Raw genomic sequence first — 57,671 nt, 5'->3', positions numbered from 1 at the left:
GCCGGTTCAAAACTTGGTAGTGATACCCCAGAGGATTAGATGGCCAAAGAAGACAATATTGAAATGCAGGGTACCGTACTTGATACGTTGCCTAATACCATGTTTCGCGTAGAGCTGGAAAACGGTCACGTGGTAACTGCGCACATCTCCGGTAAAATGCGCAAAAACTACATCCGCATTTTGACGGGCGACAAAGTGACTGTTGAACTGACCCCGTACGACCTGAGCAAAGGCCGCATTGTCTTCCGTAGTCGCTAATTGTTTTCGCCTGTAATGGCAGATGAATATTAAATAAGGCCGGGTTTTTCCCGGCCTTATTTTTTTGTGGTGTAGTTGATTATTTGAACAATTATTTGGGCTTTGTTTCTGCTTCAAGGCTGTCTGTTCGATAGTGCAAAGAGTAAGGGGGAGACCTTATTTTCTATTTTGCTAAGCTGCATGTGCAGCAGTGAGCTTTCTCCTGTGATTATGGTTGTCCATCACTCTTCTCTAAGCTGCCTGTACGGCAGTGCACTACAGTTTCATACTGTTATGGTGATAGCTTTCTTTCTAAGCTGCCCGTACGGCAGTGCACAAATCGCAGGTGCATTTCTGCATCTGTGACAATTTCTAAGCTACCTGTACGGCAGTGCACCTTAGTTGTTGTTCAATCGTGTTCATTATCAATTTCTAAGCTGCCTGTACGGCAGTGCACGAACATTCGCGGCACACCTTGTTGATAGGTGATTTCTAAGCTGCCTGTACGGCAGTGCACGGTTGATTACACGTTCAACGCCAACGGTTCAATTTCTAAGCTGCCTGTACGGCAGTGCACTGGAAGCCCGCCGCGCCGCGCTGGCTGAAGAATTTCTAAGCTGCCTGTACGGCAGTGCACTTCGATGCTGTCCAGGCTGGCCGGGTCTTTGTTTTCTAAGCTGCCTGTACGGCAGTGCACATGCGCAATCGCAGAAACTGAAAGGTTATACATTTCTAAGCTGCCTGTACGGCAGTGCACCCATTGTCGCTGGTGATCCAATTTCTATTTACTTTCTAAGCTGCCTGTACGGCAGTGCACTCACAAAGTTTTCGGCGCTGGTGGCGCTGTGATTTCTAAGCTGCCTGTACGGCAGTGCACTCGTGGTATTGTCGAAGAAACCAATCGTTCCTTTTCTAAGCTGCCTGTACGGCAGTGCACTACGTGAAGGTGAGTCTGGTAGATGGCCTGTTTTTCTAAGCTGCCTGTACGGCAGTGCACCCTTTTCAATCTCGATTTCGAGGATAAGAGGCTTTTCTAAGCTGCCTGTACGGCAGTGCACCTCAAAGCTTACAGCTTTCATCGGTAGCAATCCTTTCTAAGCTGCCTGTACGGCAGTGAACATGCAGGCGCTGGACTATGACGCGAAGCGGAGGTTTCTAAGCTGCCTGTACGGCAGTGAACTGAAGGGAAACCACGCCATCTTATTGTTAGAAAAGAAAATAATCAACTTCTGCACATTAAACCCTTTTTTCTGCACCGTGAAACCATGCTTGATAAATCAATGCGTTACGTAAGCTGCAAAAAAAAGGGTTACACATCTGGAGTCAGAAGAACCCTCCAGGCTTCGAACCATCGTCAGGAAATAATATGGATTACCTTTTCTGCACCTCGAGATGCGACCAAATCTGCCGCCATTGAATGCGCTATGTCATGCAATAACCCCGTGAGGTGCGGCAACATATCGTGGTCAAAATGCGAAATCAGCAACACGTGATTTAACGCCCGACAGTAATCACACTGTGCTTCGGTGCCTTCAAGCAGCCACTCTTTTTGTCTCGGTTGTTCCGCTTCGTCCTCAAATTCCACCACCTGAAAATCACGCATTGACTCTGTGAGGCCGGATTTCATTTCTTCCAGATACGCCCCAAGGCAGCGACAGATGGGCTGCGTTTGTGGGAGTGATGTGCAATCGAGGAGGATTTCGGTGAGCAATTTGCAGCGCTCTGCAAGGGTTGGGAGATCGGGGTTGAGGGAGAGTTCGCTGTAGAGTTGGGAGATAGACTGGTTTTCCATATTCATAATTTCCATATTAAGAGCTGAAAACTACCACCAGAAACGCCAACTTCGGGTGGCAGACTGAACCGGTTTGGCGTACCGACCATATGGAAAATCGGCGCTTCAAAAGAAGCCCCGGTTCAGCCCACCATATTTGAAGATACGGATTATACCGCAGCTAAAAAAAGAGTGAACGAAACCAGTGACGTTGCGTTAGCAACATCTTTCCATATGTGTGTAATCAGGACGCCAATCCCAGCACCTGATTTTGCAGGTGCGACGCCATTTTATTACTGTGGTTTTATCCAGCAACTGACTTCGAAGGAAACTGGAAAGCGCCTCGCAAAATTCCTCTGCGGTCTGTTGCCCTCACCCCAACCCTCTCCCACAGGGAGAGGGAGAAAACACTAAAAACGACAACACTGTTGTCGTTTTGCTTTTACCTTGGCAGGCATAAAAAAACCGGGCAAAAGCCCGGTTTTTAACATTAACGTTCAACTCACTCAGTGAGCCGCTTCAGGCTTGTGTTTCTGCGCACTCTGGAAATCATACGTCAGCTCATTCTTCGCCTGATCCAGCGCCACCGTCACCTGGCCGCCATCCACCAGCGAGCCAAACAGCAGTTCGTTCGCCAGCGGTTTCTTCAGGTTGTCCTGAATCACACGCGCCATTGGACGGGCACCCATCGCACGGTCATAGCCTTTCTCAGCCAGCCAGTTGCGGGCCTCCTGGCTCACTTCCAGCGACACGCCTTTCTGATCCAGCTGAACCTGCAGTTCGACGATGAACTTGTCCACAACCTGATGGATCACCTCGGTAGACAGGTGATCGAACCAGATAATGTTGTCCAGACGGTTACGGAATTCCGGCGTGAAGATTTTCTTGATCTCCTCCATCGCATCGGTGCTGTTGTCCTGGTGGATCAGGCCGATGGATTTACGCTCGGTTTCACGCACGCCGGCGTTGGTGGTCATCACCAGCACCACGTTGCGGAAGTCCGCCTTGCGCCCGTTGTTGTCGGTTAGCGTCCCGTTGTCCATCACCTGCAGCAGGATGTTGAACACGTCCGGGTGCGCTTTCTCGATTTCATCGAGCAGCAGTACCGCGTGCGGATGCTTGATCACCGCGTCGGTCAGCAGACCGCCCTGGTCAAAGCCCACATAGCCCGGAGGCGCACCAATCAAACGGCTGACGGTGTGACGCTCCATATACTCGGACATATCAAAACGCAGCAGCTCAATGCCCAGGGCTTTGGAGAGCTGTACCGTCACCTCGGTTTTCCCGACACCGGTTGGACCGGCGAACAGGAAGGAACCGACTGGCTTGTGGTCATGTCCCAGCCCAGCGCGTGCCATCTTGATCGCTTCGGTTAAGGCCTCAATGGCTTTATCCTGACCAAAGACCAGCATTTTCAGGCGATTGCCGAGGGTGCGCAGCGTGTCGCGGTCGCTCTGAGAAACGCTCTTCTCAGGGATACGCGCGATACGAGCCACCACGGACTCAATATCCGCCACGTTAACGGTTTTCTTACGCTTGCTGGCCGGCATCAGGCGCGCACGCGCCCCTGCCTCATCAATCACGTCAATCGCCTTATCCGGCAGATGACGGTCGTTGATGTATTTCACCGCCAGCTCCACAGCCGCACGTACCGCTTTCGCGGTGTAACGCACGTCGTGGTGCGCTTCGTACTTCGGCTTCAGGCCATTGATGATCTGCACCGTCTCCTCGACGGACGGTTCGGTCACGTCGATTTTCTGGAAGCGGCGCGCCAGCGCACGGTCTTTCTCAAAGATGTTGCTGAACTCCTGGTAGGTGGTGGAGCCAATCACGCGGATCTTGCCGCTGGAGAGCAGCGGTTTGATCAGGTTCGCGGCATCCACCTGGCCACCGGAGGCCGCACCTGCACCGATGATGGTATGGATTTCATCGATAAACAGGATGCTGTTGGTGTCCTGCTCCAGCTGTTTTAACAGCGCCTTGAAGCGTTTTTCAAAATCACCGCGGTATTTGGTGCCAGCCAGCAGCGAGCCGATATCCAGCGAATAGATGGTGCAATCGGCAATCACTTCCGGCACGTCGCCCTGCACGATACGCCAGGCCAGGCCTTCGGCAATCGCGGTTTTACCCACGCCAGATTCCCCCACCAGCAGCGGGTTGTTCTTGCGACGACGGCACAGCACCTGGATCGCGCGCTCCAGCTCTTTATCGCGGCCAATCAGCGGGTCGATACCGCCAACGCGAGCAAGCTGGTTAAGGTTGGTGGTGAAGTTTTCCATACGATCCTCCCCGCCTGCTTGCTCTTCATTATTGTTATTGACCTGATTGCTGGAATCCGATGCCTGGTTAGGCTCGTCTTTGCGCGTTCCGTGAGAAATAAAGTTAACCACATCGAGGCGGCTGACTTCGTGTTTGCGCAGCAGGTAGGCAGCCTGTGACTCCTGCTCACTGAAGATGGCGACTAAGACGTTTGCGCCATTCACTTCGCTACGTCCGGAAGACTGGACGTGGAAAACCGCGCGCTGCAATACACGCTGGAAGCTGAGCGTCGGCTGCGTGTCGCGCTCTTCTTCACTGGCTGGCAGCACCGGTGTGGTTTGTTCGATGAAGGCTTCGAGTTCCTGACGTAGCGCCACCAGATCCACGGAGCAGGCTTCCAGCGCTTCGCGGGCAGATGGGTTGCTAAGCAGTGCGAGCAGTAAATGCTCGACGGTCATAAACTCATGTCGGTGCTCACGCGCTCTGGCGAAAGCCATGTTTAAACTGAGTTCCAGTTCTTGATTGAGCATAGGCACCTCCCCCAATTTTATGCCTTATCAGGCCTTTTCCAGCGTACACAGCAACGGATGCTCGTTCTCCCTCGCGTAGTCGTTCACCATCGCCACTTTGGTTTCCGCGACTTCAGCAGTAAAGATGCCGCAGATCGCTTTACCACGATAATGAACGGTAAGCATCAGTTGCGTTGCACGTTCTACATCATAAGAAAAGAACTTTTGTAGCACGTCAATAACAAATTCCATCGGCGTGTAATCATCGTTCATTAACATAACTTTATACATAGATGGCGGTTTTAGCGCGTCGCGCACTTTGTCTTCCGCCAGCTGGTCAAAATCCAGCCAATCGTTGGTCTTACCCATTATGCATAACCACTTTGAATCTACCTCAGATGTTAGATAACAATCATCTATTACTGTCATCCGCGATGTCTGTCACAAACTGTTGCAATAGCGTTAACTGCTTCAAACTTTGGTTGATTATTGTCCCATCTCCAGCCCCAAACGCTTGACGACTTCTTTCGTTTCTCTAAATTGTACAAGCGTGAGATGGCGAGGTTTTGAACAGCCCCCACTCCACCACCGGTTCATTCCATCTTAATTTATAAGATTTACGAAGGATGTCGAAGCATGGAAATGGGTACTGTTAAGTGGTTCAACAACGCCAAAGGGTTTGGATTCATCTGCCCCGAAGGCGGCGGCGAGGATATCTTCGCTCACTATTCCACCATTCAGATGGATGGTTACAGAACGCTCAAAGCCGGGCAGTCCGTCCGGTTCGATGTACACCAGGGACCAAAAGGCAATCATGCAAGCCTTATCGTACCCATTGAAGCAGAGACGGTTGCATAGCTCTCTGTTTTATTGTGTACATCCCGCAGTCAAAATGCCAGCCCGATCGGCTGGCATTTTTATTTTCAGCCTATTCGCGGGCCAGCGCATCAACCGGATCCAGCCGCGCCGCGTTGCGGGCCGGCAACCAGCCAAACAAAATGCCGGTAAATGTCGAACACAAAAATGCGGTAAGAATAGCCAGAGGTGAGAAACCAATCTCCCAGCCGGGTAAAAAGAGCTGGAGCGCAAACGCGATCATCATCGAGAGCGCAATGCCCATTGCACCGCCGACCAGACACACCAGCACCGCTTCAATCAAAAACTGCTGTAGCACGTCGCTGGCCCGGGCCCCGACCGCCATACGGATGCCAATCTCCCGCGTGCGTTCGGTCACCGACACCAGCATGATATTCATCACCCCAATGCCACCCACCACCAGCGAGATCACTGCCACCAGCGTCAGGAACAGCTGAAGAGTACGTGTGGTCTTTTCAGCCGTTTTCAAGAGGCCGTCCATATTCCAGGTGAAGAAATCTTTCTTTCCGTGACGTAACGTGAGCAGTTGTTCCAGCTGCTGCTCGGCCCGGGCACTGTCGTAGCCTTCCTTCACGCGCACGGTGATGGAGTTGAGCCAGGATTGCCCCATGATCCGCCCTGAGATGGTGGTATAGGGCAGCCAGACGCGCAGGATCTTACTGCTGCCAAACATCGACTGCTTCTCTTCCGCTACGCCAATGACGGTGGCAGGCATATTCCCTACCAGGATCACCTCACCCACCACGTTGGTTTTATTGGGGAAGAGTTGCCTGCGTGAGTTCGCGTCCAGCACCACCACCTGTGCCCTGCCCGCCAGCTGCTCGGCGTTGAAGGTAGCGCCTTCACTGAAGGTCATGCCGTAGACGTTGAAATAGTCTCCACTCACGCCATTCGCGCTGGCGGCCACGTCAACGTTGCCCACGCGCAGACGCAGGTTTTGCGAAACCGCAGGCGTGGCGGAGTTCACCCACGGCTGCTTCTGAATAGCCTCCAGATCGTTATATTTCAGCGCCTGCTGATACTGTGGCTCGTCGTCGCCAAAGTCTTTGCCGGGATAGACGTCAATAGTATTGGTGCCGATGGCGCGAATATCGGCCAGCACCAGCTGCTTGGCGGCATCGCCCACCACCACAATCGACACCACCGAGGCGATACCAATGATAATGCCGAGCATTGTCAGCAAGGTGCGCATTTTGTTGGCCGCCATCGCCAGCCAGGCCATGGTCAGCGCTTCGCGAAAGCCACTGGAAAATTGCCCCCAACCGGTTGACGCAGGCAAGGCTTCTTTCGGTGCTGCCGCTCTGGTCTGTCGCGGTGGCGGGTTGCTGACCAGCTCGCCGTCGTGGATCTCAACGATCCGCTCCGCCTGCGCCGCGACCTGTGGGTCATGCGTCACGATAATCACCGTGTGCCCCTGATCGCGCAACTGATGGAGGATCGCCATGACCTCTTCACCCGAATGGCTGTCGAGCGCGCCGGTCGGCTCATCCGCGAGGATCACCTGTCCACCGTTCATCAGCGCACGGGCAATACTGACTCGCTGCTGCTGACCGCCGGAAAGCTGAGACGGTTGATATTCCACCCGTTCTGCCAGCCCCAAACGCGTTAATAACGCTTGCGCCCGCTCCAGACGCTTTTTACGATCCACGCCCGCATAGACCGCGGGCACTTCCACGTTCTGTGCCGCACTTAAATGAGAAAGCAGGTGATAACGCTGGAAGATAAAACCAAAGTGTTCGCGCCGCAGTTTTGCCAGCGCGTCACCATCAAGCGTGGAGACATCCGTCCCGGCCACGCGATAGGTACCGCTGGTGGGTTTATCCAGGCAACCGAGAATATTCATCAGCGTCGATTTACCGGAACCGGACGCCCCGACAATCGCCACCATCTCGCCAGCCTCGACGCGTAACGAGATCCCCTTCAGCACCTCCACCGGACCGTCGCCCGATGGGTAGCTGCGACGAATGTCGTTCAGCTCGAGCAGCGCCGTCATTTAGGCGCTCCTGGCAGGCTTTCGCTGGTGACAACCTCCTCACCCTCTTCCAGCCCTTTCGTCACCACCACGTCAGTATCGTTACGCGCGCCGATCACCACTTCTCGATCGCGAGTTTCGCCATTGCGCAGTACCTTCACCTTATAACGGCCCTCGCCAGTGGATTCACCCAGCGCGGAGAGTGGAATGGTCAGCACGTTTTTCACGCCGGTGAGCTGAATATGCACCTGTGCGGTCATGTCCAGACGCAGAACGCCTTGCGGGTTGGGCACCTCAAAACGGGCATAGTAGAAAATGGCGTCGTTGACCTTTTCCGGCGTCGGCAGAATATCTTTTAGCACGCCTTCATAACGCGTCTGCGGATCGCCAAGCACCGTAAACCAGGCATTCTGCCCCGGTTTAAGATGGATCACATCCGCTTCTGAGACCTGGGCTTTCACCAGCATGGTGCTCATGTCTGCCAGGGTCAGAATGTTTGGCGCCTGCTGTGCCGCAATGACCGTCTGGCCCTGAAGCGTCGTGATCTGGGTGACTTCCCCGGCCATCGGGGCAACAATTTGCGTGTAATCGAGGTTGGTTTTCGCCGTATCCAGCGAGGCCTGATTGCGCTTGATTTGTGCATCAATCGTGCCAATCTGCGCCTGCTTGACCGCCAGTTCTGTGGTGGCAGTATCTAAATCTTGTTTCGAAATAGCCTGAGTTTTGGCAAGCGCCTGCTGGCGGGTGAGCGTCACCTGGGCGAGGTTACGCTCTGCCAGTGCCTGTGCACGCTGCGCCCGCAGTTCCATCAGCGTCGCTTCCACCTCACGGATCTGGTTCTCAGCCTGTTCAGGGTCGATTACCCCAAGCAACTGACCTTTTTTCACCTTGTCGCCAATCTCTACCGACAACGTTTTCAACTGGCCGCTGACCTGAGCGCCGACATCAACCTTGCGCAGGGCGTCAAGTTTGCCCGTTGCGAGGACGTTTTGCTGCAGTTCACCCGGACGAACAATCAGTGTCTGATACTGCGGCACCGGCGCATTAAGCACCTGCCAGAGCCAGTATCCGCCGACCAAAACCACGACCGCCAGCAGCAGAAACAGCGTTCTGCGTTTTCCCTTGAGGTTCATAAATATTCCAAATAAATGTTCTGGCAATTATCAGTGTTGATTTTATCTAAACGATACCTCAACGAAACCCCTGTTTCTCGAAATCGTCACAATTTGTTTACGAGATGTTGAACGTTTGCCTGTTGAAATGAGGTTCTTCAACAAGAAGCAGGATCTATCATGTCTTCCATCGTCGATACACCTTTTTCAAACCTGCCGCAGCCTAAATCAGGCTGGCAGCTCTTCAAAAATCTGGCTTTTGGTCAGCTCACACCTGGGCTTGCGTGGAAGAATCCCTCCTATCGACGTAAATTCATGTTACGTTCGCTGGCGTCACCTGTTAGCACAGCGCGCCTGTTAACGAGTCTTGCAAAACAACCGCGGCTGATGCAGATGCTGCAGGTACAGCCTGGGCTGCCATGCCGGCTGCATCGTCCCTGGTTAACGGTGAACATGGATAGTCAGCACGCGCTGGAATCCCTCAACTGGCACTATCAGACGATGAGCCGCCAGCTACCTGCGACGCTGCTGAATGGTTATCTTTCTAAACAGGGCTTCACGCTGCTGACCTTAACCGGCAAAGATGAGCAGCAATTTACCGTTCGTCTGTGCGCAGATGCATTCCTGGATAAAGAGGGAGAAGCCACCCTCGCTTTCTGTGACGGCCAGAATACGGTGCTGGCAGAAATGACCTTTACGTTGTGCCAGTTTGAAGGAAAATCGACGCTGTTTATCGGCGGTTTGCAGGGCGCAAAAGCACACGTTCCGCACGAGCTTATCCAGGGGGCAACGAAAGCCTGTCACGGCCTGTTCCCGAAACGTCTGCTCGTTGAAGCCGCAATGACCCTCGGCACCGCTTTCCCGGTAGAACAGATTGTTGCCGTCAGTAACGCCACCCATATTTATCGCAGCTGGCGTTATCGCAAGAAAAAAGAGGGGAAACTGTTGGCCGATTACGACAGTTTCTGGGTTTCCATCGGCGGTGAAAAACAGGATAACGGTAACTTTAGGCTGCCGCTTGTCATGCCACGTAAGCCGATGGAAGAGATCGCGAGCAAAAAACGTTCCGAATATCGCCGCCGCTACGAACTGCTGGATAGCCTGATTCAGCAAGTGAGCCAGGCAACCCAATCTTAATCCGCTTTCCCGCGTGCCAGCCACAGCACGCGGGAGAACATCTTGCGCAGCAGCGTCGGTACCGACTCCACGCCCCGTTTCCCCGCCTCCGTCGCCACTTCAATGGCTAAATCCGGTTTTGACGAACGATGAATGGCTTTGGCAATCACGCGCCGCATGTTCATCGGGACATCTACAGGTACCATCGCAATTCTGTGGAATACGTCATCAAAACCTTGACGATACATAAAATGCTCCATGTCCATCGCAGGGAGCATGGTTAAATGGTCGCGCTCTTCTTCTCGCTCGTTATTCAGCAGGCTACGCACGGTTGAGGCGTATTTTTTACCCGCTTCGTCACCGTCTACCAGGACATGCCACTCGATCCCCATCCGGCGGGCAAATTTTATCAACGGTTTTAATCCCGACTGGGCAAACTCAATCACCTTAATGCCTTCGGCATCAAAATGGTGGCCGCACTGGCGCGCCAGTTCGTTGATGACCCAGGTTTCCGTTTCCCCCTCCACCAGCAGCCAACAGCGGGCAAAAAGCGACGATGCTCGATTAAAGCGAATATGAAACGCAATACGACGCCCGTCTTCCGCGTTCAGACCGCCAGGCCCGAGCCGGTAAGCAGAAACGCGCGAAGATTCACGCACCAGACGGCAGACGTGTTCAACCGGCGTCAGCGATAATAACTCGCCGGAATTGGTGGTGGTAATGCGCTGGAGCGGCAGCAGATTCAGCAGATGCCATGCCACGGAGAGCATAATGGGATGCAGACGGGTCTCAGGATCTTCTACCAGCAGCAGCGGGCGGGCGTCCCGGTCAAGACGAACGGTCCCTTTGGCCTGCAAAAGGGTTGAAAATAGCCCCAGCAAAATCACCCGATGGGTACGGCCTCCAGGCCGGTCGATCATCCGGTTAATAATATCGAGGTAACGCCAGCTTCGCTGCTCATCATGAGAGCGTCGGCGCATCAGACGATGGCGCGACTCCGACGTGCCCTGTTCGGAAAAATAGTGCTCCAGAAGTTGCACCATTGCGGACAATCCCTGACGGATTTGCCCATCGGTCAGATTTTGCGGACGCGAAACCAGCTCTCTGGCCAGGAAATCCAGCTCCCGGGCCGTGACTTCCGCTTCCGGCATATGCGGTACAGTACCGTTACGGATACGCCGCATAAAGCGCGCATCACGCAGGCGTAGTACCGGCGTCAGGCGGGTCAGGTGGCGCGCCAGATCGTCGATATTCTCCAGGGGGATCGGGTTGGCTTTCTCATCGAGAAAATCACGCAGGGTCAGTACCCCTTCGTTTTCCGACATCTCGCCTTCAAGCCGATAGAAAATACGATGGAAATCGTCATCGCACGGCACCCAGCAAGGTGATAACGGGCGGAAGCGACGCACGCGATGACGTCCTGGCTCAGATTCCCGGAACGTCAAAATGATATGCAGATGCTTCTCGCGGCCCGTGATGTCACCCGGTGGGAACCAGAAATCATCGTGGACGAAGTGATACAAATCATCTTCGGGCGAAAGCAACAACGTTAGCGCATCCAGCAGGCTGGACTTACCCCAGGCGTTCTCGCCGATCAGGACGTTGTTCTGTTCCAGCTGCAGCGACAGGCGGTTAATCCCGCGAAACCCGACAATTTCCACACGTTCGAGAAGCATAAATCCCCCGCGAAATGACCACTTTTTCCTTTAAGTTATCAGCAGTATAGCGGGCGGCGTTCTGTCACGACAGCATAACATTCGTCCTTGCGAGAATTGGTCTATGCTCTGTTTACCGCTTATTTGAACAAGGATTGACATCACATTGCCTTAAATCAAATTAATCGAATTTATTTAAGTGGCGAAGGGGTGTTGTTGGTTTTTAGAATAACGGCTCTTTGAGTCGTCATCCCTTTATGGCGATATATCCCGTACGCGGGAAAGCGTGCGGAAATTTATTATTGAGGTGGTTATGTTTAGAAAATTGGCAGCAGAATGCTTTGGTACATTCTGGCTGGTATTTGGTGGCTGCGGTAGCGCCGTTCTGGCTGCGGCATTCCCGGAATTAGGCATTGGTTTTGTCGGCGTCGCACTGGCGTTTGGTTTAACCGTATTAACCATGGCCTTTGCCGTAGGGCATATTTCGGGTGGCCATTTTAACCCGGCGGTGACATTGGGTTTATGGGCGGGAGGCCGTTTCCCTGCGAAAGAAGTCGTTGGCTACATCGTCGCTCAGGTAGTGGGCGGTATTATTGCGGCAGCTGTGCTTTACGTGATTGCTAGCGGTAAAGCCGGCTTCGACGCTGCAGCCAGCGGGTTTGCCTCTAACGGCTTCGGTGAACACTCCCCAGGCGGCTACTCCATGCTGTCTGCTATCGTGATTGAAATTGTGCTGACCGCAGGCTTCCTGCTGGTGATCCACGGCGCAACCGACAAACACGCACCAGCAGGCTTTGCCCCTATTGCCATTGGTCTCGCGCTGACGCTTATCCACCTGATTTCTATTCCGGTCACTAACACCTCCGTCAACCCGGCACGCAGTACCGCCGTCGCCATTTTCCAGGGCGGTTGGGCGCTTGAGCAGCTGTGGCTATTCTGGGTGATGCCAATCATCGGCGGTATTCTGGGCGGTGTGCTGTATCGCACCCTGCTGGAAAAACGCGATTAATGATTTTCTCCCTCTCCCGTGGGAGAGGGTTGGGGTGAGGGCATCAGGCCGCATAACCCCACATACACTCAAGCCGGGTAAGGCGCAGTCGCCACCCGGCTTTCTTTTTGCCGCTTTACTGAACAGCCTTTATTGGGTAGTGTCACTGGCGCTTAACAGATACTCAAAAGGACCAGCTGTTCATGTTTTCAGGACTCCTCATCATTCTGCTGCCCCTGATTGCGGGCTACCTTATCCCGCTGCATCAGGAATCCGCATTACGTCTTATCAACCGTTTTCTCAGCTGGATTGTATACGTCATTCTTTTCTTTATGGGGATCAGCCTGGCCTTCCTGGATAATCTGGCGACCAATCTGCTTTCTATCCTGCATTATTCAGTGGTCACCGTGGTGGTTATTTTACTGTGTAATATTGCCGCACTCTTCTGGCTTGAACGTACCGTTCCCTGGAAAAACCATCATCATCAGGAAAAGCTGCCTTCCCGAATTGCGATGGCTCTGGAATCATTAAAACTGTGCGGCGTCGTGGTGCTCGGGTTTCTTCTTGGGCTGACCGGCTGGGCATTTTTACAGCACGCAACAGAGGCCAGTGAATATACGCTGATCTTCCTGCTGTTCCTGATCGGTATTCAGCTGCGAAATAATGGCATGACGCTTAGGCAAATTGTTCTGAACCGTCGGGGAATGATGGTCGCGGTCATTGTTGTCGCCAGCTCCATGGTGGCGGGCGTGATTAACGCTTTTATTCTCGACCTGCCGCTGAAAACAGGCCTCGCGATGGCCTCAGGTTTCGGCTGGTATTCCCTCTCCGGGATTCTGCTGACCGAATCGTTCGGCCCGGTGATTGGTAGCGCCGCCTTCTTTAACGACCTGGCACGGGAGTTAATTGCCATTATGCTGATCCCGGGTCTGGTGCGCCGAAGTCGCTCTACGGCGCTGGGTCTGTGCGGCGCGACTTCAATGGACTTTACCCTGCCGGTATTACAACGCTCTGGCGGACTGGAGATGGTGCCCGCCGCCATCGTGCACGGCTTTATTTTAAGCCTGCTGGTTCCGGTTCTGATGGCAGTCTTCTCGGCCTGATACTTCTTTGGCGGTAGGGTTCCTGCCGCCAAAATTGCGCTAAATCAATCTCCCTTTATTTTGTAGCAAAAAGCCCTTTTCACCGTTCTGGCACAGGCATAACCTTAAACATGTATATCAAATATAACTTTAACAGGTGTGATTATGTTTTGTGTGCAATGTGAACAAACCATCCGTACCCCGGCAGGCAATGGCTGCTCTTACGCACAGGGTATGTGCGGCAAAACCGCAGAAACATCTGACCTGCAGGACCTGCTGATTGCGGCCCTGCAAGGCCTTTCCGCATGGGCGTGCAAAGCGCGTGAATATGGCATCATCGACCACTACGTCGACAGCTTCGCACCGCGCGCCTTCTTCTCCACGCTAACCAACGTTAACTTCGACTCTCCGCGCATTGTCGGCTACGCCCGCGAAGCCATTGCCCTTCGTGAAGCGCTGAAAGCGCAGTGTCTGAAGGCGGACGCTAACGCCCGCGTGGAAAATCCGATGTCAGAACTTCAGCTGGTGAGCGACGATCTGGGCGAGTTGCAGCGTCAGGCGGCTGAGTTCACCCCAAACAAAGACAAGGCGACCATTGGCGAGAATATCCTTGGCTTGCGTCTGCTGTGCCTGTACGGTCTGAAAGGCGCCGCGGCCTATATGGAGCACGCGCATGTGCTCGGTCAATACGACAACGACATCTACGCCCAGTACCACAACATCATGGCGTGGCTCGGCACCTGGCCTGCAGATATGAACGCGCTGCTTGAGTGCTCAATGGAAATCGGCCAGATGAACTTCAAAGTGATGAGCATTCTGGACGCCGGTGAAACCAGCACCTACGGCCACCCAACGCCCACCCAGGTCAATGTCAAAGCAACCGAAGGCAAATGCATCCTGATTTCCGGTCATGACCTGAAAGATCTCTACAACCTGCTGAAGCAAACCGAAGGTACGGGCGTTAACGTTTATACCCACGGTGAAATGCTGCCGGCTCACGGGTATCCAGAGCTGCGTAAATTCAAACATCTGATCGGTAACTACGGCAGCGGCTGGCAGAACCAGCAGGTTGAGTTTGCCCGTTTCCCGGGCCCAATCGTGATGACCTCTAACTGCATCATCGACCCAACCGTGGGCGCATATGACGACCGCATCTGGACCCGCAGCATCGTCGGCTGGCCGGGTGTAAGCCACCTTGAGGGCGATGACTTCGGTCCGGTCATCAAGCAAGCGCAGCAGATGGCGGGCTTCCCGTACAGTGAAATTCCGCACCTGATTACCGTCGGTTTTGGCCGTGAAACACTGCTCGGGGCTGCAGATACGCTGATCGATCTCGTCAGCCGTGAAAAACTGCGCCATATCTTCCTCGTCGGCGGCTGTGACGGCGCGCGTGGCGAGCGTAACTACTTCACCGATTTCGCCACCCGCGTACCGGAAGACTGTCTGATCCTGACGCTGGCCTGCGGTAAATACCGCTTCAACAAACTGGACTTCGGTAACATCGAAGGTCTGCCGCGCCTGGTGGATGCCGGACAGTGTAATGATGCCTACTCTGCGATCATCCTGGCGGTCACTCTGGCGGAGAAACTAGGCTGCAGCGTGAACGATCTGCCGCTGTCGCTGGTGCTGTCATGGTTTGAGCAGAAAGCGATTGTCATCCTGCTGACCCTGCTCTCTCTGGGCGTAACCAACATCGTGACCGGCCCAACCGCGCCGGGCTTCCTTACGCCGGACCTGCTGGCCGTGCTGAACGAGAAATTCGGCCTGCGTTCCGTGACCAACGTTGAAGACGATATGAAGCAGCTGCTGAGCGCGTAAGGAGTTATTCATGACCATGCCAACCTCACAATGTCCGTGGCGGATGCAGATTCATCACATCCATCAGGAGACGCCGGATGTATGGACACTGTCACTGCTGTGCCATGACTACTATCCGTACCGTGCAGGGCAGTATGCGCTGGTCAGCGTTCGCAATTCGGCGGACACCCTGCGCGCCTATACCCTATCCTCAACGCCGGGTGTGAGCGAATACATTACGCTCACCGTCCGCCGCATTGACGACGGCGCGGGCTCCCAGTGGCTGACGCGTGACGTCAAGCGCGGGGATTACATCTGGCTGTCTGACGCGCAGGGGGATTTCACCTGTGACGACAAAACAGACGATAAATTCCTGCTGCTGGCAGCGGGTTGTGGCGTGACGCCGATTATGTCGATGCGCCGCTGGCTGGCGAAGAACCGCCCGCAGGCCGACGTGCAGGCGATCTTCAGCGTCCGTTCCCCGGACGATGTGATTTTTGCCGAGGAGTGGCGTGATTATCCGGTGACGCTGGTGGCGGAACATAACGCAACCCATGGTTTTGTGCCCGGTCGTCTGAGCCGCGAGCTGCTGCAAAGCGTGCCTGATATCGTGAATCGTACCGTGATGACCTGCGGCCCGGCGCCGTATATGGATATCGTGGAAGCGGAAGCGAAGACCCTGGGTGTGACCCGCTTTTTCAAAGAGCAGTTCTTCACCCCCGTGGCAGAAGCGGCAACCAGCGGGATTAAATTCAGCAAACTGCAACCTGCACAGACTTTCTTTGGCCGTGTGGGCACGACACTGCTGGAGGCGCTGGAAAGCAATAAGATCCCCGTGGTGGCGGCCTGTCGTGCAGGTGTGTGCGGTTGCTGCAAAACCAAAGTGGTGGATGGCAACTACACGGTTACCAGCACCATGACGCTGACCGACGCGGAAATTGCAGAAGGTTACGTGTTGGCCTGCTCGTGTCATCCGCAGGGTGATCTCGTCCTCGCATAAACGTTAAACGTTCGATCACAGGCCCGGCAAGCGCTAGCGCCACCGGGCTTTTGTTTTCCTCACTGCCACTCAGGACCTTTCCCTACCGCAAACCGCCCAGCCCCTAAAAACGCGACTGCCAGCGAGCCGATAAAGAAATACACCAGGCTTTCAATTCCCCATGCTCCGACAGCGTCAAGGGTGAACGTTTCACCGATGCCCACCATTAACCACGCCACAATCATCGTAAATGCCAGCACCAGCGCGGCCGGGCGCGTAAAGAGCCCAATGATAATCAGGATCGGTGCCACGACTTCGCCAATCAAAACGCCATAGGCGATAAACCCCGGCAACCCTTTTTCCACCAGCATGCCGCTGATGAATCCCACACCACCAAACAACTTATGCAAGCCGTGAAACAGCATTAGCCCACCCACGGCAAGTCGTAACAAGAGTTTGCCAAGATCGTCGCACGATAGCTTTTCATTAACAGCAATTAACAATGATTTAACCATTTGAAATGATTCCTGTTTTCACTGAGGTATCACCAGATTATGCCGAATAATTGCGCGTGAACAGCACCTTTTAATTGGGGGGATGCGGCGGGCAATACGGAGACTTTCTTCTAAGCTTGTAAGCGATATCACAAAAAGGAGACGGACAACCATGAAACAAACTGTGGCTGCATACATAGCGAAAACCCTGGAACAAGCAGGCGTAAAACGCATCTGGGGTGTCACCGGCGATTCACTTAACGGACTGAGCGACAGTCTCAACAAGATGAAAACCATTGAATGGATGCCGACCCGTCATGAGGAGGTCGCCGCCTTTGCCGCCGGTGCCGAAGCCCAGCTCACGGGGGAACTGGCCGTCTGCGCCGGATCGTGTGGGCCGGGAAACCTGCATTTAATCAACGGTCTGTTTGATTGCCACCGTAACCACGTGCCGGTGCTGGCGATTGCCGCTCATATTCCGTCTACAGAGATCGGCAGCGGCTATTTTCAGGAGACGCATCCGCAGGAGCTGTTCCGTGAATGTAGCCACTATTGCGAGCTTGTTTCGACACCCGAGCAGATCCCTCAGGTCCTGGCGATTGCCATGCGCAAAGCTGTGCTGAATCGGGGTGTTTCCGTGGTCGTGTTACCTGGCGACGTCGCGCTCAAGGCCGCACCAGAAACCGCCAGCAGCCACTGGTATCATGCGCCACAGCCAGTGGTGACGCCAGCCGAAGAAGAGCTGAAAAAACTGGCGCAACTGCTGCGCTATTCCAGCAATATTGCCCTGATGTGCGGCAGCGGCTGTGCAGGCGCACATAAAGAATTACTTGAGTTCGCCGGTAAGCTCAAAGCGCCGATCGTCCACGCCCTGCGCGGCAAAGAGCATGTTGAGTACGATAACCCCTATGATGTGGGTATGACCGGCTTAATCGGCTTTTCCAGCGGTTTCCACACGATGATGAATGCCGACACGCTCATTTTGCTCGGCACGCAGTTCCCGTATCGCGCGTTTTACCCAACGGATGCCAAAATCATTCAGATTGATATCAACCCCGCCAGTATCGGCGCGCACAGCAAGGTCGATATGGCGCTGGTGGGCGATATTAAATCCACCCTTGCCGCCCTGCTGCCGCTGCTGGAAGAAAAAACGGACCGCAGGTTCCTCGATAAGGCGTTGAGCGACTATCACGATGCGCGCAAGGGGCTGGACGACCTCGCTAAACCGAGCGACAAAGCCATTCACCCGCAGTATCTGGCGCAGCAGATCAGCCATTTTGCCGACGACGACGCCATCTTTACCTGCGACGTGGGCACGCCAACCGTGTGGGCAGCGCGCTATCTGAAAATGAACGGGAAACGTCGCCTGCTCGGCTCGTTCAACCACGGTTCGATGGCCAACGCCATGCCGCAGGCGCTGGGGGCGAAAGCCACGGCACCGGAACGTCAGGTCGTGGCGATGTGCGGCGACGGCGGGTTCAGCATGCTGATGGGGGATTTCCTGTCGGTGGTGCAGATGAAGCTCCCGCTGAAAATCGTGGTCTTTAACAACAGCGTGCTGGGCTTCGTGGCCATGGAGATGAAGGCCGGCGGCTACCTGACGGACGGCACCGAACTGCACGACACTAACTTCGCGCGTATCGCCGAGGCCTGCGGCATCACCGGTATTCGCGTGGAAAAAGCGTCAGAGGTGGATGAAGCCCTGCAGCGCGCCTTTTCCATTGACGGCCCGGTACTGGTGGACGTGGTGGTCGCCAAAGAAGAGCTGGCGATCCCACCGCAAATCAAACTGGAACAGGCCAAAGGCTTTAGCCTCTACATGCTGCGCGCCATCATCAGCGGCCGCGGCGATGAGGTGATCGAACTGGCAAAAACGAACTGGCTCAGGTAAAACATCTGGCATCGCCTTTTAAATATAAGGACATGCCATGATTGATTTACGCAGTGATACCGTAACCCGTCCGAGCCGCGCCATGCTCGAAGAGATGATGGCCGCTCCGGTCGGGGACGACGTCTATGGTGACGATCCGACGGTTAACGAGCTGCAGCGCTATGCCGCAGAGCTCAGCGGGAAAGAGGCCGCTCTGTTCCTGCCCACCGGTACGCAGGCCAACCTGGTGGCGCTGCTCAGCCACTGCGAGCGCGGCGAAGAGTACATCGTGGGCCAGGGCGCGCATAACTATCTGTATGAAGCAGGCGGTGCGGCGGTGCTCGGCAGCATTCAGCCACAGCCAATTGACGCCGCGCCGGACGGCACCCTGCCGCTCGATAAAGTCGCGGCGAAAATCAAAGCTGACGATATTCACTTTGCTCGCACAAAACTGCTCAGTCTGGAAAATACCCACAACGGCAAAGTGCTGCCTCGCGAATACCTGAAAGCCGCGTGGGAATTCACTCGCGAGCGCAAACTTGGCCTGCACGTGGATGGCGCACGCATCTTTAACGCCGTGGTGGCGTACGGTTGCGAGCTAAAAGAGATCGCGCAATATTGCGATTCGTTCACCATTTGCCTCTCTAAAGGGCTGGGCACGCCTGTAGGCTCCCTGCTGGTGGGCAATGCGGACTACATCAAGCGTGCCAACCGCTGGCGCAAAATGACCGGCGGCGGCATGCGTCAGGCGGGTATTCTGGCGGCGGCCGGGCTGTATGCCCTGAAAAACAACGTGGCGCGCCTGAAGGACGATCACGACAACGCCGCGTGGATGGCGGCGCAGCTGCGCGAGATTGGCGCCGACGTAATGCGCCACGACACCAACATGCTGTTCGTTCGCGTGGGTGACGAACACGCTGCCGTGCTGGGTGAATTTATGAAAGCCCGTGGCGTGCTGATCAACGCCTCACCTGTCGTGCGTCTGGTCATGCATCTCGACGTGAGCCGCGAACAGCTGTCAGAGGTGGTGAAACACTGGCAGGCGTTTTTACAGCGATAAGGAGCCTCACGTGCCGCAACGCATTCTGGTGCTCGGCGCCAGCGGGTATATCGGTCAGCATCTCACCACTGTATTAAGCCAGCAGGGGCATCAGGTGCTGGCCGCGGCACGCAACACCGAACGTCTGCAAAAACTCAGTTTGCCTGGCGTCACCTGCCATAATGTTGACTTCAACTGGCCGAAGGAACTTCCCGCGCTGCTGGAAGGGGTCGACACGCTTTACTACCTGGTGCATAGCATGGGTGAAGGCGGAGATTTTATCGCCCACGAGCGTCAGGTGGCGATGAACGTCCGCGATGCCCTGCTGCAAACGCCGGTGAAGCAGGTCATTTTTTTAAGCTCGCTCCAGGCGCCCGAACATGAGCAATCCGATCATCTGCGTGCCCGCCAGCTGACGGCGGAAACCCTGCGCGGCGCCACTATCCCTGTTACCGAACTGCGCGCCGGAATTATCGTCGGCGCGGGCTCCGCCGCCTTCGAAGTGATGCGCGATATGGTCTACAACCTGCCGGTACTCACGCCGCCGCGCTGGGTCCGTTCGCGCACCACGCCGATTGCGCTGGAAAATTTACTGCATTATCTGGTGGCGCTGCTGGACCACCCGGCGGAGCAACACCGCGTGCTGGAGGCGGCAGGCCCGGAAGTGCTGAGCTATCAGGAGCAGTTTGAACATTTCATGCGCGTCAGCGGCCGTAAACGCTGGCTGATCCCCATCCCCTTTCCAACCCGCTGGATTTCGGTGTGGTTTTTGAATGTGATTACCTCTGTGCCGCCGACGACCGCCAAAGCGCTGATCCAGGGACTCAAACATGATTTACTGGCGGACGATCGCGAGCTGCGGGCACTCATTCCCCAGAACCTGATCCGCTTTGATGATGCCGTGCGCAATACGCTGAAAGAAGAAGAGCAACTGGTAAACTCCAGCGACTGGGGTTACGACGCCCAGGCGTTTGCCCGCTGGCGACCGGAGTATGGTTATTATCCCAAACAGGCCGGCTGCACGGTAAAAACGCAGGCAAGTCTGGCGGCGCTGTGGGACGTGGTGAACCAGATTGGCGGCAAAGAACGTTATTTCTTCGGCAATATTCTCTGGCAAACGCGTGGAGCAATGGATCTGCTGGTGGGACACAGGCTGGCAAAAGGCCGCCCTGCTCGTCCTTACCTTGAAGTGGGCGATGCGGTCGACAGCTGGAAGGTCATCATCGTCGAGCCGGAAAAGCAGCTGGCACTGCTGTTCGGTATGAAAGCTCCGGGGCTGGGTCGACTCTGCTTTACGCTGAAAGACAAAGGCGACCATCGCGAACTGGATGTCCGCGCCTGGTGGCATCCGCACGGGATGCCGGGTCTGTTCTACTGGTTGTTCATGATCCCCGCACATCTGTTTATCTTCCGGGGAATGGCGAAGCGGATTGCGCAACTGGCAGAACAAAAGACGGAAAAGTTCTAAATAAAACTCTCTTTCTTTCACCTTTCCCATTGCAACCCGCCGTAATTCACGAAAGAATGCGCACGAAATTCTTTTTCAACACAGTGGATTGATATGAAGGTACTGGTTACCGGGGCGACCAGCGGCTTAGGCCGAAATGCGGTCGAATTTCTGCGCAACAAAGGCATCAGCGTCAGGGCTACCGGTCGCAACGAAGCGATGGGAAAACTGCTGCAAAAAATGGGCGCAGAGTTTGTCCATGCTGACCTGACGGAGCTGGTCTCCTCTCAGGCGAAAGTGATGCTCGCCGGTATCGACACGCTGTGGCACTGCTCCAGTTTCACCTCTCCGTGGGGAACCCAGGAAGCCTTTGACCTCGCTAACGTGCGGGCAACCCGCCGTCTGGGCGAATGGGCCGTTGCCTGGGGCGTGCGTAACTTTATCCATATCTCCTCCCCATCGCTCTATTTCGATTATCACCACCATCGTGACGTGCAGGAAGATTTCCGCCCCGCACGTTTTGCCTGTGAGTTTGCCCGCAGCAAGGCGGCCAGCGAAGAGGTGATTGACCTGCTGGCGCAGTCAAACCCGCATACCCGTTTTACGGTACTGCGTCCGCAGAGCCTGTTCGGGCCGCACGACAAGGTGTTTATTCCGCGTCTGGCGCAGATGATGCACCACTACGGCAGCGTGCTGCTGCCGCGCGGCGGCGATGCGCTGGTGGATATGACCTACTATGAAAATGCGGTTCACGCCATGTGGCTGGCAAGTCAGCCGGACTGCGATAAGCTGATTTCCGGCCGTGCCTACAACATCACCAACGGCGAGCCGTGTTCGTTACGCAGCATTGTGCAACGGCTGATTGATGAACTGCAGATCAACTGCCGTATCCGTTCCGTGCCCTACCCGATGCTGGACATGATCGCCCGCAGCATGGAGCGTTTTGGCAGTAAATCGGCCAAAGAGCCCGCGCTGACGCACTATGGGGTATCCAAGCTCAACTTTGATTTCACGCTGGATATTACCCGCGCAGAGAACGAGCTGGGGTATAAACCGATCGTGACGCTGGATGAAGGGATTGTGCGCACGGCGGCGTGGTTGCGGGACCACGGGAAGCTTCATCGCTAGCCTTTTTGCCCGGTGGCGGCTTCGCCTTACCGGGCCTACAACAGCAAGGTGCGAACACGAAAACGGCAACCCTTCGGTTGCCGTTTGCTTTTACAGCGCCGTCCAGGCGTCAGACCATGCCAGACCTGCGCCGGGTTCATAGTACGCCGGAGCCGTGTTACACCAGCCGCTGTACGGGAACGGTTTGCACTGGAAGAGTTTACCGTGGTTGTTCACGATATCACCTGCTTTGTACTTACTGTTCGCACTCCACGCGGCGTAAGAGTCGGATGTCCCTTCGTCCTGAGAAGGAACCGCTTTCGCCTTCACGTTCAGCAGATAAGAGGTTGTGCTGCTCAGTTCACCGTCGCTAACCGTGAGGCTAATTTCAACCTGCTGCGCCGTCGCCGCTTCTGGGGCTCTGAAGGTCACAACCGCTTTATCCTGACCCGTCACAGTCTGACCATCCTGAGAGCGCCAGGTATAAGTCAGTTTGTTACCATCAGCATCTGTCGAACCTTCGGCGCTCAGAGAAACCTGTGCACCTGCGTCAACCGCACCGATTGGGCCGGCAATATGCGCGACCGGTGCGTGATTGACAGCCGTCGGTTCTGCAGGCGTTTCATCCGGAACGGGCGCCGGAGCCGGGGTTTCCTCTTCCGATGGCGCTGGTGCTACCGGGGTTTCATCCGGCGTGGTTGTTGAGCCGTCATCGTTAACGATATTCACGTTAAAGAAGTGCTGTACGCATTTGCTGTAGTCGCCCTCTTTGAACGCGCTGTATGGCGTCTGGTAGCCCACCAGCTGGCAAGAGTACGTCTGACCGCTTGGTGTATCCGCGCTCCATCCCCAGTCCTGCTCCCAGTAAATCTTCAGCGCGCCAGCACCTCCTTCATCGAACTGCTTCATGTTGGCGCAGCCCAGCACTTCATTCGCCGGAACCGGAACCTTCAGGTAGTTCGCGAACTCTTTGTAGTACTTGATACGGTTTTGCGACTGGGCAATTTCAGTCGGACCGCCGCATTCTACGCCGCCGTTGATGATCTGGGTGGTCACGCCGAAGCCCGGTACCAGACCGTTGGCTTTATCGCGATCGTTCGGCTGCCATGTGCCGTCAATAACCTGCAGCATGCTGGGTTTTGGTGGCTGTGGATAGGCGAAGAAGAAGATCGCACTCGCCAGGTTCAGCCAGGTATCCGCCACCAGCTCAGGTTTATCGAGCAGCGTACGCACGTCACCGTACATCGCTTCAGAGAACGGGCCATAGTTGTAGTTGTAAGACAACTGTTTCGCGCCGCGACCGAAGTAGCTCAGGAAATCGCCGTCTTTATCTTTACCGCACGGCCAGGTCTGACCCTGCCAGACGTCCGGGTTACATTCGCCGTTATAGCCCCCCTTCTGCCCTTCGCTCCAGCCCATTTCACGTACGTGAACCAGCGCCTGACGCCATTCGGCTTCCGGACGCCAGCTTTCATGGCCGCCAGTCTCCTGAGCGAAGTGAGCAAACATGGTTGCCAGCTCTTTACGGCAGATGGCGTCGCTGTCGCGACCATCCTTATAGGTCTTACACAGCGCCGGGAATTTACCGACCGCTTTCAGGAAGTTGCTATAGGTGTACGCCTGCGCACGCAGCGGGAAGAGATATTCCCAGTCGCTGGCCTTAACAATGCCTTCAACGCGCTTCACGTTTTCCGGGTTCGCTGCACGGCCTGGCTCAATCAGTTCAACCTGCGCATTATCCAGCGTCTGAATGGTCTCTTTCACTGAGGCCATCAGCGGGAAACTGGTCAGCTCTTTTTCTTTCTTCGCCAGATCGCTGGCTTTCATGGTGTATGGCTCACTGGTGGTCGCTTGCAGCGAGGCAGCCTGTGCCATAAAGGGAGCTACGCATGCTCCGGCAACGAGCACACTTAGTAACGTCCTTTTGTTCATTTCCGATTCCTGTTAATTGAAGTTAAAATTAAAATCCCGGTTTATGTATTAATCCATTAATACATAAACCACAGACAGCTGTTTTTTCTTTTCGAAGAACACCCTGAGGAATTCTTCAAAAATAAAAAACATTAATATTGTGCAGCTAATTTTAATTGCTGATATTTTTTCCAGACTTTATGGGCATAGATCATACGCTGCGGATAATTCTCTTTTTTTAAACCTGCGTTATACGCGCCGACAGCCTCCCAGTTATAGCCATAGACCTTAATCATTCCGGACAAAATGGAAGCACCGACCATGATGGAGGTACAGGGCTCGGTCATCAGTCTGCGTTCATCAATACCTCTGGTCTCCAGTTCCGTAAAATGTGAGCTGTTAATTTGCATCAACCCAACATCACGCGTGCCATCATGATTTTGTCCCACCGCATACGGATTCATACCGGATTCGACATTGGCTATGGCATACAATAAATACGGGTCGACATGATAATAACGTGCCGCATTATCCCAACAGTTTGCCAGTGCGCTTTGGCTTATTATTAATAACAACAAAATGATCTTTTTCATTTTTACCTGCTGACAGTTTCTGTTATTTCTCCCTACCAACATCCTGTAAAATGAATTTTTCATCACTCCCCCTTCGTGAGGGGGAGTGATTATCGGGTTAGATTATTTGCAATCTGTTGATGCGCCTTCTTTCACCCATACGTCGCTATTAGCCGGGTTATCGCCACGGGTCCACCATTTGGCACGGTAAACGTTACCCTGGTAAGTGGTGGTTTCACCGCCGTTGTAGACCAGGTCAGAACGCCAGTTCATCTTCACGTTGCTCACCAGTTCCCAGGCATCCACACCGAAGCCAGGTTTGTTACCTTGCGTCCAGTATTTCGCTTTCCACACCAGGTGGTCGGCACTCACGGTGTCGCCATTGTTGTATATTTTGCTGGCATCCCATGCGGCATATTTGCTGGCGTTAGCATCGACTGGCGCGTCGCAGCTACCGGTTGCCGTGCCTTCATCCGAAGGAGGTGTCACTTCATCAGACGGAGGGGTCACTTCATCAGCAGGCGGGGTGACGTCAGCAGGTTTAGGATTCACCGTGACCTGCACGTTAGACTGCACGCTGGTTTTACCATCGCTTACGACGACACTCAGGGTGTAAGTCGAGGCGGAGGTCACATCTGGCGCAGTGATATTCACGTTCGCCGTATCAGTCCCGGTCGCGTGCATATCCGCCGGAACGCTCCAGGCGTAGGTCAGTGCATCACCGTCTGGATCCGCGGCCTGCGCGTGCAGCGCATAGGTTTCACCTGCCTGCAGCGTCACTGCTTCCATTGGGTTCACAACCGGTGCCTGGTTCGCTTTTGGCGCTTTGTTTACAACCTGCACATCAATCGCGTTGCTCAGTCCTTTCGCGTCAGTCACGGTCAGGCGGAATGCCATCGTCTGATCGCTGGTCACCGCAGCCACGTTGAAGGTGGCTTTCGCTTTGGTGCTGTTGGTGAGCGTCACCGATGGGCCAGAAATCTGGGTCCACTTATAGGTGATTGCATCGCCATCCGGATCGCTGGAAGCAGACCCGTCGAGCGTTACGGTCGCCGGGCCAGAGACGTTAAGATCGGTCGAGGAGGCAATCGGCGCATGGTTGGTGACAACAGGTTCAACCGGGGTTGAACTACCGCCCAGCAGGCTTTCATTCATGGCGTTCAGAATGTCGCCGTTATCTGAGTCAATGGACCAGGAGAACAGACCGCCCAGCTGATTCGCCATAACATACTTGCCTTTTGCGGCAGCAGAACGCGCATCTTCATAAGTGATCAGGTCGCCAGTGGATTTATTGAAGACGTACGGTGCTTCAGCGTCTGCGTCGTAACCGTATTCCCAACCCGGCTTGCCTTTGTACTCATTCACAATCTGACGGTAGTCAACCACGCCCGGTTCCCAGGTCCCTTTCACCTTGCCGGTGGCGGTGCCAGTGAACGGATTGTTGCCGGTGTAACCATGAACCCCCGTCCAGCCGCGGCCGTACATGGCGGTTCCCACCACAATCTTGCCAGGCTGTACGCCCTGCTGCAGCAGCGCGTTAACGCCGTTTTCGGTGGTGTAGTTTGTGTCCGGACGCCATGCAGGTGCTTTCAGCGCAGCCTGGTGACCCAACTCTGTATTGCTCCAGCCGCCGTAGAAGTCATAGCTCATCAGGAAGATGTGATCGAGATACTGCTGTGTGGTGGTGTAATCCACGTCTTCGATCTTATCTTTGCCGGAACCGATCGCGGTGGTCAGTTCATAAGTACGGCCAGTTTCGCTGGAGAGTTCGTTCAGCATCGTGCGCAAATCATGCATCAGCGCGGTATACGTCGCTTTATCCTGCTGCGGATTACCCAGTGCCGTGTTCTCACCGCCGCCGCCCGGGAATTCCCAGTCGATATCCACACCGTCAAAGAATTTCCAGGTTTGCAGGAACTCTTTCACCGATGCCACGAAGCGGGAGCGAATAGCAGGGTTGTTCATCTGGAAGAACGGATCGGAGAGAGTCCAGCCACCGATAGATGGCAGTACTTTCAGCCCTGGATGTGCTTTTTTCAGCGCCATCAACTGACCAAAGTTACCTTTGTAGGGGTCATCCCAGCCAGAAACGCCGGCCTGTGGTTTTTGCAGCGCCGCCCACGGATCGTGAATGGCAACGGTATAATCCGGACGACCGTTACAGGCACGTTGCAACGCCTGGAAGCTGTTACCCCCTTCGATGGTTTTCAGGCTGTCGTTGATGCCGTCACCGCCACAGATTGGAATGAAGCCATACAGAATATGGTTCAGGTTAGCCGCCGGGATTTTATCGACCTGGAAGTTACGGTCATAGACGCCCCATTCCGGGAAGTAAGCCCCCACCACTTTGTCAGTATGCTGAGCAAAGGTCTTGTTGTTTTCCTTCATGGTAGTATTGAGAGGAAGCAAGTGGCTACCGTCGGTATCCGCGACAATAATCAGCTTGCTGGCGCTTTTGCTACAACCACTGGTGTTACAAAGCTCTACCTGCTCCTGGTAACGTCCGCCTTTTTTCACCTTGAAGGTGGCAGAACCTGATGCGCTGCCCGCACCGGTCCAGACGGTTTGGCCGTCCAGCAGCACCTTCGCGGACGTCGGTGCATCACCGCTCCAGACGTTCCACTCCACTTTTACATCCACGCCGTCTTTATGTACTTTGACAAGGCTGTTGTAATCCTGTGCTGCCTGATCGACTTCAACAAGGGCAAATTTGTCATTACCGTAGCCGATCGTCGGTGTACCCGGTGCTGCAGCAAATGCGGAGCTGGTTGCCGCCGCAATAAAGAGCGCCAGATATTTAGGCTTCATAAATTTCATTTTTATTTCCTGATAAATTTATTCGTAACGTTAATCATCCATGTCTTCCTTGAGAACATGGAGCTTTTTGCGTAATGCGTATTTAACCAATCTGAAAACCGAGAAAAAAAAACGTTTTTGCTGCGTTGTATTCCTCCATAAAAAGATACAAGCCCCAATTCCGTGTAGCTTATATCCCTTACGATACACTGGGCGCAAAGAGACGTCCTTCTCTTCCACCGTCAAAAAAATTTATAAAAAAACTTGATCTGAATATTTAAAAAATGAAAGCAAACTGCTGACTAATAAACACCACTATTCCAGCAAATGAGAGATACGGCCCGAAAGAAATCGTGAGGTTATTTTTATTTAAATTAAATAACGTGAAATAGCCGACAATACCGCTCAACGCTGCCACTAATTCAAGTACAGGCAACGACTGCCAGCCGCACCAGGCCCCTAAGGCCGCCAGCAGCTTAAAATCGCCGTACCCCAGACCTTCCCGCCCGGTTGTCAGGCGAAACGCCCAATAAAGTAACCAGAGCGACAGGTAACCCGCCACGGCACCGAACAGCGCATCCCGTAAGGGCAACCGGTGGTCAAAAGCATGGAGCAGCAATCCCGCCCAGAGCAGCGGCTGGGTCAGGCAATCCGGCAGCAGTTGATACCGCCAGTCGATCATGGTCAGCGGCAATAAAAAAGCGGCCAGCAGCCAAAGGGAAAACAATGCCTGTACGTCCGGCATACACCAGGCTGTAATACCAAAAAAAAGTGCAGAAAAAAGTTCGATTAAAAATATCCGCAATGGGATGGCGGTGTGGCAGCTTCGACAGCGTCCGCGTAAAACAAGCCAGCTGACCAGCGGGATATTCTCCCAGGCGGCAAGCGTGTGCTGGCATACCGGGCAGTGCGAGGCTGGGAACAGCAAATTGCTACTGCCTTCCTCTTCCATCACCATGCCAGGTACGCGCTCGGCGACGACGCCAAGAAAACTCCCCACAATGCTGCCCAATATCGCACTCATTGCCGGGAACCCCACAGGCCAGGTGTCCCGCATCAGCGCGAAAGTATTCATGCGGTTTTGCTCCAGGTGAGCTGTATTTCTGCTTGGCTTTGTTGAATAAATAAGATTTCGTGCGAACGACCCTGTAGCTGGCTGGATTTTCAGGCAATACGCACGCTTTCTGGCATCCCAGCCTTTGTCATCCTGTTCAACGCACGCACCATGGCCATAGCTTCCGCTACCTGACCATCGTAGTCACGCAGCGTCAGTGAATCTCCCAACAACTGCTTCATTCTGTACATTGCCGTTTCCGCTATCGAGCGACGGTTATATTCCGTTGTCCATTTCCACCGTGCATTGCTTCCGCTCAGCCGCTGATTAGCAACGGCACGGTTGCGGTCTGCGTACTCACCGGGCCAGTAACCTGCTCCTTTTCGGGGAGGAATAAGCGCGCTGATTTTTTTGCGGCGCAGTTCATCGTGACAGAGCCGGGTATCGTAAGCCCCGTCTGCCGCGGCTGCCCTGATTTTTCTGTGAGTCTGCCGGATAAGGCCCGGGAAGGCTTCTGAGTCCGTGACGTTATTCAGCGACAGGTCTGCACAGACAACTTCATGTGTGTTGCTGTCAACAGCAAGATGCAACTTTCGCCAGATACGACGGCGCTCTTTGCCGTGCTTTCTGACTTTCCATTCGCCTTCACCAAAGACCTTCAGCCCGGTGGAATCAATCACCAGGTGTGCGATTTCACCCCGGGTGGACGTTTTGAAACTGACATTAACCGACTTTGCCCGCTTACTGACACTGGTGTAATCCGGGCAGCGCAACGGAACGTTCATCAGGGCAAAAATGGAATCAATAAAACCCTGCGCAGCCCGCAGGGTCAGCCGGAATACGCGTTTAATCACCAGAACGGTGGTGATGGCGAGATCAGAATAGCGCTGGGGCCTTCCTCGTGATGAAGGCGTTGCCGACTCATACCAGGCCTGAATCGCCTCATCATCCAGCCAGAAAGTGAGGGAGCCACGGTTGATGAGAGCTTTGTTGTAGGTGGACCAGTTGGTGATTCTGAACTTTTGCTTTGCCACGGAATGGTCTGTGTTGTCGGGAGGATGCGTGATCTGATCCTTCAACTCAGCAAAAGTTCGATTTATTCAACAAAGCCTTTCTGCTTTCACATCGCTGAGATGATCGACCGGTGTGAGGTTCATTTTTTGCAGTCTGACACCGGATGTCTGGTTAATTTCCCGCAGCCAGCTTTTTAATTCGTAGACGTTAACGCGACTAACCACGAACGATAATGTTTGTCCATCCTGACGCACATCGGTCAGAGAGAGATTAATTTCATGTGCGCTGTTTTCCACCACCGTGCGCGGATTGTTTGTTTTAACAACCTGAACCGGAAGGTGGTTTTTATTTATTTCGCTGCGCATCCAGTTCAGCGTCTCTTTTTGTCTGGTGAGCGTGGCTTTACTATTTTGAATCATATTATCCAGAGGAATAACACCTGCATAATATATAGCGCCCCCCAATACGGTAATAGCACATATTTTCAGGATGTTTTTTTCTCTGGCGCTGTAATGCTGGTAACGAGACTTGAGCTGTGCGATTCGCGCTTTCATTTATATTTCCCGGCGATCATAGCGGTATAAGGAGCAGACGTAGAAACAGGCTGCAGGGTGAAATCAAAATTTTCACCCGCCTGATTCACAAACGTCTGCAATGCAGTTTGGCTTTGCGAACTGACGCTCAGCGTCAGCGAGTTTTGCCGGGCATCGTATTCGAGCAGAGAGATCTCCATTCCTGGTACCGCCTGTCTGGCTTTTTCCAGATCGTCCAGTTGCAGAAATATCCCTTTACTCTGCTTTTTCATGTTTTGACCAAAGTGATATTTGATATTGGTCTGCTGACGCATACTGGGGAAGTGATGCTGATAAACCTGAAGGATCTCCTGCTGAACCTGATTTTCCTGTTGCACCAGCATCCAGGCCATGGCGATCCGCGGGCCCAGTAACAGGCCAAGAGAGAGCAGGCCCGCTGCGGCCATCGCCGCTTTGATGCTCTTCGCGGCTTTACCCGTGCTCGCTTTCGCGCTGAACTGACCATGCAGGAGCGTGACGCGGCAGGTTTGCCACTGCGGCTGGATCAACACCAGTGGATGCTGCCAGGGTTGCACGGTATCGACGTCAACATCGGCAGGCGTTTCCCCGTAACAGCACACCTCCCCCTCTCCCGCTTTCTGCAGTAAAAGGGGCAACAGGCCCGGCGCTATTTCGCAGGCGGCATGCGGCGATGAACGCAGCCAGTAACCATTGTCCATGGCGACAAGCGTGTTTCCGCCTGCCGTTGCGGGCAGCAGCCAGGCATCCGGCAGCGCCTGTATGACCTTCAAACCGGCCTCCTGGCAGCGGGTTAACCACCCGCGCAGACAATCGGCGTCGATGGCTACGGCGTCAACCTCGGCACCCTTTTTGTTAAGCACCGTCCAGTGAAGGTTGTCCACATCACCCATCAGCGTCTCTTCTGCCATCCACGAGAACGCCGTCGCCTGCGAGGCGACTTTCTTCGGCAGCGTAAAATGGCGGAAGATCATGTTGCTCGCGGGCAGCAGCAGACAAACACGGGCTGCCAGAGGATGCTCCACCAGTGCGTCCAGGCTATCCACTACCTCAACCTGTTCGCAGCCGGAGAGACACCACATTATTTTCCCGTCCTCGCGGCTGTCGGGACGAACAAAAAGTACCTGTTTCATAGCGTTCAACTTTTCTTATTCAATCATTCGGTAACGACGTTGCCACGTCACGATCTCGCCAGCCTCACTGTTGACCTGAAGCTGGCTCACCACGCGAAGCGTTAATTCATCAGTATTGCCGGTATAATTGACGCGGAAATACCGGCTATTGGTTGAGAAGAACTCAGCCACCTGCGGGAGATCGTCTTTTAGCTGTGGGAAGGCCCGTTCCAGCGCTTTGCTGAACGCTTCCATATTTTCCCAGCCAGTTTCAGGGCGCGATTCAATCAGGCGCAGGGCGTCATCTTCGGTTATTTTTCCGGGGAACATTGCGGCCAGTAAGGCCGCCTGCGCCGGTTTCAGCGTGTTCACATCCACCTTGCTGGCGGAGTCCGGTAATGCGCATAACAGCTTGTTCACCTTCGGGTATGCCGTTGCCGGAAATGCCGGCAGCATTGCGATCTCCGCAATCGTGCGCATCATCTGGTTCGCCGGTTGTCGGGCGGGCACCACGCCAGCCCAGGCATCGGTCTCGCTACCCTCTTTGGCCGTCGTCGTATCGCCATCGAGATAGTCCACCAGCTGTTGATACACCTCTTCTGCCGTGTTGTGGCTCAGGCCACTCTCTGTCAGAAGCTGTTCAACAATCTGCTCTTTACGCGATTTTTCCGGTGTGACAGGCACATTTTGCCCCTGGGCAATTTTCTCAGCGGCCAGCAGGTTGTTGACGTTAAAACAGTCCTGCGCGTCTTCTACCTGGCTGACGACCGTATAGTCTTCCCCGCGTGTTTCCAGCGGTTGATGCCAGTCGCCCTCAAGCGTGAGGGCTTTACTCTCACCGCTGGCGTCGGCTTGCAGCCGGTCTTTCACCACCTTCTCCTGCGCCTGCATCGCCCAGCGCAGCTGCTGCTGGCTCACCTGGTAATGCGTTTTTTGCAGGTTGCGGCAAAATTGCTGGCTGATTTTAGCGGCCAGCGCCGACATCATGACCAGCAGGATCAACACCACCAGCAGGGCCACCCCTTTCTGTTTGCGTAATACACTCATGATGTTGCTTCCGGTGCCGCTGGCGACACAGGCGACGCAGCTTCCGGCAGATCGCCCGGGGTCGTAAACACCCAGCGCCAGGTATCACCGTTTTCCATGGTCAGCGTCAGTTCTACGCCGTCCGGCAGATGCGCCGGGTCGCTCCAGCTTTTCAGCCAGCCCTGATGGTAAAAACGCCACTGCAGGGATTTCACCTCGCTGACAATCGGCACCTCGTCGGGTTTGGCGTCCGCCGGGCCGTCAATCACCGGCCAGACGTCGCGATACAGGCGCCCCTCTTCCAGCCGCCAGCGCACGCGCTCCAGTTGTACCGTTCCGCTCACGCCGTTCAGGGTGGTCAGTTCAAGCACATCACCAACCTGACGAAACCGATCCGGCTCATTACGCGGGGCGCGCGCCTGAAGCTGGTAGAAATCACGCTCCATCAGGTTCCAGGCCCGCTGAAGCTGATTGAGCTTCGCCGCGCTGGCATCGGTGGCCGAGCTGGTACGCATCGCGCCGTCCAGAATTTGCCAGGCCAGGGTGCTGATCACCGCAAAGATGGTCAGCGCAATCATGATCTCCAGCAGGGTAAATCCGCGCTGGCGTCGGGTTTTCTTCACTTGCTCTCTCCCGGCCCAATGATTTGCAGTGAGATTACCGGCTGGCTGTCGTCGCCTTCCGCATACACGCGGATGGCGTTAGCCCAGCTGTTGTCGGCGGTTTTGACCCGCTGCTTGCGCCAGTTCCAGCTGCGTCCGCCCATGATTTCCGTTCCCTGCTGCTCAGCATCCGGGAAGTCGGTTTTCGCGAGCTGCGCTTCCGCCAGCTGGTTCTCGGCAACCCAGCTCGCCTGCAATGTGTCGGCCAGACCATGGGTGAAACGCACGTTCAGGGAGACCGAGTTCATCAGCGCCAGTGCGGCAGTCGAGAAGATGACCAGCGCGACCATCACCTCCAGCAGCGTCATGCCCTTTTGCTTAGCGTTGCCTTTAGTCATCGTTTTCTACCGATACCGGGGCCGCACCTTGCGACACCACGCGAAAATGGTGCTGTTTGTCGTAGCTTTGCAGCGTCAGCGTGAAGCGGCTGATTTCACCATCCGGCAAAAAGAGCACCTGCGGCTCGGAGGCGACCGTGGCGGCCAGGCGCTGCGGCGAGAGCGAAACGTGCATCTCCTCAGGGAAATCGCCTTTGGTGGTAATACGACCTGCGGATAACGGTACCCAGTGCCGCTCGCCGTTTTTATCGTCGAGCGTCACCAACTGATAGTTATCCGTGGTTAGCACCAGCCCGACGATATTTCCGTCCATCACCGCACGGTCTGAACCATAATCAACGAGGGCTTTTAATTGCTGGCCAAATATATCCGCACCGCTGCGCGAAGGTATTGTTGACACCACCATCATGGCGCAACTGGCAAATATCACCAGCGCCAGAATAATTTCCAGCAACGTAAAGCCGCGTTGATTTTTCATCATTTCTCTTTTTTATCCAGAGACCAGTTCGTAATATCATCGGCGGTATTAGCTTCACCATCAGGCCCTGCCGAGAAGACATCGACCGCACCGTGTTCGCCCGGGCTCACCAGAATATACTCTCCGCCCCATGGGTCCTGAGGCAGTCGACGAATATAGCCGTCAGCACGGTAGCCGTTCGGGATGGGTGCGATTTCAGGTTTAGTCACCAGCGCCTGCAAACCCTGTTCCGTCGTCGGATAACGGTGGTTATCCAGCTTATACATATCCAGGGAGCCTTCGAGCGCGACAATATCGCTGGTCGCTTTTTGGGTATCGGCCTTTTCTTTATTTCCCATTAAGTTTGGCACCACCATACTCGCTAACACGCCGAGAATAACAATAACCACCATTAATTCGAGCAAAGTAAACCCCGCCTGGCGTGCCAGGTGTTTTCTTTTCATAGCCATGTTTTAACCTACCATATTATTAAGTTGCAGAAGCGGTTGTAATATTGACAGCACGATGAATAAAACAATCGTTGCCATGGATACCACCAGTGCCGGTTCAAATACCGACAGCGTTAACGTAATTCGATGCTGTAATGCCGATTCCTGGTTTTCCGCCGCGCGATCCATTAAATTGCCTAATTCGCCGCTCTCTTCGCCGGAGGCAATCATATACAGCATGGTCGGCGGGAATAATTTCGCCTGTTCCAGCGCGGCATACAGTGACGCCCCCTGGCGCACAGTATCTGCTGCCTGCTCCAGCACCTGCCGGGCATAGAGGTTTTCAATGCCGTCCATCGCGATATACATCCCTTCCAGTAACGGCACGCTGCTGGCCTGAAGGATACTTAAGGTACGGATATAACGGGCGCTGTTAATGGCGCACACCAGCTTTTTAACTGGCGATCCGTTGACCAGCCAGTGGTTCCATTTGAAACGGTTTTTGGTATGTCTGAGCCAGGCCTTAAAGCTGACGAATCCACCGCCCAGCACGCCGACAATGTAGATGCCGTAGGCCTGCAGGAAATCACTCACCGCAATCAGCGTCCGGGTGGTGATCGGCAGTTGCTGCTTCATGTGGGTGAACTGTTCAATCACCTGCGGCACCACCGCCACCAGCAGAATGCTGATGACCGCGATGGCCACCACCGTCAGGGTGATGGGGTAGACCATCGCCTGCGTCAGCTTGCTTTTCATCTTCTGACGCTGCTCGTTGTACTCGGCCAGCTTCTCCAGCACATCGCCCAGGTGGCCGGTCTTTTCACCAGCCATCACCAGCGTGCAGTAGAGTTTGTCGAAGGTGCGCGGAAACTGGCTGAAGGCGTCAAAGAGCGTGTGTCCCTCCACTACCTTCTCGCGGATCTCCACCACCATCGCCGCCAGCTTTTTGTCTTCCGTCTGCTTCGAGATTGCTTTCAGCGCGCTCTCCAGCGGCAGCGCGGCGTTGACCAGCGTGGAGAGCTGGCGGGTAAACATCGACAGCACCGGGGTGGAGAGCTTTGTCCCCGTTTTCGTTTTTCCGGCTGACGCTGCTTCACGGGTCTCGGTAATGCTGACGGGCATCAGCTTTTGCTCGCGCAACATCTGGCGAACCTGCTTCTGCCCTTCGGCCTGCAACGCGCCACGCACGGTTTTGCCCGCGACATCCGTTGCCGTCCAGGCGTAGAAGGCCATTACGCATCCCCTCCACGCTCGGCGGTCACCCGCATCACCTCTTCGAGAGACGTTACGCCGCCGATCACTTTCAACAGCCCGTTTTCACGCAGGCTGTAGGCCTGCTTAAAGAGCTGTGTCTCGATGGACATTTCATCTTTATCTTCATGAATGGCGCGGCGCATAGTGCTGTCCACCACCAGGAATTCATGAATACCGGCCCGGCCCTGATAGCCGCTCTGGCGGCAGTGCTCGCACCCTACCGCGCGATAGATCGTTTTGGGTGGCGTCTCCATAAAACTGAACAACGCCTTTTCATTGTCATCCAGCGGACTGGTGGTTCGGCAGTGAGAACACAACCGACGCACCAGACGCTGGGCAATGACACCGAGTAACGATGAACCGATTAAAAAGGACTCCAGCCCCATATCCCGCAGACGGGTAATCGCCCCTGCGGCACTGTTGGTGTGCAGCGTAGACATGACCAGGTGACCGGTCAGCGACGCCTGCACCGCAATTTGCGCGGTCTCACCATCACGAATTTCCCCAATCATCACCACGTCCGGGTCCTGACGCAGAATTGCGCGCAGTCCGCGGGCAAAGGTCATGTCCACGCGCGGGTTAACCTGCGTCTGCCCCACCCCTTCCAGCTCGTATTCAATCGGATCTTCAACGGTCAGAATATTGCGTTCATGGCCGTTCAGCGCCGACAGAATGGCGTACAGGGTGGTACTTTTACCGGAACCCGTTGGCCCGGTGACCAGGATAATGCCGTGCGGACGGTCAATCAGCCCTTTTAACTTCTCCAGCTCTTCATCAATCAGCCCCAGCTTGTTGATGTCGGGCTTGAGATTGCTTTTATCGAGCAGACGCATTACCACGCGCTCGCCATACTGAGATGGAATGGTCGACACACGCACGTCAATCGCCTTACGACCAATGCGCAGGGAGATACGGCCATCCTGCGGCAGGCGCTTCTCGGCGATATCCAGTTTTGACATGACTTTAATACGCGACACCAGCAGCGGCGCGAGTTTACGCGCAGGCTGCAACACCGGGCGCAGTACGCCGTCGACGCGGAAGCGAATACTCAGCGTGCGCTCAAAGGTTTCGATATGAATATCTGACGCACCATCCTTGACCGCCTCGCCGAGAATGGCGTTGATCAGGCGGATCACCGGGGAGTTTTCGTCGTTATCGAGCAGATCTTCGTTATCCGGGATCTCCTCGGTTAACGCCATCAGATCGATATCTGCATCCATATCGTCCACCAGCTGCTGAGACACGCCGCTGCTCTGCTGCCAGATTTTGGCCAGCATCTCATCGAAAGCGTCAGACGTCAGGGTTACCGGAACGAACGCGCGCCCCAGCACCCGGTGTACCTCCAGCAGGGCAAACGCCGGGGTGTCATCACGGATATAGACAGCATTGTTGTAAAATAAAACGCCATTATCTTTCGCGTAGCTGCTGCTACACAGAGTTTTCCCCAGCTCGTCCACGTTATGCCTCCCTTACTCTTTAAACGGGTTGCGGGAGGCAGAGGGCAATGCAGGCAACACCGCATTATCGGTTGGCTCAACGATACCGAGCTTTTTCTCCTCCACGCGCTGCTGCTGACGAGCGCGGATTTGGTCATACTTCTCTTTCGACGCCGCACTGTAGTTATCGTCATCACGCAGGACGGTGGTATGGATGAATACCATCAGGTTGCGTTTGGACGTATCCTGCGAGGTGTAGCGGAACAGCTGACCGACCAGCGGGATATCGCCGAGCAGCGGCACTTTGGAAACCGACTGTTTGGTGACGTTTTCCATCAGTCCGCCAAGCACCACCGTCTGCCCACTGTGCACCATCACTTCGTTGTTGATGGTACGGGTGTTGAAGGTTGGGCCGAGGCTGGCGTCTTCCGTTGCACTGTTGTCGACACTGGACACTTCTTGCTCGATCTTCAGATGGATCATGTCCCCGTCGTTGATTTGCGGCACAATCTTCAGCTTGGTACCGACCGTCTTACGCTCAACAGAGTTAAAGACGTTGTCACCACTGGTGGTCTGCGAACCGGAAAGCACCGGCACATCCTGACCCACGTTGAACGACGCTTCTTTGTTATCCAGCGTGACCACGCTTGGGGTCGAAAGAATGTCATTTTTGCCATCGGTTGAGAGCGCGGTCATCAGGGCCCCGAAATCACCGTTAAAGAATCCTGTCGCCAGGCCAGTGAAACTCGCCCCTTTCATCACGCCATTTTTCACCTGGCTGATGGGCAGCCCGGTGGAGCCGAACTGCACACCACCATGTTTACTGGTCCACTGCACGCCGAGGTCCAGTCCGTTACCGTCCTGCACCTCAGCAATGATCGCTTCTACCAGTACCTGCGGACGGCGGATGTCGAGCTTGTCGATCACCTTCTCCAGAGAGTTCATCACGTTAGGCTGCGCGGTGATCACCAGCGAGTTGGTTGCTTCATCAGCGGTAATATTCAGATCGCTTGTCGCAGTAGCGGTTTTCGCCTTAGGCGTGCCCGCTTTATCTTTCAGCTGCTCGCCAATACCGGTAAGCACCGGAACCACTTTCGTGGCACTGGCATATTTGAGATAGAAGACGCGGGTGTTGCCCTCGTTGTTCTGCTCGCGATCCAGTTGATGAATGAGGGAACGGGTACGCATCCGCGCATCTTCCGAACCGCTGATCACCAGACTATTCGTTTCGTCATCCGCCACCACTTTGGTAGCCAGTTGCGGCGCGTTTTGCCCTTTCTGCTCTTCGTTGTTGAGATTGTTCAACATGTCTGAGAGCTCCTTCGCGGACGCAAAGCGCAGCGGCACAATCTCACGACGCTGAACCCCGTCTTTATCCACGCGCTGAACCAGATCCACCAGACGGTTCACCACTGAGGCTTTACCGGTTAACAGCAGCACGTTGGAGGGCTCGAAATGGACCACGTTGCCGATGCCGGTGGCATCGTTGAGCTGACGCAGCAGCGGAGCCAGTTCACGTACTGGCACATTTTCCATGCGCACGACGCGAGTGATGATCTCATCACCCTTGCCCGGATTTTTGCTGTCTGCCAGCGGTGCGCCGGCGGTGCGGGCTACGCTTGAGCGCACCACTTTGACCATACCGTTGTCCATCGGGATCACCGACAGCCCGTACAAATCCAGCACGCTCAGAAAGAACTGGTAATACTCATCTTCCGTCAGCACGTTGTAGGTTCTGACCGACACCGTGCCCTGAACGGACGGGTCGACGAGAATGGTTTTATTAAGATTGCGGCCAACCGTATCAATAAACTCGCGGATATCGGTATTTTTAAAGCTCGCGCTAAAGTTGGCTGCAAGCAGCGAACTCGAATATAACGACAATGCGGTCAGCGCCACGCACGCCCAGGGAAATTTCTTCATGTCTGTACACTTGTTAATTGTTTAGAACATTAACCCGAATATTTTCAAGGTGAGCGTGACGTCTGACGACGACCTCCGCTTCTTTCATTTTCGACCAACTGGCAATAATACTTTTTGCCTTTGCTTGATCGGTCATATCGACTGAGTTCACTTCTACTGCCACATCCCCTTTTTTCAACCCTGAATGGCTGTAGAAGGTGGAAGCGTCCTTTGGATTAATGTTATAGCCTTCCAGTTGCCCCTTTTCGATTATTGGTTTTAACACCAGATAATCATCCAGATGCACATTGTCCGCACCTGCATCTTTCGTCGAATGGGTTACCGGGCCGTTGTCAACGCCGCCCTTAAAATAATCAGGTTTATTTAAAGCCAGTACCTGCGTAGCACCTTCGTAATTAACCACCACATTATCTTTGTTAATTTCCTGAATATAGGCATCGTTAAATCCGGCCAGTGGCTCACCTTCGCGGTAACTCTTTTGACCACCGGGTGTTTTGATGACGGCGAAGGAAAGCCAGGTATCATCACTGCGTACGATGCCTTCAATTTCCGCAGCCAGAGGGGCTTTGACTGCCGCAGGTAAGTTATCCTGACGTACAGCAGCGGCGAAAAGTGTGAATGTCTTTTCTTCACGAGGATTTTTCGCTGGCTGCACATCAGAATTAACCAACTTATTCGTCACTTTTTTATAATCTTTAAACGTCCGATACCCTTGCTGGCCGCAAAAAATTAACAGCACAAACATAATGCAAGGCGTTATCCACCGAGACAGATATGAGAACCTCATTTTTCATCTGGCCTTTAGCAAAGCGAAAATAAGCAGCATCACGCTGCACTAATATGTGTGGAAAGCGTAATCCCTCGCGATAAATACGACCACTGGCTTTGCCGCTAACTTTCATGAAAAAACATATTGACCGTATAAAATTCAGATGTTAGGTATCGACAGCAGGATATTTTTACCCTGTGTATAAATTGCCCCCTCGGTGGCGTTGCTTTACTTTCTCGTCCTGTTGCTATTCAATCAGAGACGGTAAGTCGTTATGTATCAGAGCCACTTTAATTTTAAAAATCCGCCCTTTCGGAAGATCACTCGTTTATCCGGGGATTTTCTGGTGCCTTATCATCAGGACGTTTTCAACCTGCTGAAAGAGAAAACCCAGCTGGCGGGAATTACGGGGCTCTTTTCTGACGATCTCCCGCTGCTGGGCCAGTTCAGCGATGCCCTGAAATCTGCTAACCCTAATGTTCTTGCCATCAACGCGTTCCCAAAACTGAGTGCCAGTAGCCTGCTGTATAAGCTCAACCCGGGAACGAAAGAGAACAAGAACAGGGTTCAGGCGGTGGATGCGGTGTTGCACCAGTGGCAAGGCGGTAAAACCAGGTCGAAAGTGCTGGTGCTCACCCACACCGAAGCCATGAAAGACACCTGCCGGGAGGTGCTGGCTCTGTTGCTCACGCGCGCCCAGGAGCTGGAGTTTGCTCTTTCCATCGTGCTGATGGGCGCAGCAGCTCAGGAAGCCGTCCTGATGCAGCAATCTGTGTTGCGGGAATATACGCACACCCATCACACGTTGCGCTCGCTCACCTGCCGGGAATATCTCAACTACGTGCAGGCGCAGTGTGACGAACAGGGATGCGAGAACTCACCGTTAACCCCGGCCCGCGTGCGTAAAATGCATGCCCTGACCAAAGGGAATATCAGCAAGCTAAATGAACTGGCGCACCTCGCGATGCTTGCCGCCTGGACCGAGCGTGCAAGCCAGGTCAGCCCACGTCATTTACGCCTGGCCGCGGGAGAAGTCCTGCCCGGGAAAAAATACGGTAAGCGCCTGGCTACCGTGGGGTTATTCGCGTCTGTGCTGTTCGCTGCCTGCGGCTGGTATTTCAGCTCAGCGATGACGGCACGCCTTCCGGTTCAGCTGCCGGTTCCGGTAAGCTGGCGGCATCAGACGCCAAAAGTTCAGGCGCCTGTTGTGCCGGTTATCGATAACGAAATGATCACCCCGTCAGATGCCATGCATCAGCTCTATCTGATGTGGGGTTATGACGCCTCGGCGGACGATGCTCTGTGTCAAAACGCCGCGAAGGTGAATCTGATGTGCAAACAGGGAAATGCCTCACCGGAAGCGCTGACACAGGAGGGCTATCCGTGGATCAGTGAACTGAAAACGGGTAACCACCTTAACTATGCTGTGGTCGCCCGCGTCGGAGAGACCTCAATCGACCTGCTGATGAACAACCGCACCTGGCAGGTGAGCCGCAACTGGTTTAAGCAACACGCGACCGGAAACTACACCCAACTGCACAGCCTGACGCCGGAAGGTAAAGACGCGATCGGCGCCGCCAGCGACAGTAAAGATATGACCTGGCTTGACCAGCAGTTGAGTCAGGCCCTTGCCCAACCGGAAACCCACTCTCAAACCTGGACGGCGGAAATGATGAAACGCACCCGCGAGTTCCAGCAAAAAATGCATCTGCATGTGGATGGTATTCCCGGGGAAGAGACGTTGATGCAGTTAATGCGCGTAACCAATACCACGCCGAGCGTATTGATTCAGACCACTCAAACGCAGGAGGGGCGTTCCTGATGTCTACCATCTGTCTTGCGGCTCAGCGCAGCTACACAACCGGGGAGGCGGTCTGGTTTTCGTATCGTTTCCCCCACCTGAGAACAATATTCACCTACACCGTCGTATGGATGGTGAGTCTGTGTGCCATGCTGATGGCGGGACTGTACACGCATACCTACTGGAACCTGCGTCATCCCGCACCGGAACTGGCAAAAAAGGTCAGCGTCGTAAAACCCGAGACGCAGATTTCAGATATGCACTATGTGTATGTGAGTAAACCGTTCCCGCATCCGGAGCCGAAACCTGCGCCAGTACACCATGATATTCCTGCCATGCAGGATCTTCCCATTAACAGCGATGATGCCGACTGGCAGCAGGCACCTCAGGGTACGGAACCGCACGATACGTCGCGGGATACGTTACCCGGAACTGAAGCTCACGATGTTTCGCCCGCCAGCACAGACACAAATAATTCATCGTTAACCGAGTTGTTTAAGCAGGCATTAAAAGAACAAGAACAGGATTACTCGCACGGAAAAATTCCCGCGCCGCCAGTTGACGAAACGCAGGAGAATTCACAGTCTGGTGTATTACATAAAGCAGACACCCGATCGCCTTTGAGTCAGAAAGGCGATCGGCTGGAATAATTAATATTTCTCAGGCAATGTTGCCATATTAAGGAGACGCCCCTTTTCCACGACAATATACTGACCTTTTTTCAGGTCGGAGAGAATTTTAATGATGGTACTACGCGCCAGATTGGTGTACTCCTGAATATAATCATAGACATTAATATCACGTTGATGATGAATAATCAGTTCATTAATTTCGTACAGGAATTCGCGTACGACTGAATAGGCACTGCGGGCAACCAACACATCGTCTCGTTTGCTCAGCATACAAATGTACCAGGAGAGGACTTTAGTCAGTTCCGGCCATAAGTTGTTTTCAGTCATTAGCTGGGCGAAAACCTCTTTTTTAATTGAGCGCACCACGGTATTGGCACGAACGAGGCCATACATGTGCGTTGCGTTGTAGTACATGGCAGAGAGACCAAAAATGCACTGGCCCGTCACAGTGAACATACACAGCTCGTCGGATTCACGGCGGAACTCAACTTCGCCGCTGACGATAATATGAATATACTGTGAATCAGAGGTCGATATTTTTTGCCATTTCTTTAAGGTTCTTTCTTCAAAACCTGACGTTGCAGAGATAATGGTTTCCATTTCATGCTGCGGACGTAATTTTTTCGCATAGATGCTTAACATTATTATACCCGATTTAAGATGTGAAATTTAAAAAGTAAGACTAAGGTATAAAACCTTAACCTTTTAATATTTTCCTGATGATATTCTCAAGGAGAAAATAAAGGGCGAGTACGTTATATTTATTTGCCGCATTACTTAGCAAGCTATGTGTCTATCTTAAATCCGGATAATTTTAAGTCAATTAACTAAAAATGAATTAAGTTTGTACTTAAGATTAATCTCAAGCAATTCAGCATAAACAGGCGCATTCGGGGGCAATCCGAAGGATTACCCCTGCCCGTATTTCTCTAGAAGTGCTTCTGCAATGGCCATCGTTTCGATATCCGCGACTCCGTTCCACAGATCGGGCCGGAAATGCATCTGGAAGACCATGATGATGCGTTTTTGCTGCGCCGGCGTACTGTCTGCCGGTACTTCATAGCCATAACGCGCAAGGAGATCGAGTAACGCGGGAGTATCCACCTGTTGATAGCGCGGACGCCCGTTCATATAGAACGCAACACGTGAGGGATCGGGCCATGCGCCGATGCCTTGCTGAGCCAGCTGTCGCCACGGAAACAACGGACCGGGGTCATCTTTACGCTGCGGCGCGATATCCGAATGGGCCACGACATTTTCAGGTCTGATGTTGTAGCGGGCAATAATGTCTTTGGCGAGCGGCACCAGCGCCGCGATCTGCGCAGGTTCAAAAGGAGTAAAGTGCTTAACGCCAGACGTCTTTTGCCAGCCACGGTTTTCCAGCTCAATGCCGACAGATGTATCATTGATACGATTAGTACCCCGCCAGAAGCTAATGCCTGCATGCCAGGCCAGCTCGCTCTCGGGCACCAGTTGCCAGATGCGCGGTTTTCCTTCCGGTGCCGGTGGCTTTGCAGGGATCAAATAGTGAGAGCTGACGTTTTTATCCGTTAGCGTGGCGAGCGAGCTGTCAAAATCATCCGCGGTGTAGTGGATCACCAGCACCTTGATGCGCGGGTAAGCCGCCTGCGCCTGATGCCGGGTATCCAGCTCGTAGGCACCTTTATCAATAATCCCTTTTTCAGCGGTGCACCCTGCCAGCAACAGCGCCAGCAGGAGCGCCGTAAGCGAACGCGTCATCGAAGAGTTTTCACCGCCGTACCGCTTACGCTCACCATCAGCATGCTGGCATCTTTCCCGACCGTTTCGTAGTCGATATCAATCCCCACGACCGCATCCGCGCCGAGCGCTTCCGCCTGCTCGCCGAGCTCTTTAAAGGCAATCTCGCGCGCTTTGCGCAGCTCTTTTTCGTATGCGCCAGAGCGTCCACCCACGATATCGCGGATGCCGGCAAAAAAGTCACGGAAGATGTTGGCACCGAGAATCGCTTCACCGGTGACCACACCGCAGTACTCGGTAATGGTCTGCCCTTCCAGGGTTGGCGTCGTTGAAAACTGCATATTTTATCTCCTTCTTTAGCGTTCAATGCCTTAGGCACAGCATTATCGGTTCGTTACGCTATGATTGAAAGGATAGTTAATAAATAAGGAAATCAACATGCGCTATTCTGCTTTAACACTTTTCGTGCCCTGCGCGCTGGTGCTCAGCGCCTGTACTACCACGGTCACGCCAGCCTTTAAGGATATCGGTACCCGCAGCGGCCCCTGTATTGATGGCGGCCCGGACACCGTGGCGCAGCAGTTCTATGATTATCGCATTCAGCACCGCAGCAACGATCTCACCGGCCTGCGCCCGTATCTCAGCGATGGACTGGCAAAATTGCTGAACGACGCCACCCGCGATCCGCAGCACAACGCGCTGTTGAAATCCGATCCGTTCTCCAGCCGCGCCACGCTGCCTGACAGCGCCGAAGTGGCCAGCGCGTCAACTATCCCGAACACGGATGCGAGAAACATTCCGCTGCGTGTGAAGCTAACTCAGGGTACTCAGACCTGGCAGGATGAAGTGCTGATGATCCGTGAGGGTCAATGCTGGGCGGTGGACGACGTACGCTACGTCGGCGGCAGCGTTCATGCCCCGGCAGGCACGCTGCGTCAGTCGATTGAAAACCGTTAAACCATCCGATACAAAATTGTAACCCCCGAAAAATGTGCGGCATTTCATTCGGAATGCCGACATTTATACTCGCCGACCTTGCCGTTCGCTATTTTGTGCTATGTTTAAGAGGAAATACGGGTTATATTTAACTTTTAACGCAGAAATATTGCATAACTATTCTGTCAACGGTACTATCTGCGGCCTCAATTGCTATAGATTGCCTGGATGAGTAAAGACTGCCCCGATGAGTATTAAACTAAACGGCATTAACTGCTTCTACGGCGCACACCAGGCGCTGTTTGACATCACGCTGAACTGCCCGGAAGGCGAAACGCTGGTTTTGCTTGGCCCAAGCGGTGCAGGTAAAAGCTCCCTTCTGCGTGTCCTTAATCTGCTTGAAATGCCACGTTCAGGTACGCTGGCAATCGCCGGTAACCATTTTGATTTCGCGAAAACCCCGTCTGATAAAGCGATTCGCGAACTGCGTCAAAACGTCGGCATGGTCTTCCAGCAATACAATCTCTGGCCGCATCTGACCGTGCTGCAAAACCTGATTGAAGCCCCGTGCCGCGTGCTGGGGTTAAGCAAAGATCAGGCGATTGCGCGTGCCGAAAAACTGCTGGAACGTCTGCGTCTTAAGCCTTACAGCGACCGCTATCCGCTGCACCTTTCTGGTGGACAACAACAGCGTGTGGCGATTGCCCGTGCGTTGATGATGGAGCCTGCGGTACTGCTGTTTGATGAACCGACGGCGGCGCTGGACCCGGAAATCACCGCCCAGATCGTCAGCATCATTCGTGAACTGGCGGAAACCAATATTACTCAGGTCATCGTAACCCACGAAGTGGAAGTGGCGCGCAAAACCGCCAGCCGCGTGGTTTACATGGAAAACGGTTATATCGTCGAGCAAGGTGATGCGAGCTGCTTCTCCAACCCGCAAACCGATGCCTTCAAAAACTATTTATCTCATTGATTGTGTCAGGGGAAATATAATGAAAAAAGTATTACTTGCCGTGCTGCTTGCTGGCGTTACCCTTTCCGCTACCGCAGCCCAGACCATTCGTTTCGCCACGGAAGCGTCTTACCCTCCGTTTGAGTCCATGGATGCCAGCAACAAGATTGTGGGCTTCGATGTGGATCTGGCAAACGCCCTGTGTAAAGAGATCGACGCAACCTGTACCTTCAGCAACCAGGCGTTCGACAGCCTGATTCCAAGCCTGAAGTTCCGCCGTATCGACGCCGTGATGGCCGGTATGGACATCACGCCTGAGCGCGAAAAACAGGTGCTGTTTACCACCCCTTACTACGACAACTCCGCCCTGTTCATTGGTCAGAAAGGGAAATTCACCTCTGTTGATCAGCTGAAAGGCAAGAAAGTCGGTGTACAGAACGGCACCACGCACCAGAAATTCATCATGGATAAACATCCGGAGATCACCACTGTTCCGTATGACAGCTACCAGAACGCGAAGCTGGATCTGCAGAATGGCCGTATTGACGGCGTCTTCGGTGATACCGCTGTCGTGACCGAGTGGCTGAAAGCCAACGACAAGCTGGCACCAGTGGGTGACAAAGTGACCGATAAGGATTACTTCGGCACCGGTCTGGGGATTGCCGTTCGTCAGGGCAACACTGAGCTGCAGCAGAAATTTAACGCTGCGCTGGAAAAAGTGAAGAAAGACGGCACCTACGAAACCATCTACAAAAAATGGTTCCAGAAGTAATTCCTGATGAATGAAATTTTTCCTTTAGCAAGCGCCGCCGGGATGACCGTCGGCCTTGCCGTTTGCGCACTGATTATCGGCCTTGTGCTGGCGATGTTCTTCGCGGTGTGGGAATCAGCAAAATGGTTCCCCGTCGCCTGGGCAGGCTCCGCGTTGGTCACCGTGCTGCGTGGACTACCGGAAATCCTGGTGGTCCTCTTTATCTATTTCGGTTCCTCACAGCTGCTGTTAATGCTGTCGGACGGCTTCACCATTAATCTTGGCGTTGCGCAGATCCCGGTGCAGATGCAAATTGAGAATTTTGACGTTAGCCCGTTCCTGTGCGGCGTCATTGCCCTCTCTCTGCTCTACTCCGCCTACGCGTCGCAAACGCTGCGCGGTGCGCTGAAAGCGGTACCGCAGGGGCAATGGGAATCCGGTCAGGCGTTAGGCTTGTCGAAGTCAGCCATCTTCTTCCGTCTGGTGATGCCGCAAATGTGGCGTCATGCCCTGCCGGGGCTCGGTAACCAGTGGCTGGTGCTGCTGAAAGATACCGCTCTGGTGAGCCTGATAAGCGTAAATGATTTGATGCTGCAAACCAAAAGCATCGCCACCCGTACTCAGGAGCCGTTTACCTGGTACATTGTGGCGGCAGCTATCTACCTGGTGATTACGTTGCTCAGTCAGTACATCCTCAAGCGTATTGACCTGCGTGCGACGCGCTTTGAACGGAGACCAGGCTGATGCTTGAATATTTTCCCGAGTTGATGAAAGGGCTGCACACCAGCCTGACGCTGACCGTGGCGTCCATCATCGTGGCGCTGATCCTGGCCCTTATCTTCACCATCATTCTGACGCTAAAAACGCCGGTGCTGGTGTGGATTGTGCGCGGCTACATCACCCTGTTTACCGGTACGCCGCTGCTGGTGCAGATCTTCCTGATTTACTACGGGCCCGGCCAGTTCCCGTCGCTGCAGAACTACCCGGTTATCTGGCACCTGCTCTCTGAGCCGTGGCTGTGTGCCCTGATTGCTCTTTCGCTGAACAGTGCTGCCTACACCACCCAACTGTTCTACGGGGCTATCCGCGCTATTCCTGAAGGGCAATGGCAGTCGTGCGGGGCGCTGGGCATGAGCAAGAAAGACACGCTGGCGATTTTGCTGCCGTACGCCTTTAAGCGCGCGCTCTCCTCGTACTCCAACGAAGTGGTGCTGGTGTTCAAGAGTACCTCTCTGGCCTACACCATCACCCTGATGGAAGTGATGGGTCACGGACAGTTGTTGTACGGACGCACCTATGACGTGATGGTATTTGGTGCCGCAGGCGTGGTGTATCTGGTGGTTAACGGTCTGTTGACGCTGATGATGCGCCTGATTGAGCGTAAAGCGCTGGCATTTGAGCGCAGAAATTAACCACGCGAATGCATAAAACGGTATTCATGGAGCGGGTAACCTGATGGGTTATCCGCTTTTTTTTACAACAGACATAATATTTAATCATTTTTATTGCATACAAATTCATTAACTGGCATTGTACATCCAGGCCGCAGACACGGCGCATAAATAAGACAGACGGGAGCATTACAATGAAAAAGTTAGTTCTGGCCGCATTACTCGCAACCTTCGCCGCTGGCGCATCCGCTGCGGATAAAATCAATTTCGGCGTGTCCGCCACCTATCCGCCGTTTGAATCGCTGGATGCCAGCAACCAGATCGTCGGTTTCGATATCGATCTGGCAAAAGCGCTGTGCAAACAAATGCAGGCCGACTGCACCTTTACTAACCATGCTTTTGACAGCCTGATCCCGTCGCTGAAGTTCAAAAAATACGACGCGGTGATCTCCGGGATGGACATCACGCCTGAACGCAGCAAGCAGGTCGCGTTCACCGACCCGTACTACGCCAACTCGGCGGTGGTGATTGCGAAGAAAGGGGCTTATAAATCCTTTGACGAGCTGAAAGGCAAACGCATTGGGATGGAAAACGGCACCACGCACCAGAAATACCTGCAGGACAAACATCCTGAAGTGAAAACCGTGGCCTACGACAGCTACCAGAACGCGATTATCGACCTGAAAAATGGCCGTATTGATGGCGTGTTTGGTGACACTGCCGTGGTGAACGAGTGGCTGAAAACGAACCCGCAGCTGGGTACCGCAACCGAGAAAGTGACCGATCCACAGTACTTCGGTACCGGTCTGGGCATTGCAGTACGTCCGGATAACAAAGCGTTGCTGGAAAAACTGAACGGCGCCCTGAAAGCAATTAAAGCGGACGGCACCTATCAGAAAATCAGCGATCAGTGGTTCCCGCAGTAAGTATTTTTGCCGGGTGATGGTTTCGCCTTACCCGGCAATTTCTTACAACGGCACAAAGAACCGGAAACGTGCCCCGCTCACCGAATCCATCAGCCTGATCCCTCCCCCATGCAGCTCCAGCATTCGCTTCACAATCAGCAAGCCTAATCCGCCGCGATTCTCCCGCGATGCCTGCGGGTTTAACGCAGAAGGACGCTGAAACAGATCGTCACGCAATGCACGCTCGATACCTGAGCCACTGTCCGCCACCTCAACCTGCAGAAGCCCATTCTCCTGCCAGACCTTAAGCAAAATCTCGCCTCCTGCCGGGGTATGGCGAACGGCATTATCCAGCAAATTCGTGACCACCCGCTCAATCATCGACACATCGGCATACACCAGCGGCAGCGGGCCAGGGACGTCTATATGCATTCGCAACTGCCTTGTCTGTGTGGTCAGTTCGAATTTTTGCGCCACATCTGAAATCAATTCAGCCATGGCAAAACGTTCGCGCTGTGGTTTAATCCCCCCATGCTCAAGGCGCGCCAGTTCAAACAGCTGTTGAGAGAGATGGCGCACTTTCTGTCCCTGACGCAGTGCGATAGCCAGGTATTGATTCTGCTCCTCGGCACTCAACGTGGCGGACTTAAGCGAGAGGGTTTCGAGATACCCCAGCAGCGAAGTCAGCGGCGTGCGAAGATCGTGAGAGATATTGGCGATAAACTCCCTGCGCTGGCGGTCACCGTCAGCCAGTTGATCCCATTGTGAGGCAATCTTGCGCGATAATTCGATAAACGTGTTACGAAGCAGTTCAACTTCGTTTTCAGGAGCCAGATTGACCGGCCGGGCGGCCAGACTTTTTATGGCGCTGATGCTGTCCTGCTCAAGGTCATTTACCTCGCTGGTTAACTGTTCCACTGGACGGGTAACCCATTTTTTGACCAACCACCAGGCCAGTGCGCCAAAGAGTAATGCCAGTAAAAGCGATCCTACGATAGCGTCGGTCAGGGCCTTGTGCCACGCGGTGTTCGCCAGTGCATTCAGGTCTTCGCCCTGGAGAATAATATACAAGTAGGAGTGCAGATTGCCGTTAAGGAGGATCGGCGCCACGCTGAACACCTTACGTTGATCCAGACTTCGTGGATCATCGCCATACACAGGGAAAGCAGCCCCGGATAAATAGTTGTTTAACGGGGTAAGGTCAATCGTTTGACGCTTCATGTGCCCGACCGGGGCCGCGTCTGCCACAATATGTCCCTGAGGCGACACCACATAGAGTTCAACGCTGGGATTAAGCGTCATCAGACGATCGAACAGCGATTTGAGATTCTCAGCGTTTGCTTTACCCTGGTTATCAAGAAGCGGTTCACTGTTCACTATCTGCTGCGCCAACCCCGCTGACAGACGTTGCACCATGGCATCGCCGTACTGCTTACTGCTATAAAGCTGCACGCCACATGCCACAAACATGCATAAAACAAGCGTGGCGCTAAAAAGAAGTGACAGGCGCTGGCTCAAGGTTAAGTGGCTTATCATGCGTGGGGCTCCGCTTTTTCGACGGCAAATTTGTACCCTTTCCCCCACACCGTCAGGATGATATCTGGCTCTGCAGCATCTTTTTCAATTTTGACGCGCAGACGGTTAATGTGCGTATTTACCGTGTGCTCGTACCCTTCATGCTGGTAGCCCCAGACATGATCCAGCAACGATAAACGGGAGAACACCTCGCCCGGATGACGGGCAAACCAGTAGAGCAAATCAAACTCACGCGGGGTCAAGTCAATGGTTTCCCCCCGCAGGCGAACCTCTCGTGCCAGGGGGTCAATTTCCATGCCGTGACAGCGAATAATACCCGCCTCCAGACGAAGATTTTGCCCCATCGCTTCCTGACGTCGAAAGAGCGCCTTGACGCGAGCAATCAGCTCCAGAACGGAAAACGGTTTAGGCAGGTAGTCGTCAGCCCCCATCTCGAGCCCCAGCACCCGGTGCGTCTCGCTGGTGCGTGCGCTGATGATAATGACAGGCAGATAGCGGGTCATCTGGCGGATACGGCGACAGATCTCCAGCCCGTCCACGCCAGGCAGCATCAGATCGAGGATCACGGCATCCCAGTGCTGTTTTTCCAGTTGGAGCAGCGCACGTTCGCCATCGGCTTCGTGCACAATCTCAAAACCTTCATCTTTTAAGTTCAGGCTCAGGAAGGCGGCGATATCGCTATCGTCCTCCACCAGCAATATTTTCTTTGCGTTACTCATGACCCACATCCACGCCGTTTCATTACAGTTGAGCTTACCTAATAACGCCCGCCGGAGTTATCACATTTTATTTAAACTTCCGTGAGGATGTGGTGACCGAATTTATCTTAGGATTTGACCACGCAATGGAATAACGAGGTCACCATGTCTCTGCCAACAGCTGTTATTCATCCCCTTTGGGTCAGGGTGTGTCACTGGATTAATGCCCTCGCCATGGCTGGCATGGTATTCAGCGGATGGCGAATTTATAACGCCTCGCCGTTGTTCCCATTCACTTTTCCGTCCTCTTTCACGCTGGGAGGCTGGCTGGGCGGCGCGCTGCAGTGGCACTTCGCCATGATGTGGGTTTTAGGTATTAACGGCCTGATCTACTGCACGTTAGGTATTGTCACCGGGCGCTTTGCTCGCACCTTTTTCCCTTTGTCTGTTAAGGGGTTACTCAAGGATATGGCGCTGGCCCTGCGGGGAAAACTGCAGCATGCCGATCTCAGCCACTACAACATGGTGCAAAAACTGGCCTACTTGCTGGCCATATTAACCGGCGTAATGCTTGTGCTTTCCGGGCTGGTTATCTGGAAATCCGTTCAGTTTCCGCTTTTACGTGAACTGCTGGGAGGCTATGACACCGCACGTTACATCCACTTCTTTTGTATGTCCTTCATTGTTGTGTTTGTCGTGATCCACCTGCTTATGGTGCTGCTCGTTCCTAAAACATTACTGGCAATGCTACGCGGTCGCTAAGGGTATCTCATGAAAAAACCAACCTTTCTCTCTTCCCGCGACGCGGAATATCTGGTCAAGGACGCCGAAAAATCCGTAAATGCACAGCGACGTCACTTTCTTAAACAGGGGCTGACGTTAGGCGGGATTATGCTGCTTACAGGCTGTGACCTGAGCGACAACGCCAGTGTTGAAACTGCACTTTCACGAATGTCGCGCTTTAACGATCGTGTCCAGGGTTTCCTGTTCAGCGACCGTCATCTGGCACCTGAATATACCGAAAGCGACATCACCCGCCCTTTCCCGTTTAACGCCTTTTACGATCGCGACCAAATTCCGCAGGTCGACGGCCGGGATTATCAACTCGCCATTCGCGGCCTGGTGCGAGACACCCGCAGCTGGTCCCTGCCTGAGTTGTATCGTATGCAGCAGGTAAACCAGATCACGCGCCATATTTGCGTGGAAGGATGGAGCGCGATTGGCCGTTGGGGTGGAATCCCCTTCCGCCATTTTCTGCAGGCGATCGGTGCCGACACCCGCGCCAAATACATCAGCTTCCGCTGTGCGGATGATTACTACACCAGCATTGATATGGCGACCGCGTTGCACCCGCAAACGCTGCTCGCCCTAACCTGGGATAACCAAATCCTCCCTCCTGAGTACGGTTATCCCATGAAACTCCGTATCCCGACCAAGCTGGGGTACAAAAACCCGAAGCATATTCAGGTCATTGAAATCACCAATCGCTTCCCCGGCGGTTACTGGGAAGACCAGGGTTACAACTGGTTTGGTGGCAGTTAATACAACAACGTAAACGACGAGGAATACCATGAAAAAAATGATCATTGCAGCAACCGTGCTTTCAGCTCTGTTTATGGCAAATGTGCAGGCGGCAGACTCCATGAACAAAGAGACGATGGCAAAAGACACCATGTCCCAGCCACACGATAAAATGTGTAAGGGCGACATGTGCAAAGACGCCATGAAGAAGGATCACATGGGGAAAGACAAAATGGGCAAAATGGACAACATGAAAAAGGATGAGATGGGTAAAAAAGACGCCATGAGCCAGTAAGTCTCATCGCAGCCGGAGGCACCCGCCCTCCGGCTGCTTCACTTATTGTTTAACGAGTAGCGTCAACACTTCATAGTGCGCAGTGTGCGGGAACATATCGAAAAGCTGAACGCGCTCAATGCGATAATCCGGCAAATGCGCAATATCTTTCGCCATCGTCTGCGCGTTGCAGCTTGAATAGACGATGTAATCCGGTGCCATCTGGCTCAGGTAATCGCATAGCGCTTGTCCGATGCCACGGCGCGGCGGGTTTACCAGTACCAGCTCTGGCACATTACCCTGCCCGGTCGCGAACTGCGTAGAGTCCAGCGCCTGGAAGTGCAGATTCGTTAACCCCAGCTCAGCGGCGGACTGTCTGGCGCAGGCAATCGCCTCAGCAGAGATCTCAATCCCGGTAAGCTGCATCTCAGGCGTGGCGCAGTGCAGGCCAAATCCCCCCACGCCGCAGAACAGATCCCACATATGATGGATGTTTAACGCCCGAACCCAGTCGCGCGCGGTGGCGTACAGCGCACTGGCGACAGTCGGGTTGGTCTGGAAGAAGCTTTGCGGGCGGATCCACAGCGGCACACCGTTGAAATTCTCCGCCAGCGCGTGCTGTTCGGTGAAGAAGACCTCTTTTTCCCCTTCCATGATCGCCATATGCACCGGCTGAATATTTGCCGTAATGACCTTAAGCTGCGGAAGCTGTTCCTGCAACCACGGCAACGCCGCGCGAAGCTGTTCCAGCTTGGTTTCAGAACGCAGAACGAAACGCAGCATCATACCGCCGTCAATCTGGCTTTCCGTCAGCAGAAGGTATTTCAGCTCACCGCGCTTGCGGGCGACGTTGTAAGGCGTTAACCCGGCCCGCGCAATAAACGGTTTGAGTGCCGCAAAGACGGGCTCAAATGAGGTGGGGTAAAGCGGGCAATCAGTTAAGTCTTCTGGTGCGCCATCACGATGCAACATTCCCAGCAGCGGTTTTTCAACGCTGCCGCTGACCACCATTTTGGCTTTGTTGCGAAAGCCCTGCTCCGGGCCGCTGACGGGTGCGCACCACTCGCCCACCGCATGTTCAGCCAGCAGCTGTTGCAGGTCGGCCATTTTGGCGGTGAGTTGTTGAGAGACCGGCTGTTCTATCCACTGACAGGAGCGGCAGCGACCGGCGTCATAGAGTGCGCACTGCATATGAAGACCTTAAAAATCACGAGGGCTGCGATTATATACACAAAATCATTCAAGTTGTATCAAGGCGGCAAGTCTGAGAATCCCCAGGAGCTTACTCAAGTAAGTGACTGGGGTGAACAGACGCGGCCAACGCAGAGACGGCTTGAAGGATGACGTGTATACACATTATTGCAGGCGGAAGAATCTCCGACTGGAGGCCGGAACGAAGAGTAAAAAGAGCACCAGTATGTCCGGCAGTTTTTGCATAAACAGCGCGCGCAGGATTTCGCGTTTGGATTCACCGGCAATGCTGAACAGCTCCGGGTAGCCATATCCCAGCGAGGCGGCCCACAGATAGCTGGCGGCGGTAATTTGCGTCAGCAGATAGACCCAGCGCGCCCAGTTGCGCCCTTTCACCAGCGAAAAGGCGCAGTAGATCTCGATAAACACCAGCACCAGGCTGCTCAGAAAGACCAGCGTCAGATTCCACGTCTGCACGCTGCGGTGAATAAATTCACCAATGCCGCGCGCGCCCAGGGTGTTCAGAATCATCAGCACATCCAGGCAGCGGATCATAATAATGGCGAGCGCCGCCACCTGAACCAGCGCAGGAACATTTGGACGAGCGTGCGTAGGACGTGATTTCTTTAATAATCCCAATGTTTTACTTCCCTGAAAAACAGTGCCGCGTCGTACGCGGCACATCACTGGAAATTTTAAATCCTTCAGCCGCGTCTTGCACGCTGGATATCACGCACACGCTGTTTTTCCGCGCGCGCCATCAAATACCAGGCGATAAATCCGACAATTCCGACCACGCCAAGAATAATCGAGGCCAGGGCGTTGATTTCCGGGTTCACCCCCATGCGCACGCTGGAGAAGACCAGCATCGGCAGCGTCGTCGCCCCCGGGCCAGAAACAAAGCTGGCGATAACCAGATCGTCGAGCGACAGGGTAAACGCCAGCAGCCAGCCCGAGATCACCGCTGGCATAATCATCGGCAGGGTGATGATGAAAAAGACCTTCAGCGGCGTCGCACCAAGATCCATCGCCGCCTCTTCAATGGAGCGATCCAGCTCGCGCAGACGCGAGGAGATCACCACCGCCACGTATGCGGTACAGAAAGTGACGTGTGCCAGCCAGATGGTGAGCATCCCGCGATCCGCCGGCCAGCCGATGGCATGCGCCAGCGCCACGAACAGCAGCAGCAACGCCAGACCGGTGATCACGTCCGGCATAACCAGCGGGGCGGTGATCATAAAAGCAAAGCCGTTCGAACCGCGAAAACGCCCGAAGCGCACCATCACCAGTGCAGCGATGGTCCCCAGCACCGACGCCATGGTTGCGGCCAGCGCAGCAATCGTCAGGCTCAGCCCCACCGCGCTCATCATCGCATCATCGTGGAATAACTCGCTGTACCAGCGCGTCGACCAGCCAGCCCAGACCGTCACCAGTTTGGAGCTGTTGAAGGAGTAGATCACCAGCATCAGCATCGGCGCATACAGGAAGGTAAAGCCAATCACCAGGATCGCAATTCGCCACGGGGAGCGCACTACCGGTAAGTTGTTCATCCGTGGTCTCCCATCTGTTTCTGCTGATGCTTGTGGAACCACATGATCGGCACGATCAGCAGGAGTAACATCACTATTGCCACCGCAGACGCCACCGGCCAGTCGCGGTTATTAAAGAACTCTTGCCACAGCACGCGACCAATCATGATGCTGTCCGGCCCGCCGAGCAGTTCCGGGATCACAAACTCCCCCACCGCCGGAATAAAGACCAGCATCGACCCGGCAATAATCCCGCCTTTGGTCAGCGGGACGATCACACTGAAGAAGGTCTTCAACGGGCGCGCGCCGAGATCGAGCGACGCTTCCACCAGCGAGTAATCAATACGCGTCAGCGCCGTATAAATCGGCAGCACCATAAACGGCAGATAGGCGTAAACAATGCCGATGTAGACAGCGAGGTTGGTGTGCAGGATCGTCAGCGGCTGATCGATAACTCCGAGCCACATCAGGAAGTTATTCAGTACACCGTTATTTTTCAGGATCCCCATCCAGGCGTAAACGCGGATCAGGAACGAGGTCCACGACGGCAGGATCACCAGCAACAGCAAAATGTTACGCGTCGACGGCTTACTGTGCGCCACGGCCCAGGCCAGCGGGTAGCCCATCACCAGACAGCAGATCGTCGAAATCGCCGCCACCTGTAACGACTGTAAATACGCTTCGAAATAGAGCGGATCGTCCGTCAGCTGCAGGAAGTTGCCGAGATTAAGCGTCAGCGTGAGCTGTCCGTCGGCCCAGTCCAGCAGGTTGGTATAAGGCGGGATCGCCCGCGCCATTTCTGCGAGGCTTATCTTGAAAACAATCAGGAACGGCAGCAGGAACAGCAGGATCAGCCACACGTATGGCATGGCGATCACCAGCTTGCGACCGTGGTTCATCTGCATACGCGCCAGCCAGTTCGCAAAACCACCCGTTTTTTCTGTGCGGGCTGGAGGTTCTAGTGTACTCATGGGCCGCTCCTTATACCGTCAGCACAACGCAACTGTCAGCATCCCAGCACAGGCGCACTTCGTCACCCCAGGTCGGCTGCCCCTTGCGATAGCGATGTTCGTTCTGCAACTGAGCGCTGAGCATCTGTCCGCTTTTCAGACGCACATGGTAGATGGAAAGATCGCCCAGGTAGGCAATATGTACCACTTCACCGACGGCAAAGTTATAGCCATCGGCAGGGGGATCCTCACAGAGCATGATTTTCTCCGGGCGCAGCGCGACGTAGACGGGCACGTTATCCACCACCGAGTTATCCGGATCGACCTTAAGCGGATGTTGCAGCCCCGGTGATTCAATGACCAGGCCATCTTCCTGGCGGTCTTTCAGCAGCCCTTCGAAGACGTTGACCGAGCCAATGAACTCCGCGCTGTAGCGGGTAGTCGGGTGCTCATAAATCTCTTCCGGTTCGCCAATCTGCACGAACTTCCCACGGTTCATGATGGCGATACGCCCGGCCATGGTCATTGCCTCTTCCTGGTCGTGAGTCACCATCACGCAGGTCACCCCCACACGTTCGAGGATATCCACCACTTCGAGCTGCATACGGTCGCGCAGTTTTTTATCCAGCGCCCCCATCGGCTCGTCGAGCAGCAACAGTTTTGGACGTTTTGCCAGACTGCGGGCCAGGGCGACACGCTGACGCTGACCGCCAGAGAGCTGGTGCGGTTTACGCTTCGCGAACTCCTGCATGTGAACCAGGCTCAGCATCTCGGCCACACGCGCGGTAATTTCGGCTTTCGGCAGTTTGTCCTGCTTCAGACCAAAGGCGATGTTCTGCTCCACCGTCATGTGCGGAAACAGCGCGTAGGACTGGAACATCATGTTAATCGGGCGCTGATACGGCGGTACGCTGGAGAGATCCACGCCATCCAGCACAATCTGCCCGGCAGTGGGCTGTTCAAAACCGGCCAGCATACGCAGCAGGGTCGACTTACCGCAGCCTGATGCTCCCAGGAGGGCAAAAATTTCACCTTTGTAGATCGTCAAATTGACGTCGTCCACGGCATGCTGGCCATCGAAAGATTTGGTGAGGTTACGAATTTCAAGAAGCGGGGTCAGCGCTTTACGGACTTTCGCCTGCGGGCGGGGGATCGCGTCATTCACGGGGTGCTCTCCGGCAGAAATCAAATCATGGTGCAGGCGCACCATAACGGTGCGCCTGTTGCCGGGGGCGCTGTGCTTGCCCG

55 protein-coding genes and 1 CRISPR repeat array are annotated in these 57,671 nt (G+C 54.3%); of the genes, 22 read left to right on the top strand and 33 right to left on the bottom strand.

Features of this window, described 5'->3' with window-relative positions; genetic code table 11:
* Positions 1-39 precede the first annotated feature (39 nt).
* Positions 40-258, top strand: a complete 219-nt coding sequence (gene infA / locus LCD46_07080) for a translation initiation factor IF-1 (protein ID UOY72071.1) — start codon at positions 40-42, stop codon at positions 256-258.
* A 168-nt stretch (positions 259-426) separates the two neighbouring features.
* Positions 427-1,417: direct repeats of the CRISPR family, unit length 28 nt; unit sequence TTTCTAAGCTGCCTGTACGGCAGTGCAC.
* Positions 1,418-1,591: 174 nt separating this feature from the next.
* On the opposite strand, the gene LCD46_07075 is transcribed toward infA, so the two are convergent.
* The 3 genes from LCD46_07075 to clpS all read right to left on the bottom strand — a co-directional run bounded on the left by LCD46_07075 (position 1,592) and on the right by clpS (position 5,145).
* Positions 1,592-2,035 carry a hypothetical protein gene (locus LCD46_07075; protein UOY72070.1) on the bottom strand — a complete coding sequence of 148 codons (444 nt, stop codon included), beginning with the start codon at positions 2,033-2,035 and terminating at the stop codon, positions 1,592-1,594.
* 479 nt (positions 2,036-2,514) lie between these two features.
* The gene (clpA, locus tag LCD46_07070; protein ID UOY72069.1) at positions 2,515-4,797 is read right to left on the bottom strand and encodes an ATP-dependent Clp protease ATP-binding subunit ClpA; all 2,283 of its coding nucleotides are present in this window, start codon (positions 4,795-4,797) and stop codon (positions 2,515-2,517) included.
* 27 nt (positions 4,798-4,824) lie between these two features.
* Entirely contained in the window at positions 4,825-5,145 is a 321-nt protein-coding gene (clpS, locus tag LCD46_07065) for an ATP-dependent Clp protease adapter ClpS (GenBank protein ID UOY72068.1), read from the bottom strand.
* Positions 5,146-5,412: 267 nt separating this feature from the next.
* Between clpS and cspD the strand changes: the two genes are divergently transcribed.
* Entirely contained in the window at positions 5,413-5,634 is a 222-nt protein-coding gene (gene cspD, locus LCD46_07060; GenBank protein ID UOY72067.1) for a cold shock-like protein CspD, read from the top strand.
* Positions 5,635-5,704: 70 nt separating this feature from the next.
* On the opposite strand, the gene macB is transcribed toward cspD, so the two are convergent.
* Together macB and macA are read right to left on the bottom strand one after the other, a co-directional pair.
* Positions 5,705-7,645: a macrolide ABC transporter ATP-binding protein/permease MacB gene (gene macB / locus LCD46_07055; GenBank protein ID UOY72066.1), complete on the bottom strand. Its 1,941-nt coding sequence runs from the start codon at positions 7,643-7,645 to the stop codon at positions 5,705-5,707.
* Complete coding sequence (gene macA, locus LCD46_07050; protein UOY72065.1) at positions 7,642-8,757, bottom strand: macrolide transporter subunit MacA; 1,116 nt, start codon at positions 8,755-8,757, stop codon at positions 7,642-7,644. Before macA ends, macB begins: the two co-directional genes overlap by 4 nt.
* A 159-nt stretch (positions 8,758-8,916) precedes the next feature.
* On the opposite strand from macA, the gene LCD46_07045 reads away from it, so the two are divergent.
* Positions 8,917-9,873 (top strand): VirK/YbjX family protein, encoded by a 957-nt coding sequence (locus LCD46_07045; GenBank protein UOY72064.1) that lies wholly within the window; start codon positions 8,917-8,919, stop codon positions 9,871-9,873.
* Here LCD46_07045 and LCD46_07040 read toward each other — a convergent pair.
* Positions 9,870-11,528 carry an ATP-dependent endonuclease gene (locus LCD46_07040; protein UOY72063.1) on the bottom strand — a complete coding sequence of 553 codons (1,659 nt, stop codon included), beginning with the start codon at positions 11,526-11,528 and terminating at the stop codon, positions 9,870-9,872. The two genes, LCD46_07045 and LCD46_07040, sit on opposite strands and share 4 nt — an antisense overlap.
* 292 nt (positions 11,529-11,820) lie before the next feature.
* Between LCD46_07040 and aqpZ the strand changes: the two genes are divergently transcribed.
* From aqpZ to hcr, 4 genes are all read left to right on the top strand, one after another.
* A complete protein-coding gene (gene aqpZ / locus LCD46_07035) occupies positions 11,821-12,516 on the top strand; it encodes an aquaporin Z (GenBank protein ID UOY72062.1) in 696 nt (231 codons plus the stop codon).
* A gap of 182 nt (positions 12,517-12,698) precedes the next feature.
* Positions 12,699-13,598, top strand: a complete 900-nt coding sequence (locus LCD46_07030) for a lysine exporter LysO family protein (protein ID UOY72061.1) — start codon at positions 12,699-12,701, stop codon at positions 13,596-13,598.
* Between the two features lie 144 nt (positions 13,599-13,742).
* Positions 13,743-15,395, top strand: coding sequence for a hydroxylamine reductase (gene hcp / locus LCD46_07025; GenBank protein UOY72060.1), 1,653 nt, complete (start codon positions 13,743-13,745; stop codon positions 15,393-15,395).
* 10 nt (positions 15,396-15,405) lie between these two features.
* The gene (gene hcr / locus LCD46_07020; GenBank protein ID UOY72059.1) at positions 15,406-16,374 is read left to right on the top strand and encodes an NADH oxidoreductase; all 969 of its coding nucleotides are present in this window, start codon (positions 15,406-15,408) and stop codon (positions 16,372-16,374) included.
* A 59-nt stretch (positions 16,375-16,433) separates the two neighbouring features.
* On the opposite strand, the gene LCD46_07015 is transcribed toward hcr, so the two are convergent.
* The gene (locus LCD46_07015) at positions 16,434-16,868 is read right to left on the bottom strand and encodes a DoxX family protein (GenBank protein ID UOY72058.1); all 435 of its coding nucleotides are present in this window, start codon (positions 16,866-16,868) and stop codon (positions 16,434-16,436) included.
* A gap of 151 nt (positions 16,869-17,019) precedes the next feature.
* On the opposite strand from LCD46_07015, the gene poxB reads away from it, so the two are divergent.
* The 4 genes from poxB (at position 17,020) to LCD46_06995 (ending at position 22,331) form a co-directional block, all read left to right on the top strand.
* Positions 17,020-18,738 (top strand): ubiquinone-dependent pyruvate dehydrogenase, encoded by a 1,719-nt coding sequence (gene poxB, locus LCD46_07010; protein ID UOY72057.1) that lies wholly within the window; start codon positions 17,020-17,022, stop codon positions 18,736-18,738.
* Positions 18,739-18,775: 37 nt separating this feature from the next.
* Entirely contained in the window at positions 18,776-19,777 is a 1,002-nt protein-coding gene (ltaE, locus tag LCD46_07005) for a low-specificity L-threonine aldolase (GenBank protein UOY72056.1), read from the top strand.
* 10 nt (positions 19,778-19,787) lie between these two features.
* Positions 19,788-21,224, top strand: a complete 1,437-nt coding sequence (locus tag LCD46_07000) for an SDR family oxidoreductase (GenBank protein UOY72055.1) — start codon at positions 19,788-19,790, stop codon at positions 21,222-21,224.
* Between the two features lie 93 nt (positions 21,225-21,317).
* Complete coding sequence (locus LCD46_06995) at positions 21,318-22,331, top strand: NAD(P)-dependent oxidoreductase (GenBank protein UOY72054.1); 1,014 nt, start codon at positions 21,318-21,320, stop codon at positions 22,329-22,331.
* Positions 22,332-22,421: 90 nt separating this feature from the next.
* On the opposite strand, the gene LCD46_06990 is transcribed toward LCD46_06995, so the two are convergent.
* From LCD46_06990 to gspC, 16 genes are all read right to left on the bottom strand, one after another.
* Positions 22,422-24,242, bottom strand: coding sequence for a chitinase (locus LCD46_06990; GenBank protein ID UOY72053.1), 1,821 nt, complete (start codon positions 24,240-24,242; stop codon positions 22,422-22,424).
* A gap of 131 nt (positions 24,243-24,373) precedes the next feature.
* Positions 24,374-24,814, bottom strand: a complete 441-nt coding sequence (gene iagB / locus LCD46_06985; protein ID UOY72052.1) for a type III secretion system invasion protein IagB — start codon at positions 24,812-24,814, stop codon at positions 24,374-24,376.
* Between the two features lie 102 nt (positions 24,815-24,916).
* Positions 24,917-27,610 (bottom strand): carbohydrate-binding protein, encoded by a 2,694-nt coding sequence (locus LCD46_06980; protein UOY72051.1) that lies wholly within the window; start codon positions 27,608-27,610, stop codon positions 24,917-24,919.
* A gap of 256 nt (positions 27,611-27,866) precedes the next feature.
* Positions 27,867-28,664 carry an A24 family peptidase gene (locus LCD46_06975; GenBank protein ID UOY72050.1) on the bottom strand — a complete coding sequence of 266 codons (798 nt, stop codon included), beginning with the start codon at positions 28,662-28,664 and terminating at the stop codon, positions 27,867-27,869.
* 89 nt (positions 28,665-28,753) lie between these two features.
* Complete coding sequence (locus tag LCD46_06970) at positions 28,754-29,722, bottom strand: IS5 family transposase (protein ID UOY72049.1); 969 nt, start codon at positions 29,720-29,722, stop codon at positions 28,754-28,756.
* Between the two features lie 21 nt (positions 29,723-29,743).
* The gene (locus LCD46_06965; GenBank protein UOY72048.1) at positions 29,744-30,211 is read right to left on the bottom strand and encodes a type II secretion system protein M; all 468 of its coding nucleotides are present in this window, start codon (positions 30,209-30,211) and stop codon (positions 29,744-29,746) included.
* A complete protein-coding gene (locus tag LCD46_06960; GenBank protein UOY72047.1) occupies positions 30,208-31,341 on the bottom strand; it encodes a type II secretion system protein GspL in 1,134 nt (377 codons plus the stop codon). Before LCD46_06960 ends, LCD46_06965 begins: the two co-directional genes overlap by 4 nt.
* Positions 31,342-31,356: 15 nt before the next feature.
* Positions 31,357-32,367: a type II secretion system minor pseudopilin GspK gene (gspK, locus tag LCD46_06955; GenBank protein ID UOY72046.1), complete on the bottom strand. Its 1,011-nt coding sequence runs from the start codon at positions 32,365-32,367 to the stop codon at positions 31,357-31,359.
* Positions 32,364-32,969, bottom strand: coding sequence for a type II secretion system minor pseudopilin GspJ (gene gspJ / locus LCD46_06950; GenBank protein UOY72045.1), 606 nt, complete (start codon positions 32,967-32,969; stop codon positions 32,364-32,366). The genes gspK and gspJ overlap by 4 nt, the downstream gene beginning before the upstream one ends.
* Positions 32,966-33,346: a type II secretion system minor pseudopilin GspI gene (gspI, locus tag LCD46_06945; protein UOY72044.1), complete on the bottom strand. Its 381-nt coding sequence runs from the start codon at positions 33,344-33,346 to the stop codon at positions 32,966-32,968. The genes gspJ and gspI overlap by 4 nt, the downstream gene beginning before the upstream one ends.
* Complete coding sequence (gspH, locus tag LCD46_06940) at positions 33,339-33,824, bottom strand: type II secretion system minor pseudopilin GspH (protein ID UOY72906.1); 486 nt, start codon at positions 33,822-33,824, stop codon at positions 33,339-33,341. The genes gspI and gspH overlap by 8 nt, the downstream gene beginning before the upstream one ends.
* A complete protein-coding gene (gene gspG, locus LCD46_06935; protein UOY72905.1) occupies positions 33,824-34,267 on the bottom strand; it encodes a type II secretion system major pseudopilin GspG in 444 nt (147 codons plus the stop codon). The genes gspH and gspG overlap by 1 nt, the downstream gene beginning before the upstream one ends.
* Before the next feature lie 9 nt (positions 34,268-34,276).
* Positions 34,277-35,485: a type II secretion system inner membrane protein GspF gene (gspF, locus tag LCD46_06930; GenBank protein UOY72043.1), complete on the bottom strand. Its 1,209-nt coding sequence runs from the start codon at positions 35,483-35,485 to the stop codon at positions 34,277-34,279.
* Positions 35,485-36,963, bottom strand: coding sequence for a type II secretion system ATPase GspE (gene gspE, locus LCD46_06925; protein UOY72042.1), 1,479 nt, complete (start codon positions 36,961-36,963; stop codon positions 35,485-35,487). The genes gspF and gspE overlap by 1 nt, the downstream gene beginning before the upstream one ends.
* 12 nt (positions 36,964-36,975) lie before the next feature.
* Positions 36,976-38,865: a type II secretion system secretin GspD gene (gene gspD, locus LCD46_06920; GenBank protein UOY72041.1), complete on the bottom strand. Its 1,890-nt coding sequence runs from the start codon at positions 38,863-38,865 to the stop codon at positions 36,976-36,978.
* Between the two features lie 13 nt (positions 38,866-38,878).
* A complete protein-coding gene (gene gspC / locus LCD46_06915) occupies positions 38,879-39,610 on the bottom strand; it encodes a type II secretion system protein GspC (GenBank protein UOY72040.1) in 732 nt (243 codons plus the stop codon).
* 298 nt (positions 39,611-39,908) lie between these two features.
* Here gspC and LCD46_06910 point away from each other — a divergent pair, with 298 nt between their 5' ends.
* A complete protein-coding gene (locus tag LCD46_06910) occupies positions 39,909-41,456 on the top strand; it encodes a peptidoglycan-binding protein (protein UOY72039.1) in 1,548 nt (515 codons plus the stop codon).
* A complete protein-coding gene (locus tag LCD46_06905; GenBank protein UOY72038.1) occupies positions 41,456-42,085 on the top strand; it encodes a hypothetical protein in 630 nt (209 codons plus the stop codon). The genes LCD46_06910 and LCD46_06905 overlap by 1 nt, the downstream gene beginning before the upstream one ends.
* Here the strand turns inward: LCD46_06905 and LCD46_06900 are convergent, their stop codons facing one another.
* From LCD46_06900 to LCD46_06890, 3 genes are all read right to left on the bottom strand, one after another.
* A complete protein-coding gene (locus tag LCD46_06900) occupies positions 42,086-42,709 on the bottom strand; it encodes a helix-turn-helix domain-containing protein (GenBank protein ID UOY72037.1) in 624 nt (207 codons plus the stop codon).
* Between the two features lie 267 nt (positions 42,710-42,976).
* Entirely contained in the window at positions 42,977-43,807 is an 831-nt protein-coding gene (locus LCD46_06895) for an N-acetylmuramoyl-L-alanine amidase (GenBank protein ID UOY72036.1), read from the bottom strand.
* On the bottom strand, positions 43,804-44,127 hold the full coding sequence (locus LCD46_06890; protein UOY72035.1) for a heavy metal-binding domain-containing protein: 324 nt from the start codon (positions 44,125-44,127) through the stop codon (positions 43,804-43,806). Before LCD46_06890 ends, LCD46_06895 begins: the two co-directional genes overlap by 4 nt.
* Before the next feature lie 97 nt (positions 44,128-44,224).
* On the opposite strand from LCD46_06890, the gene LCD46_06885 reads away from it, so the two are divergent.
* The 6 genes from LCD46_06885 to artJ (LCD46_06860) all read left to right on the top strand — a co-directional run bounded on the left by LCD46_06885 (position 44,225) and on the right by artJ (LCD46_06860) (position 48,745).
* A complete protein-coding gene (locus tag LCD46_06885; protein UOY72034.1) occupies positions 44,225-44,743 on the top strand; it encodes a lipoprotein in 519 nt (172 codons plus the stop codon).
* 226 nt (positions 44,744-44,969) lie between these two features.
* The gene (gene artP / locus LCD46_06880; GenBank protein ID UOY72033.1) at positions 44,970-45,698 is read left to right on the top strand and encodes an arginine ABC transporter ATP-binding protein ArtP; all 729 of its coding nucleotides are present in this window, start codon (positions 44,970-44,972) and stop codon (positions 45,696-45,698) included.
* Positions 45,699-45,717: 19 nt separating this feature from the next.
* Positions 45,718-46,449, top strand: coding sequence for an arginine ABC transporter substrate-binding protein (gene artJ, locus LCD46_06875; protein UOY72032.1), 732 nt, complete (start codon positions 45,718-45,720; stop codon positions 46,447-46,449).
* A gap of 6 nt (positions 46,450-46,455) precedes the next feature.
* On the top strand, positions 46,456-47,172 hold the full coding sequence (artQ, locus tag LCD46_06870; GenBank protein UOY72031.1) for an arginine ABC transporter permease ArtQ: 717 nt from the start codon (positions 46,456-46,458) through the stop codon (positions 47,170-47,172).
* Complete coding sequence (gene artM, locus LCD46_06865) at positions 47,172-47,840, top strand: arginine ABC transporter permease ArtM (protein ID UOY72030.1); 669 nt, start codon at positions 47,172-47,174, stop codon at positions 47,838-47,840. Before artQ ends, artM begins: the two co-directional genes overlap by 1 nt.
* A gap of 173 nt (positions 47,841-48,013) precedes the next feature.
* Entirely contained in the window at positions 48,014-48,745 is a 732-nt protein-coding gene (gene artJ, locus LCD46_06860) for an ABC transporter substrate-binding protein ArtJ (protein ID UOY72029.1), read from the top strand.
* A gap of 42 nt (positions 48,746-48,787) precedes the next feature.
* Here artJ (LCD46_06860) and LCD46_06855 read toward each other — a convergent pair whose 3' ends face one another.
* Positions 48,788-50,260 (bottom strand): HAMP domain-containing histidine kinase, encoded by a 1,473-nt coding sequence (locus LCD46_06855; GenBank protein UOY72028.1) that lies wholly within the window; start codon positions 50,258-50,260, stop codon positions 48,788-48,790.
* A complete protein-coding gene (locus LCD46_06850) occupies positions 50,257-50,979 on the bottom strand; it encodes a response regulator transcription factor (protein ID UOY72027.1) in 723 nt (240 codons plus the stop codon). The genes LCD46_06855 and LCD46_06850 overlap by 4 nt, the downstream gene beginning before the upstream one ends.
* Before the next feature lie 144 nt (positions 50,980-51,123).
* Here LCD46_06850 and LCD46_06845 point away from each other — a divergent pair, with 144 nt between their 5' ends.
* The 3 genes from LCD46_06845 to LCD46_06835 are packed head-to-tail and all read left to right on the top strand — an operon-like array spanning position 51,124 to position 52,774.
* Positions 51,124-51,720 carry a cytochrome b/b6 domain-containing protein gene (locus tag LCD46_06845; GenBank protein ID UOY72026.1) on the top strand — a complete coding sequence of 199 codons (597 nt, stop codon included), beginning with the start codon at positions 51,124-51,126 and terminating at the stop codon, positions 51,718-51,720.
* Positions 51,721-51,729: 9 nt separating this feature from the next.
* Positions 51,730-52,500: a molybdopterin-dependent oxidoreductase gene (locus tag LCD46_06840; protein ID UOY72025.1), complete on the top strand. Its 771-nt coding sequence runs from the start codon at positions 51,730-51,732 to the stop codon at positions 52,498-52,500.
* Between the two features lie 28 nt (positions 52,501-52,528).
* On the top strand, positions 52,529-52,774 hold the full coding sequence (locus tag LCD46_06835; protein UOY72024.1) for a pentapeptide MXKDX repeat protein: 246 nt from the start codon (positions 52,529-52,531) through the stop codon (positions 52,772-52,774).
* 42 nt (positions 52,775-52,816) lie between these two features.
* Here the strand turns inward: LCD46_06835 and rlmC are convergent, their stop codons facing one another.
* From rlmC to potG, 5 genes are all read right to left on the bottom strand, one after another.
* Positions 52,817-53,944, bottom strand: a complete 1,128-nt coding sequence (rlmC, locus tag LCD46_06830; GenBank protein ID UOY72023.1) for a 23S rRNA (uracil(747)-C(5))-methyltransferase RlmC — start codon at positions 53,942-53,944, stop codon at positions 52,817-52,819.
* A 165-nt stretch (positions 53,945-54,109) separates the two neighbouring features.
* Entirely contained in the window at positions 54,110-54,628 is a 519-nt protein-coding gene (locus tag LCD46_06825) for a YbjO family protein (protein ID UOY72904.1), read from the bottom strand.
* A gap of 20 nt (positions 54,629-54,648) precedes the next feature.
* Complete coding sequence (potI, locus tag LCD46_06820) at positions 54,649-55,494, bottom strand: putrescine ABC transporter permease PotI (GenBank protein UOY72022.1); 846 nt, start codon at positions 55,492-55,494, stop codon at positions 54,649-54,651.
* Entirely contained in the window at positions 55,491-56,444 is a 954-nt protein-coding gene (gene potH / locus LCD46_06815; GenBank protein ID UOY72021.1) for a putrescine ABC transporter permease PotH, read from the bottom strand. The genes potI and potH overlap by 4 nt, the downstream gene beginning before the upstream one ends.
* A 10-nt stretch (positions 56,445-56,454) precedes the next feature.
* A complete protein-coding gene (gene potG, locus LCD46_06810) occupies positions 56,455-57,588 on the bottom strand; it encodes a putrescine ABC transporter ATP-binding subunit PotG (protein UOY72020.1) in 1,134 nt (377 codons plus the stop codon).
* Between the last annotated feature and the right edge of the window lie 83 nt (positions 57,589-57,671).

The sequence above is a fragment of the Enterobacter ludwigii genome, from assembly GCA_023023105.1.
GTDB lineage: Bacteria > Pseudomonadota > Gammaproteobacteria > Enterobacterales > Enterobacteriaceae > Enterobacter > Enterobacter adelaidei.
Note: the sequence above shows the minus strand (reverse complement) of the source record. Positions and strands in the feature narration are given on the sequence as shown.

What these genes read in the sequence shown, in the direction of transcription:
- LCD46_06965 (UOY72048.1), bottom strand. Translation starts at nt 30,211, where the DNA reads ATGAAAGCGCGAATCGCACAGCTCAAGTCTCGTTACCAGCATTACAGC.
- LCD46_06890 (UOY72035.1), bottom strand. Translation starts at nt 44,127, where the DNA reads ATGCAGTTTTCAACGACGCCAACCCTGGAAGGGCAGACCATTACCGAG.
- macB (UOY72066.1), bottom strand. Translation starts at nt 7,645, where the DNA reads ATGACGGCGCTGCTCGAGCTGAACGACATTCGTCGCAGCTACCCATCG.
- poxB (UOY72057.1), top strand. Translation starts at nt 17,020, where the DNA reads ATGAAACAAACTGTGGCTGCATACATAGCGAAAACCCTGGAACAAGCA.
- gspG (UOY72905.1), bottom strand. Translation starts at nt 34,267, where the DNA reads ATGAAAAGAAAACACCTGGCACGCCAGGCGGGGTTTACTTTGCTCGAA.
- artJ (UOY72032.1), top strand. Translation starts at nt 45,718, where the DNA reads ATGAAAAAAGTATTACTTGCCGTGCTGCTTGCTGGCGTTACCCTTTCC.
- clpA (UOY72069.1), bottom strand. Translation starts at nt 4,797, where the DNA reads ATGCTCAATCAAGAACTGGAACTCAGTTTAAACATGGCTTTCGCCAGA.
- LCD46_07015 (UOY72058.1), bottom strand. Translation starts at nt 16,868, where the DNA reads ATGGTTAAATCATTGTTAATTGCTGTTAATGAAAAGCTATCGTGCGAC.
- infA (UOY72071.1), top strand. Translation starts at nt 40, where the DNA reads ATGGCCAAAGAAGACAATATTGAAATGCAGGGTACCGTACTTGATACG.
- gspD (UOY72041.1), bottom strand. Translation starts at nt 38,865, where the DNA reads ATGAAGAAATTTCCCTGGGCGTGCGTGGCGCTGACCGCATTGTCGTTA.
- LCD46_06975 (UOY72050.1), bottom strand. Translation starts at nt 28,664, where the DNA reads ATGAATACTTTCGCGCTGATGCGGGACACCTGGCCTGTGGGGTTCCCG.
- hcr (UOY72059.1), top strand. Translation starts at nt 15,406, where the DNA reads ATGACCATGCCAACCTCACAATGTCCGTGGCGGATGCAGATTCATCAC.
- LCD46_06905 (UOY72038.1), top strand. Translation starts at nt 41,456, where the DNA reads ATGTCTACCATCTGTCTTGCGGCTCAGCGCAGCTACACAACCGGGGAG.
- iagB (UOY72052.1), bottom strand. Translation starts at nt 24,814, where the DNA reads ATGAAAAAGATCATTTTGTTGTTATTAATAATAAGCCAAAGCGCACTG.
- LCD46_06960 (UOY72047.1), bottom strand. Translation starts at nt 31,341, where the DNA reads ATGAAACAGGTACTTTTTGTTCGTCCCGACAGCCGCGAGGACGGGAAA.
- potH (UOY72021.1), bottom strand. Translation starts at nt 56,444, where the DNA reads ATGAGTACACTAGAACCTCCAGCCCGCACAGAAAAAACGGGTGGTTTT.
- potI (UOY72022.1), bottom strand. Translation starts at nt 55,494, where the DNA reads ATGAACAACTTACCGGTAGTGCGCTCCCCGTGGCGAATTGCGATCCTG.
- LCD46_06910 (UOY72039.1), top strand. Translation starts at nt 39,909, where the DNA reads ATGTATCAGAGCCACTTTAATTTTAAAAATCCGCCCTTTCGGAAGATC.
- LCD46_06840 (UOY72025.1), top strand. Translation starts at nt 51,730, where the DNA reads ATGAAAAAACCAACCTTTCTCTCTTCCCGCGACGCGGAATATCTGGTC.
- artP (UOY72033.1), top strand. Translation starts at nt 44,970, where the DNA reads ATGAGTATTAAACTAAACGGCATTAACTGCTTCTACGGCGCACACCAG.
- aqpZ (UOY72062.1), top strand. Translation starts at nt 11,821, where the DNA reads ATGTTTAGAAAATTGGCAGCAGAATGCTTTGGTACATTCTGGCTGGTA.
- gspK (UOY72046.1), bottom strand. Translation starts at nt 32,367, where the DNA reads ATGAGTGTATTACGCAAACAGAAAGGGGTGGCCCTGCTGGTGGTGTTG.
- hcp (UOY72060.1), top strand. Translation starts at nt 13,743, where the DNA reads ATGTTTTGTGTGCAATGTGAACAAACCATCCGTACCCCGGCAGGCAAT.
- clpS (UOY72068.1), bottom strand. Translation starts at nt 5,145, where the DNA reads ATGGGTAAGACCAACGATTGGCTGGATTTTGACCAGCTGGCGGAAGAC.
- LCD46_06825 (UOY72904.1), bottom strand. Translation starts at nt 54,628, where the DNA reads ATGTGCCGCGTACGACGCGGCACTGTTTTTCAGGGAAGTAAAACATTG.
- artJ (UOY72029.1), top strand. Translation starts at nt 48,014, where the DNA reads ATGAAAAAGTTAGTTCTGGCCGCATTACTCGCAACCTTCGCCGCTGGC.
- gspC (UOY72040.1), bottom strand. Translation starts at nt 39,610, where the DNA reads ATGTTTGTGCTGTTAATTTTTTGCGGCCAGCAAGGGTATCGGACGTTT.
- LCD46_06835 (UOY72024.1), top strand. Translation starts at nt 52,529, where the DNA reads ATGAAAAAAATGATCATTGCAGCAACCGTGCTTTCAGCTCTGTTTATG.
- LCD46_06900 (UOY72037.1), bottom strand. Translation starts at nt 42,709, where the DNA reads ATGTTAAGCATCTATGCGAAAAAATTACGTCCGCAGCATGAAATGGAA.
- LCD46_06980 (UOY72051.1), bottom strand. Translation starts at nt 27,610, where the DNA reads ATGAAATTTATGAAGCCTAAATATCTGGCGCTCTTTATTGCGGCGGCA.
- LCD46_07030 (UOY72061.1), top strand. Translation starts at nt 12,699, where the DNA reads ATGTTTTCAGGACTCCTCATCATTCTGCTGCCCCTGATTGCGGGCTAC.
- LCD46_06995 (UOY72054.1), top strand. Translation starts at nt 21,318, where the DNA reads ATGAAGGTACTGGTTACCGGGGCGACCAGCGGCTTAGGCCGAAATGCG.
- gspI (UOY72044.1), bottom strand. Translation starts at nt 33,346, where the DNA reads ATGACTAAAGGCAACGCTAAGCAAAAGGGCATGACGCTGCTGGAGGTG.
- LCD46_06895 (UOY72036.1), bottom strand. Translation starts at nt 43,807, where the DNA reads ATGACGCGTTCGCTTACGGCGCTCCTGCTGGCGCTGTTGCTGGCAGGG.
- LCD46_06855 (UOY72028.1), bottom strand. Translation starts at nt 50,260, where the DNA reads ATGATAAGCCACTTAACCTTGAGCCAGCGCCTGTCACTTCTTTTTAGC.
- LCD46_06850 (UOY72027.1), bottom strand. Translation starts at nt 50,979, where the DNA reads ATGAGTAACGCAAAGAAAATATTGCTGGTGGAGGACGATAGCGATATC.
- rlmC (UOY72023.1), bottom strand. Translation starts at nt 53,944, where the DNA reads ATGCAGTGCGCACTCTATGACGCCGGTCGCTGCCGCTCCTGTCAGTGG.
- cspD (UOY72067.1), top strand. Translation starts at nt 5,413, where the DNA reads ATGGAAATGGGTACTGTTAAGTGGTTCAACAACGCCAAAGGGTTTGGA.
- LCD46_06990 (UOY72053.1), bottom strand. Translation starts at nt 24,242, where the DNA reads ATGAACAAAAGGACGTTACTAAGTGTGCTCGTTGCCGGAGCATGCGTA.
- artQ (UOY72031.1), top strand. Translation starts at nt 46,456, where the DNA reads ATGAATGAAATTTTTCCTTTAGCAAGCGCCGCCGGGATGACCGTCGGC.
- LCD46_07040 (UOY72063.1), bottom strand. Translation starts at nt 11,528, where the DNA reads ATGCTTCTCGAACGTGTGGAAATTGTCGGGTTTCGCGGGATTAACCGC.
- ltaE (UOY72056.1), top strand. Translation starts at nt 18,776, where the DNA reads ATGATTGATTTACGCAGTGATACCGTAACCCGTCCGAGCCGCGCCATG.
- gspH (UOY72906.1), bottom strand. Translation starts at nt 33,824, where the DNA reads ATGAAAAATCAACGCGGCTTTACGTTGCTGGAAATTATTCTGGCGCTG.
- LCD46_07045 (UOY72064.1), top strand. Translation starts at nt 8,917, where the DNA reads ATGTCTTCCATCGTCGATACACCTTTTTCAAACCTGCCGCAGCCTAAA.
- artM (UOY72030.1), top strand. Translation starts at nt 47,172, where the DNA reads ATGCTTGAATATTTTCCCGAGTTGATGAAAGGGCTGCACACCAGCCTG.
- macA (UOY72065.1), bottom strand. Translation starts at nt 8,757, where the DNA reads ATGAACCTCAAGGGAAAACGCAGAACGCTGTTTCTGCTGCTGGCGGTC.
- LCD46_07075 (UOY72070.1), bottom strand. Translation starts at nt 2,035, where the DNA reads ATGAATATGGAAAACCAGTCTATCTCCCAACTCTACAGCGAACTCTCC.
- LCD46_06845 (UOY72026.1), top strand. Translation starts at nt 51,124, where the DNA reads ATGTCTCTGCCAACAGCTGTTATTCATCCCCTTTGGGTCAGGGTGTGT.
- LCD46_06885 (UOY72034.1), top strand. Translation starts at nt 44,225, where the DNA reads ATGCGCTATTCTGCTTTAACACTTTTCGTGCCCTGCGCGCTGGTGCTC.
- gspF (UOY72043.1), bottom strand. Translation starts at nt 35,485, where the DNA reads ATGGCCTTCTACGCCTGGACGGCAACGGATGTCGCGGGCAAAACCGTG.